Here is a 57,671-nt window from a genome sequence, read left to right as displayed (position 1 = left end):
ACGTCGGGGAACCGCGCGAAGAGGTGGTGCACGCGCTCGTCGACGCTCATCCCCGGCGTCGCGTCGGCTCCCAGCACGTTGGCCATGACGACGACCGGCGCGGTCATCGTGGTCGTGCCGAGCGGGTAGTCGAGCACCGCGCGCAGGTGCTGCTCGAACTGGGAGGTCCGGGCGCCCTCGATCGTCCAGTGCCCGGAGTTGTGCGGGCGCATCGCCAGCTCGTTGATCACGAGCCCCGTGCCCGTCTCGAACAGCTCGACGGCGAGCAGTCCGGTCACGTCGAGCTCCTGCGCGATCCGCAGGGCGAGCGACTGGGCCTCGATCGCGCACTCCTCGGACAGGCCGGGCGCGGGGGCCAGGACCTCGACGCACTGGCCCGCCTCCTGCACCGTCTCGACGACGGGCCACGCCGCGGCCTGCCCGAACGGCGACCGCGCGACCTGGACGGCCAGCTCGCGGCGCATCGCGACCGCCTGCTCGACCAGCAGCGGGGTGCCCGCGGCCAGCAGCTCGCGCACCAGCGCCGGGTCGGCCTCGCGGAGGAACCAGACGCCGCGGCCGTCGTAGCCGCCGCGGGCGGCCTTGAGGACGACCGGCCAACCGTGCTCGGCGGCGAACGCGTCGACCTGCTCCGGGGCGGTGATCTCGGCGAAGGCGGGCACCGGCAGCCCCATCGCGGACAGCCGGCGGCGCATCACGAGCTTGTCCTGGGCGTGCAGCAGAGCGTCGGGATGCGGGCGCACCGACACCCCCTTCGCGACGAGCGCGCGCAGGTGCTCCTGCGGCACGCCCTCGTGGTCGAAGGTCACGGCGTCGCAGCCGACGGCGAGCGCCTCGAGGGCGCCCAGATCGTCCGCGCCGCCGGGGACGACGTCCGGGGCGACCATCGGCGCGGGCTCGTCCGGCTTGACCGCCAGGACCCGCAGCGACTGGCCCAGCCCGATCGCGGCCTGGTGCGTCATCCGGGCCAGCTGGCCCCCGCCGACCATCCCGACCACCGGGAAGTCCCGGCGCGGTGCAGAGGTGCTCACGGTCGGGGAAGCCTACCGACCGACACGCGCGCGAGCCGGGCCGGAGCCCGGTGCCCGGCAACGCTCTGGCACGATCGATCGAGTGTCCCTGGTCGAGACGGCGCTGGCGCGCATCCCCCAGCCGTACCGCGGCATCGCCATCAGGCACCGAGAACTGCTGAAGTTCGCGTTCGTCGGCGGAACGACGTGGATCATCGACACCGCGGTCTTCCTGGTGCTGAAGGGCACCGTGCTGGACACCAAGCCGCTCACCGCGAAGATCATGGCGGTGCTCGTGGCCACGATCGTGTCCTACGTGCTGAACCGCGAGTGGTCCTTCCGGACCCGCGGCGGACGTGAGCGCCACCACGAGGCGGCGCTGTTCTTCCTCGTCAGCGGCGTCGGCGTGGCCGTCTACTCCGCCCCCCTCGCGGCCTCGCGCTACCTCTTCCACCTGCAGGTGCCCGAGGTGTCGCTGCTCACCCAGGAGATCGCGGACTTCGTCAGCGGCCAGATCCTCGGCACGCTCGTGGGCATGGCCTTCCGGTGGTGGGCGTTCCGCCGGTTCGTCTTCCCGGACGAGAACGTGCGCCGCCAGGTGACCGTGCCCGAGCACGTCGACGAGCTGGGGCAGTAGCCGGCCGGTCAGTAGCCGATCCCGCGCAGGAAGCCCAGCAGCGCCGCGTTCACCTCGGCCGGGCGCTCCTGCTGCACCCAGTGCCCCGCGCCCTCGACCAGCACCTGCCCGCGCAGGTCGTCCAGGTACTCGGCCTGCCGGTCCGGTGGCGTCATCCGCAGCACCGGGTCCGCGTCGCCGGCCAGGAAGAAGCTCGGTGCCGCGACGTGCGCCCCCGCGAGCTCGGGCGTGCGTTCCCAGTTGCGGTCGAAGTTGCGGTACCAGTTGATCCCGCCGGTGAAACCGGTCCGGGCGAACTCCGCGGCGTAGTGGTCCAGCTCCTCCTGGCTCAACCACTCCGGCAGCGACTCGGGCTGCGGCAGTCGCTCGACGACGCCACGCCCGTCGTCCGGGCCGATCAGGCTCGTGCCGTCCCCGGCGACCAGTCCGGTCAGCATGCCCCGCATCGTGCGGGCCGGATCCTCCGCCATCTCCGCGTCGGCGCGGCCCGGCTCCTGGAAGTACAGGATGTAGAAGAACCCCCCGGCGAGCTTCTCGCGCCAGATCTCCGTCGGCGGCCGCTCGGCGCGCGGCACGAACGGCACGCTCATCCCGCACACGCCCGCCACCCGCTCCGGGTGCAGCAGCGCCAGGTTCCACACGACCACCGCGCCCCAGTCGTGCCCGACGTACACCGCGCGCTCCTCGCCGAGGTCGTCGAGCAGCGCGACGAGATCGCCGGTGAGGTGGTGGATGTCGTAGTCCTCGACGCGCTCCGGGCGCGACGAGCCGCCGTACCCGCGCTGGTCGGGCGCCACCGCGCGGTAGCCGTCCGCCGCGAGCGCGGGCAGCTGGTGCCGCCAGGAGTACGCCAGCTCGGGGAAGCCGTGCGCGAGGATCACCGGCGGCCCGGAGCCCTCCTCGGTGACCCGCAGCCGCATCCCGCCGCCCACCTCGACCGTCCGCTCCGCCATGGCCGCACCGTAGCCGGGCTAGCGGGGTGTGCCGACCGGCCGGGGCGTCCCGACGACGTCGTCGGCCCGGGCGGGCGGCAGGAAGATCGTGAAGGTGGGCGGGCGGGCACGGGAGAGCTCGAGCCGCCCGCCGTCGGCCTCCACGAGCGCCCGGGCCAGCGCCAGCCCCAGCCCGGTCGACGACTGCACGGAGACACCGCGGTCGAAGACGTGCGGCACCAGCTCCTCCGGGATCCCGGCACCGGTGTCACCGATCTCCACGACCAGCGCGTTCGCCCCCTCCCGCGCCGAGATGGTGACGGTGCCGCCGCCGTGCTGCAGCGCGTTGTCGACCAGGGCGCCGACCGCCTCACGGATCCGCGCAGGGGTGACCCTCGCGAGCAGCCCTTCCGGCACCCGCAGCTTGAGCCGCCGCCCGGCGGCCTCCAGGGCGGGCCGCCACTCGTCGGCCACCTCGGTGAGGCCCGTGCGCAGGTCCATCGGCTCGGCGCCCGCGGCGCGCGCAGCGCGGGCGGCCTCCAGCAGCTCGTCGAGCACCTCGGAGAGCTTCTCGGTCTGCTCCAGGGCGGCGAGCGCCTCCCGGCGGGCGCTGGGGTCGGGGTGGGTGGAGAGCTCGTCGAGCCGCAGCGTGAGGGCGGTGATCCGGCTGCGGAGCTGGTGCGACACGTCGCCGACCAGCGCCCGCTCCCGCTGCACCAGGTCGGCGAGGGCCCCCGCCGAGGTGTCGAGCACGTCGGACACCCGGTCCAGCTCGGGGATGCCGTGCCGCAGCGGGGTGCGGCGGAAGTCGCCGGCACCGAGCCGCGCGGCCCGGTCGGCGACGTCGAGCAGCGGCTCGGCCAACCGGCGGGCGGTGACCGTGGCGACCACCGCGCCGGTGCCCACGGACAGCACGACCAGCAGCATGACGATCACGACGACCTGGGCCTGCTGGGTGCGCATGACCGAGATCGGCTCGGACAGCGTGATGGTGCCGCCCTGGCCGAAGGGCAGCGACTCGGAGAGGACGCCCGCGCCCTCCGCCGCGCCCTCGACGGTGCCGACCCGCTGGACCGGCGCCCCCGGGACCTCGACGACGAGCTCGCCGCCCGCCGGTACCGCCAGCGCGATCGCGGCGGAGTCGATCGGGGCGCCCGGCGGCTTGTCGTCGAGCCGGTCGTCGATCTGCTCGAGCCGCTGGATCAGCTCGGCCCGGGTGAAGTCGTCGACCAGCCGCCACGTGGTGAAGGCCAGCGGACCACCCAGGACCAGCGCCGTCACCGCGACGACGAAGAGGGTCGAGAGCAGGATCCGGCGGCGCACGCGGGTCAGCCCTGGTTGAAGCGGAACCCGACGCCGCGGACCGTCGCGATGCGCCGCTCGCCGCCGATCTTGCGACGCAGCCACGACATGTGCATGTCCAGCGTCTTCGAGGTCTTCATGTCGGGGTCGTTCCACACCTCGCGCAGGATCTCCTCGCGGGTGACGACCTGTCCGGCCCGCAGCAGGAGCACGCGCAGCAACTCGAACTCCTTGTTCGCGAGGCCGACCTCCTCGCCGTCCACCAGGACCCGGCGGCCGGAAAGCTCCATCCGGACCCCGCCGACCTCCACGGTCTCCGGGGTGAGCCGGCGCAGCAGCGCGCGGACCCGGGCGAGCAGCTCGGCGAGCCGGAACGGCTTGCCGACGTAGTCGTCGGCACCGGCGTCGAGACCCACGACGAAGTCGACCTCGTCGGTCCGCGCGGTGAGCATCAGCACCGGCAGGTCGGGGAAGTCGGGCCGCAGCCGGCGGCAGACCTCCAGCCCGTCCATCCCGGGCAGGCCGAGGTCGAGGACCAGCAGGTCGACGTTCCCCTGCCGGACGGTCTCCAACGCGGCGGTGCCGTCGGCGGCGACGTCCACCTCGTAGCCCTCGCGCTGCAGGGCGCGGGAGAGCGGCTCCGCGATCGCGGCGTCGTCCTCCGCCAACAGGACGGTGGTCACGTCGGTGAGCTTAGGCCCGTCCGTGCGCGGCACGCGTGGCATGCTCCCCGCCCGTGACCTCCATCGGGACCGATTCGGACACGCGGGCGGATCTCGCCCTCGCGCTCCAGCTCGCCGACCTCGCCGACGCGATCACGCTGCCCCGCTTCCGCGCCACCGACCTCCGGGTCACGCGCAAGCCGGACCGCACGCCGGTGACCGACGCCGACACCGCCGCCGAGGACGCCCTGCGTGCCGCGCTGAGCGGGCAGCGGCCGGGTGACGCCGTGCTCGGCGAGGAGCGCGGCGGCTCGCTGGACGCGCTTCCGCCCGGCGGACGCGGCTGGGTGCTCGACCCGATCGACGGCACCAAGAACTTCTCCCGCGGCATGCCGGTGTGGGCCTCGCTGATCGCCCTCACCGAGCACGGCAGGCCGACCGTGGGCGTGGTGAGCGCGCCCGCGCTGGGCCGGCGCTGGTGGGGCGCCGCCGGGCTGGGTGCCTGGACGGCCGACCGCCCGGGCGGGGAGGCGCGGCGGATCTCCGTCACCGGCGTAGCCGAGCTCGCCGACTGCTACGTCTCGACGACCGACCTCAACACGTTCCGCGAGCACGGCCTGCTCGACGCCTGGCTGGCCCTCACCGGCTCCTGCTGGGAGACCCGTGCCTTCGGTGACTTCTGGCAGCACTGCCTGGTCGCCGAGGGCGTGATCGACCTGGCCGTGGAGCCGGAGGCCAACGCGTGGGACCTCGCCGCGGTGCAGCCGATCCTCGAGGAGGCCGGCGGGCGGCTCACCGACCTCGCCGGCCGGCCGGGCTTCGCCGGCGGCAACGGCATCGCCTCGAACGGCCTGCTGCACGATGCCGCTGTGACGATCCTCGGGGCGGGCCGAGGCGGCGCGGGCTAACGTTCGTTCATGCCGGATGCTCCCGAGATCGCGTTCGAGGACCTCACGCCGGGCCGGGTCCTCGACTTCGGTTCGGTGACCGTCGACCACGACGAGATGGTCGAGTTCGCCCGCCGCTTCGACCCCCAGCCGTTCCACCTCGACGAGGCCGCGGGCAAGGAGTCGATCTTCGGTCAGCTCGCCGCCTCGGGCTGGTTCACCGCCGGGCTGTGGATGCGGCTCTACGTCGACGGGCTCCTGCTGCGCTCGACCGCCCTCGGCTCCCCCGGCGGCGACGAGATCGCCTGGCCGGCGCCGGTCTTCGCGGGCGACGAGCTGTTCGCGACGATGGAGGTCCTGGAGGCCCGCCGCTCGTCGTCGAAGCCGTGGATGGGCCTGGTCACGTTGCGGGCCTGGATGCGCCGGGGCGCCGCCGACAGCGAGGACGTGGTCTACCGCGCCCGCTTCACCGGATTGTTCGGCTCCCGCGAGCACCCCCGACCCTGACCCCCGCAGGATCGGCGGTCCGGGCGGCCCCGGCTGCCGGCGGCCGCCGTCGCACCCGGACGCCGATCCTGGACCTCACGCGCCGGACAGCGCCTTGACCACCCGGGACGGCGAGGGGCGGCCGAGCTTGCCCGCCATCCAGACGCTGGTCTCGACCAGGGCGTCGAGGTTCGCCCCGTGCGTGATGCCCAGCCCGTCGAGCATCCAGACGAGGTCCTCGGTGGCGAGGTTGCCGGTGGCGGACTTCGCGTACGGGCAGCCGCCGAGCCCGCCGGTGGAGGCGTCGACCGTGGTCACCCCGCGGCGCAGCGCGGCCAGGGTGTTGGCCAGGGCCTGGCCGTAGGTGTCGTGGAAGTGCACGGCGATGCCGTCGACGGGCACCGAGGCCGCCACGCACGCGTCGATCACGGCCTCCGCGTGCCCGGGCGTGCCGGTGCCGATCGTGTCGCCCAACGAGAGCTGCCAGCAGCCCATCTCCACGAGCCGCCGCCCGACGGCCGCGACCTGCGCCGGCTCGACCGCGCCCTCCCAGGGGTCGCCGAAGGCCATGGACACGTACGCCCGCACCCGCATCCCGTGGTCGAGGGCCCGCTTCACGGTCGGCTCGAACATGTCGAACTGCGAGTCGAGGGTGCGGTTGAGGTTCTTCGCCGCGAAGGTCTCGGTGGCGCTGGCGAAGACCGCGACGTGGTCGACGCCGGCCTCGATCGCGCGGTCCAGGCCGCGGTCGTTGGGCACCAGGACGGGGTAGTCGACGCCCGGCCGCCGGTCGAGCGCGGCGAGCAGCTCGGCGGCGTCGGCCAGCTGCGGGACCCACGTCGGGTGCACGAAGCTCGTGGCCTCGAGCGTGGTGAGGCCGGCGTCGGCGAGCCGGGTGAGGAACTCGGCCTTCACCTCGACCGGTACGACGGCCTTCTCGTTCTGCAGTCCGTCCCGCGCGCCGACCTCGTAGATCGTCACGTGCGCGGGCAGCCCCGCGGCGGGCACGATCATGGGCAGTTCAGGCATCGTCGGCGACCTCCTGGTAGAGCAGCGAATGCACCTTCTCGACGGCGGGGACGTCCGTGAACTCCAGCGGCTCGTCGGAGGCCGACTCGATGACGAGCGTCCCGCACCCCAGCATGCGCTCCGCGACGGTGTGCCGGAACTGCACGGTGTCGATCCGCGACATCGGGATGTCCATGCCGCTGCGGGAGAGGACCCCCTCGCGGACGAGCACCCGCCGGCTGGTGACCACGAAGTGCGTGGTCCGCCAGCGCACGAACGGCAGCACCGTGAAGCGCCCCACCAGCACCGCCCCGGCGACCGCGAGCGCGACCCGGGCGACGGGCGCCCAGGTCTGCGCGCCCACCAGCGCCGCCAGGAACGAGACCGCCGCGACCACCACGAGGAAGACCAGCACGGGCAGCACCAGCATCTTCCAGTGCGGGCGGGTGTGGAGCACCACCCGCTCGCCGGCGACCAGCAGCTCGTCCGGATAGGTCACGCACCCACCGTATCCGGGGTGATCACGCGTCGGGTCGGTCCGCCGGGCGCAGGTGCACGATGTCCCCGGCCGCGATCGCGCGGCGGTGCCCGTCGGGCTCGAGGACGAGCAGGTGGCCCTGCGGGTCGACGTCCTCGGCCATGCCGACCAGGGCGGAACCGCCGGGCACCTCCACCCGCACCTCGGACCCGAGCGTCAGGCAGCCGGCCCGGTAGGCGGCGCGCAGCCCGGACTCGTCGGCGTCGCCGACGGCGGAGCGCCAGGCGGCCTCGCGCTCGGCGAGGTTGCGCAGCAGGCCGACGAGCAGCTCGGAGCGGTCCACCCGGGCGCCCTCGGCACGCAGCGACGTCGCCGTCTCCGGCAGGGTCCCGGCCGGGGCGTCGACGTTGACCCCCATGCCGAGCACGACGCCCGGGCCGCCGCCCGACAGCGGCGTCATCTCGGCCAGGATCCCGGCGCCCTTGCGGCGGCCGGGGCCGAGCAGCAGGTCGTTGGGCCACTTCAGGCCCGCGGCGACGTCCGGCGCGGCCGCCCGGATCGCGTCGAGGAGCGCGACGCCGGCGAGCATCGGCAGCCAGCCCAGCCGTTCGGCCGGGATGCCCTCGGGTCGCCACAGCACGCTCACCGCGATCCCCGACCCGCGGGGCGCCTCCCAGGTGCGGTCGAGCCGGCCGCGGCCCGCGGTCTGGTGCTCGGTGACCAGCACGGAGCCGTCCGGGGCGCCCGCCAGGGCCTCCGCCATGAGGTCGGCGTTCGTCGACCCGGTCTCCTCCACGACGTCGAGTCGGGTCCAGCGGCCCGCCGGGCCGATCAGGGCGTGACGCAGCGCGTGCTCGTCGAAGGGATGCGGGGCGGGGGTGCTCACGGCCGGAACCTATCTCCGCACGCCCCGCCCTCCCCGGCCCGAGGCGCGGTGAAGGCGCCCGACGGTGCCGCAGGCGCGTCCGGTGCGCCGAGCGGCGCGCCGAGCGAACGTCCGGCGGCACCCCGGCCGGGCCGGGCCCGACCCGGGTGACCGGCGGGAACGTGACGCAGACCGCTCCACCGGGCGGCCCGGGGCCGCGACGGCCGGGTTAAGCTCCGCAGCCATGAGCGCTGCAACGGAGCCGATGGGGGACCCGTCGAACGCCTCCGCGTCGATCGAGACAGGCGTCGAGCCGGACGTGCACACGACGGCCGGCAAGCTGGCCGACCTGTACAAGCGGTACACCGAGGCCCTGCCCTCCGAGGCCGCCGCGGAGCGCCAGCACGCCAAGGGCCGGCAGACCGCGCGCGAGCGCATCGACCAGCTGCTCGACCCCGGCTCGTTCGTCGAGCTCGACGCCCTGGTCCGGCACCGCTCGACCAACTTCGGCATGCAGGAGAAGCGGCCCTTCGGCGACGGCGTCGTCACCGGCACCGGCACGATCGACGGCCGTCCGGTCGCCGTGTTCTCCCAGGACGCCACCGTCTTCGGCGGCTCGCTCGGCGAGGTCTACGGCGAGAAGATCGTCAAGGTGATGGACGTCGCCGCCAAGATCGGCTGCCCGGTCATCGGGATCAACGACGGCGGCGGCGCGCGCATCCAGGAGGGCGTGGTCGCCCTCGGCCTCTACGGTGAGATCTTCGTCCGCAACGTCCGCGCCTCCGGCGTCGTCCCGCAGATCTCGCTGATCATGGGCCCGTCGGCGGGCGGCGCGGTGTACTCCCCCGCGCTCACCGACTTCACGGTGATGGTCGACGAGACCAGCCACATGTTCATCACCGGCCCGGACGTCATCAAGACGGTCACCGGCGAGGACGTCGACATGGAGGAGCTCGGCGGCGGCCGGGCGCACAACTCCAAGTCCGGTGTGGCGCACTACCTCGGCGCCGACGAGCAGGACGCGATCGACTACGTCAAGGAGCTGCTGAGCTTCCTGCCGTCGAACAACCTGTCCGAGCCGCCGGTCTACCCGGCGCCGGAGCCGACCGCGGGCTCGATCGAGGACGGCATCACCGACACCGACCGCGAGCTCGACACGATCGTCCCCGACTCGGCGAACACGCCCTACGACATCCGCGAGGTCATCAACCGCGTGGTCGACGAGGGCGAGTTCCTCGAGGTCCAGGAGCTGTGGGCGCCGAACATCGTGGTCGGCTTCGCCCGCGTCGAGGGCCGCTCGGTCGGCATCGTGGCCAACCAGCCCACCCAGTTCGCCGGCTGCCTCGACATCGACGCCTCCGAGAAGGCCGCCCGCTTCGTGCGGACCTGCGACGCCTTCAACATCCCGATCCTCACCTTCGTCGACGTCCCGGGCTTCCTGCCGGGCACCGACCAGGAGTGGAACGGCATCATCCGTCGGGGCGCGAAGCTGATCTACGCCTACGCCGAGGCGACGGTCCCCAAGGTCACGGTGATCGTCCGCAAGGCCTACGGCGGCGCGTACGACGTCATGGGCTCCAAGCACCTCGGCGCGGACGTCAACATCGCCTGGCCCACCGCGCAGATCGCGGTCACCGGTGCCTCGGGAGCGGTGAACATCCTGTACCGCAAGGAGCTCAACGGCCTGGAGGGCGACGAGCTCGCCGCCAAGCGCGCCGAGCTGCAGCAGGAGTACGAGGACACGCTCGCCAACCCCTACATCGCCGCCGACCGCGGGTACATCGACGCCGTGGTCCCGCCCTCGCACACCCGCGGCTACGTGGGCCGCTCGCTGCGGATGCTCACGACCAAGCGGGAGCAGGGCCCGGCCCGCAAGCACGGCAACATCCCGCTGTGAGCACCGGTCGTCGCCGGAGCGACTGTCGGCACTCGCGAGGTGGGGAGGTACGGCGATGAGCGAGACCGGCGAGAACGTCGAGGAGCGGACCCCGGAGGAGCGCCGCGCGCTCTTCCGGGTCGTCACGGGTGATCCGACCCCCGAGGAGCTGGCCGCGCTGACGGTGGTCCTGGCCGCGGCCGCGGGCGGTGGCGACGAGCCGCCGCCGAAGGCGCGCGACCTGTGGTCGAACCCGGCGGACCGGCTGCGCCGGCCGCTCGAGGTCGGCCCCGGCGCCTGGCGCGCCTCGGTGCTGCCCCGCTGACCCTGCCGGATCGGACCCGAGAACGACGGCGGGCTCCCACCCTGAGCGGGTGGGAGCCCTGTCGCCGAGGAGCGAGGTCCGTGTTCTCAGACGCGCGCCGGAGGATCCCGGCGCGTCAGCCCGCGACGGCCGTGCGCGACAGCGCGTGCTCGACCAGCGCCACCAGCGACCGGAGACTCGAGTCGGCCTCGCGGGCATCCATCCACATCACCGGGGTCTCCGGAGCGAGCGCGAGGGCGTCGCGCACGTCGTCCTCGGTGTGCTCGTCCGAGCCCGGGAACCGGTTGACCCCGATGACGTAGGGGATCCGCCGGTCCTCGAAGTAGTCGATCGCCGGGAAGCACTCGTCGACCCGGCGCAGGTCGACCAGCACGACGGCGCCGACGGAGCCGCGCGCCAGCTCGTCCCACATGAACCAGAAGCGGGACTGCCCGGGCGTGCCGAACAGGTAGAGGATCAGCGACTCGTCGACCGTGATCCGCCCGAAGTCCATCGCGACCGTCGTGGTGGTCTTGTCCGGCACCGCGATCGTGTCGTCGACGCCGAGCGACGCGGAGGTCATCGCCTGCTCGGTGAGCAGCGGCGGGATCTCCGACATCGACCGCACGAAGGTCGTCTTGCCCACGCCGAAGCCCCCGGCCACGAGGATCTTCAGCGGGTACAGCTCACCCTGACCGCGCACGCAGCCCCTCCAACAGTCGCTCCAGGATCTCGGGGCCGGGGGCGCCGTCGCCCCCGACCTGCGGCAGGTGCACCGCCACGTAGCCGGCGTCGGCGAGGTCGCCGACCAGCACCCGGGCCACGCCCACCGGCACCTGCAGGGCCGCGCCGATCTCGACCAGCGAGACCGGGGCTGCGGCGAGCCCGAGGATCGTCCGGTACTCCAGCTGCAGGTCGGCGGCGTGCCGGCCCGAGTGGGTCACCGTCACGAGTGCCTCGACCGGCAGCTCCTTGCCCGCCGAGCGGGTCCGCCCGCCCGTGACCGCGTAGACCGGGACGACCCGGCCCGCCCGTCTGACCGGTTGGTCGTCCGCCGTCCCGTCCGCGCGCACCTCAGCGCCCCGCCGGGGTGCGTGGCGCCGGGGTCAGCGCGTGGCCGACCCGCGACGCCAGCAGGGTCATCTCGTAGCCGATCATGCCGATGTCGCAGGCCCGCTCGGCGTGCACGGCGAGCGTCGCGCCCCGGCTGACGGCGGTGACGAACAGGTAGCCGCCCTCCATCTCCAGGATGGTCTGGCTCACCGCGCCGGAGCCCAGCAGCTGGGCGGTCCCGTTGGCCAGGCTGACGAGGCCGGACGCCGCGGCCGACAGCTGGTCACCCAGGGCCTCGCCGACACCGGGCGAGGCGGCGAGGCGCAGCCCGTCGCCGGAGACGACGACGGCGTTGACGACGCCCGGGACGTCCCGGGTGAACTCCACGAGCAGCCAGTCCAGCCGGCCGGTCGACGTGCTCACTGGTGGGTCCTCCTGTCGGTGATGTGCTGGTCGTGCGTGTCCGTCGCGTCCAGACCCTGGTCGGCGAGCGCCTGCGCCGCCTGGCGGCTGGCCTGGTAGCGGGACAGGGCCTGCGCGGCGTGGGCGCTGGGCCCGGCCGGGGCGGCCGGAGCCGCCGGCGTGGCCGGCTCGGCCGACCCGCCACGCAGCTCGGGGGCGAGCGAGGCCTGCGGGACGCGGCGCCGCAGCCCGCTGGAGCCGGTGGCCGCGGGCCGCGAGCTCTCGGCCGGGGCGGGCCGCGGGGTCGGGATCGGGACCCGGTGGGTGTCGGCGCCGTCCGAGCCGCGGTCGGCGGCGGTGGCGGTGGCGGTGGCGGTGCCGTCGGGGGCGACGTCGGGGGCGCGGTCGGCGGTCCGCTCCGGTCCGTGACCGTTCGTGCCGTGACCAGTGCTGTCGTGGCCGGTGCTGTCGTGACCCGGGCCGGTGGTGCCGTCCGGGGTGTGCCCGTTGCCGGTGTGCCCGTTGCCGGTGTGCCCGTTGAGGGTGTGCCCGTCGGTGCTGGTCGAGCGCCCGTCGAGGCCGGGGGCGTCGGTGGGCGACGTGGCGGCGGCGCTGCCGTCGCCACCGAGGAGGGCGTGCCCGTTCCGGCCGTGTCCGTTGCCGGTGTGGCCGTTGGCGCTGCTGTGGTGGCCGTTGGCGTGGTGGCCGTTGCCGTTGACGCCGGTGCCGCCGTCGAGGTGGTGGCCGTTGCGGCCCGACCCGTTCTCGCCGGAACGGCCCGGGGCGCGGTCGGCGGGAGCCGGGTCCCACCAGCCGGACCAGTTGCCGCCCGGCCCCGCCGGGATCGGCACGGGCCGGGTGACCGGCAGGGCCGACGGGCCGGCGGGCGACGGGGCCGGTGCCGGGCTGGGCGACGGGGTGGCGGCGGTGCCGCGCCGGGCGGCCGGGGTCGGCGGGGACCACGCGGGGGCGGTCGCGGCGGCGACGCCGGGGAGCGGGCCGCGCTCGGCGGTCGCGACCGTCTGGGCGCGGGCGTGCTCGGCCGGCGGCTGCTCGTGCACGGCCGCGGCCCGGCGGGTCTGCTCCGGCCCGCTGCCGATGCCGGCGTGCGGCCCCGCCTGCGGGTCGGCCACGAACAGCGCCGCGGGCAGGATCGCGACGGCGGTCAGCCCGGAGCCGGGCGTGGTGGACAGCGACACCTCGATGTCGTGCCGTGCGGCGAGCCGCGCGACCACGTGGAAGCCCAGCCGCTGCGACACCGACAGGTCGACCTCGCGCGGCCGGATGAGCATCTCGTTGGCCGCGGCCAGCTCGTCGGCGGGCATGCCGACGCCCCAGTCCTCGATCGTGAGGACCTGCCCCCCGATCTCGGGGCGCTGGGGGCGGCTGCGGATGGTGACGGCGGTGTCGGGCGGCGAGAACCGGACGGCGTTCTCGGTCAGCTCGGCCAGCAGGTGCGTCAGGTCGGCGACGCTGTGCCCGGCGACCGCGACCCGGTCGTCCACGGAGAACTCGACGCGGTCGAGGTCCTCGGTCTCGGCGATCGCGGCGCGCACGACGTCGCGCATCGACACCGGGGCCGACCAGACGCGCGGTGGCTGCTCCCCGGAGAGCACGAGCAGGCTCTCGGCGTTGCGCCGGACGCGGGTGGCGAGGTGGTCGAGCTTGAACAGCTCGGCGAGCGCGTCGGGGTCCTGCTCCTTCTCCTCGAGCTGGTTGATGATGTCCAGCTGCCGGTAGAGCATCGACTGGTTGCGCCGGGCCAGGTTGACCAGCATGTCCGAGGTGAACTGCCGGCGGCCGATCTCGGCGTCGGCGCGGACGAGCTCGCGGCCGAGCTCCTCCTTCTCGTGCTGCTCGTCCTCGGTGATCCGCCAGAAGATGACCATGCCGATGCAGGCGAAGAGCACGGAGACCGCGTGGACCCCGGCCCACAGCCAGGGGTTCTGCTGCGCGGCGGGGTGGTTGAAGATCAGCGTCGGGTAGAACATCGAACCCACGGCGTGCGAGACGCCCGTGAACAGGACGTTCCAGCCGAACGGCACCCAGTCCTGGTAGAGCGCGATGAACCCGATGATGATGAAGAAGTGGAAGTGGGCCTCGATGGTCCCGTGCGTCACGACCACGAGGGTGATCGAGCACCACGTCAGGCCGGCGGTGACGAACGACGAGGCCGTGCGCCGGTGCGGGGCGAAGTGGCCGACGGCGAGCGCGAGGAGCACCGGCCCGATGCCGAGCGCCAGGACCAGGCCCAGCGGGTTGCCCAGCAGCCAGCCGAACAGGAACAGCACGGGGATGTGGGCGGCCAGGACCCACTGCAGCAGTCGGTGCCGTCGGCGGAACGACGCCTCGTCGAGCGTGTTGCCGCGCGGCAGCCAGTCCAGCAGCCTCGTCATTCGTCGGCCACCCACCCTCTCGGTCGCAATCGTCCAGCTCGTCGCGCGCCCGCCGGGCCGGCTCACTCCCGGCCCGAGCCCACCCGGCGGTCATCCGTCCGGGTCCGGCCCGGGGATCGCACGCGTCGACGGCGGAAGGTACACGGAGCGTGTCCCGGGCATGACTCGATCGAGTGCAGAGAGCCCGGCGACGGGCCCGGTGAACGCCGATCGGCGCGCATACGGGGCCTTTCGCCCCTGTCGCGAGTGCAAGCGACACCCCCGTTCGGCTGAGTTCCGTCGTCGCCCCGGCACCGTCGCGACCGCCGGGCTCAGGGCGCCGACCACTCGCCGCGAAAGAGAGTGATTCGGTGAGAGAACGACCGGGACGGTCGTTGGGCAGCGGTCCCTGTGAGGTCGCGGCGGCGTCCGGTACGCCCTTCGGCCGCGTCGGCGGACTTACCGGGCACGGGCGCCACGCCGCGCGCTCGCCCGGACGCGGCGCGCGACCGATTCACCTGTCCGGAGCAGCTTTCGGGGACCTCTGGTGACCGCTCGGCGACTCACCGCACCGACCTCGGCGTGTCGACGTGCGCAACCACGACCGATTCGGACCCCTGACCACCTGCGACGACGTTCTGACCCCGAGGTCGGGTACCTCCGCCCGGCGGTGATCTCCTCCGCCGTTCGGTCCAGTGGATCTCGGCCACGATCGAGGTAACGTGCCGTGCGGTCCACGTGCAGCACCGGGGAGCGACCCGCGCCCGGGCGTGGAGACCGCGGTGCAGCGTGGCGCCCGGTCGGCAGTGCTCCCCCACTGATCGATCACCCGGAGAAGTTCGTGAGAATCCTGCTGCTCTGTTCGTCCTACAACGGGCTGACCCAGCGCGTCTGGACGGAGCTGCGCGAGGACGGGCACCACCTCGACGTCCGGCTCGCGCACGACGAGGCCGCGATCCGCAAGGCCGTCGGGACCACACGCCCCGAGCTCGTCCTCTGCCCCTTCCTCAAGGAGCGGGTGCCGGAGGACGTCTGGCGCGACCACCGCGTCGTCGTGATCCACCCGGGCCCGCTGGGCGACCGCGGTCCGTCGTCGATCGACTGGGCGATCACCGACGCCGAGCCGGTGTGGGGCGTCACCGCGCTGCAGGCCGTCGAGGAGATGGACGCCGGCCCGATCTGGGGGCACCGGACCTTCCCCCTGACCACGACGTCCGGCGAACCGCCCCGCAAGTCGGCCGTCTACAACGGACCGGTCGCCGACGCCGCGGTCGAGCTGGCCCGCGAGGTGGTCGCGAAGGCGCAGGACCCGGCCTTCGTGCCGCCCCCGGCGGACTCGTTCGGCGACGCCGTGATCGGCCGGCTCCGGCCGACCATGAAGCAGACCGACCGCGCCTTCTCCTGGGAGGACCCGACCGACCACGTGCTGCGGCGCATCCGGGCGGGCGACGGCGCGCCGGGTGTCCGCTCGGAGCTCGCCGGTGTCGCGCTGTCGGTGTTCGACGCCCACCGCGGCTGGGCGACCCCGGGCGAGCCGGGCTCGATCGCGCTGCGCCGGCACGGGGCCGTGCTCGTGCGCACCGGCGACGGGGCGGTGTGGATCGGCCACGCGCGCGTCCCGGGCGGGATCAAGCTGCCGGCCGCGTCCGTGCTCGGGACCGCCCTGGACGGCGCCCTCGACGAGGTGCCGGAGTCGCTCGAGCGACCCACCGGCCCCTCGGACGGGTACCGCGAGATCAGCTACCGCCGCGTCGGCCCGGACGGGTGCGTGGGGATCGTGCGCGCCGACCTCTACAACGGCGCCATGTCCGCGAGCCAGGGCCACCGGGTGGCCTCCGCGCTGCGGCACGCGGCCGCCCAGGACACCAAGGTCCTGGTCTTCGAGGGCGGCGAGATCTTCTCCAACGGCATCCACCTCAACGTCGCGGAGGGCAGGCCCGACGCGACGGTGGAGAGCTGGCGCACCATCAACGCGATCAACGACGTCTGCCGCGAGTTGCTCACCTGCACCTCGCAGCTCGTCGTCACGGCGGTGGGCGGCCCGGCGGGCGCCGGCGGCGTGATGATGGCGCTCGGCGCCGACACCGTGCTGCTGCGCCGCGGCGCGGTGCTCAACCCGCACTACCGGAACATGGGCCTCACCGGCTCGGAGTACTGGACCTACGCCCTGCCGCGGCGGGTCGGCCCGGCCGACGCGGTCCGCTTCACCCGGGACTGCCTGCCGGTCGGCGCGGCCGAGGCGCTGCGCACCGGCCTCGTCGACGAGGTGCTCGAGGGCGACCGCGCGGCCTTCGACGAGCTGGTCGTCGAGCACGCGGTCCGGCTCGCCACCGGCGACGGGTACGCCGCGGCCCTGGCCGCCAAGCAGGCCGCCCGCGAGGCCGACGAGCTCCACCGGCCGCTGGAGACCTACCGGGTGCAGGAGCTGGCCGAGATGAGCCGGGACATGTTCGACGACCGGTTCGGCTACGCCCGGCTGCGGCACGAGTTCGTGACGAAGGTCAAGGACACCTCGTTCGACGACCCGACCATCGCCCGGTCCGTCCGCGAGGCGACGGCCGACGGGGCTGCGGGGCCGGTCGACACCGGGGCGGTGGCCGGGATCGCCGGCTGACGCCGGGTCGGCGCAGGGGGGTGGCCGCCGGGGCTCCGTAGAGTCGCGTGCGTGCGTCTGGTCCTCGCCTCCGCCTCCCCCGCACGGTTGTCCGTCCTGCGCGCCGCCGGCCTCGACCCCCTCGTCCGGGTCTCCGCCGTCGACGAGGACGCGCTGCTCGCCGCGACCCCCGGCGCGCCGCCGCCCCGGCAGGTGACCACGCTGGCCGGGGCGAAGGCCACCACCGTCGCCCGGCAGCTGGCCGAGCCGGAGGCGGTCGTGGTGGGCTGCGACTCCATGCTCCTCATCGACGGGGAGCTGGTCGGCAAGCCGCACGACGTCGACACCGCCCGCACGCGCTGGAAGGCGATGGCCGGGCGGACCGGTGAGCTCGTCACCGGGCACGCGGTGCTGCACGTCGTCGACGGGGAGATCGAGCGGGTCGCCGAGGGGCACGCGAGCACGACCGTCCGGTTCGGCACGCCGACGGACGCGGAGCTGGAGGCGTACCTGGCGACCGGCGAGCCGCTGGCCGTCGCGGGCGCGTTCACCCTCGACGGGCTCGGCGGGTGGTTCGTCGACGGGATCGACGGCGATCCGTCGAACGTCATCGGCATCAGCCTGCCGCTGGTGCGGCGGTTGCTGGGCTCGCTGGGGATCTCCCCGACCGACCTGTGGACGACCGCGGCGGACCGGGCACCGGTGGCGGACGACCGGTCGCGCTCCCGGTGACCAGGACTACCCTCGCGGCCATGGTTGCGACTGACCCGGACCCGAAGCTCGCCGAGTACGCCCACCCGGAGCGGCTCGTCACCACCGGCTGGCTGGCCGAGCACCTCGACGACCCGGCGGTCGTCGTCGTCGAGTCCGACGAGGACGTGCTCCTCTACGACACCGGCCACATCCCCGGCGCGGTGAAGGTGGACTGGCACACCGAGCTGAACGACCCGGTCACCCGGGACTACGTCGACCCCGAGGCCTTCGCCCGGCTGTGCGGCGAGCGCGGGATCGCCCGCGAGTCCACCGTCGTGTTCTACGGGGACCGCAACAACTGGTGGGCCACGTACGCGCTGTGGGTGTTCCGGCTGTTCGGCCACGAGGACGTCCGGATCCTCGACGGCGGCCGTACCAAGTGGGTCGCCGAGGGCCGCGAGATGACCACCGAGCAGCCGAAGCCCACGCCGGTCGAGTACCCGGTCGTCGAGCGGGACGACATCGCCATCCGCGCCTTCAAGGACGACGTGCTGGGTCACCTCGGCGGGCAGCTCGTCGACGTCCGGTCCCCCGGCGAGTACTCCGGCGAGCTGCTGCACATGCCGGACTACCCCCAGGAGGGCGCCGTCCGCGGCGGGCACATCCCCGGGGCGTCGAGCGTGCCGTGGGCGCGGGCGGCGAACGAGGACGGCACCTTCCGGTCGCGCGCCGAGCTCGCCGCGATCTACGAGGAGGAGCAGGCCCTGGCCAAGGACCGGCCGACCATCGCCTACTGCCGCATCGGCGAGCGTTCGAGCCACACCTGGTTCGTGCTGTCCTACCTGCTCGGGTTCGAGGGCGTCCGCAACTACGACGGCAGCTGGACCGAGTGGGGCAACTCCGTGCGGGTGCCGATCGTCCAGGGCGCGGAGAAGGGCGCCGTCGAGGGGTCGTCGTGAGTCTTCCCCCCGCGCTCGCGGAGCTCGTCGAGGACTTCGAGGCGGTCGGTCCGAAGGACCGCCTCCAGCTCCTCCTCGAGCTCAGCCAGGAGCTGCCCGAGCTGCCCGACCGCTACACCGACGCGGCGGAGTCGATGGAGCAGGTGCACGAGTGCCAGTCGCCGCTCTTCCTCGCCGTCGAGGTCGAGGAGGACGCCGACCGGCGGGTGCACCTGTTCTTCTCCGCCCCGCCCGAGGCGCCGACGACCCGCGGCTTCGCCGGGATCATGCACACCGGGCTGGACGGCGAGCCGGCCGGCGAGGTGCTCGCGGTGCCGGACGACTTCTACACCGCCCTGGGTCTCACCCAGGCCGTGAGCCCGCTGCGGATCCGGGGCATGGCAGCCATGCTGTCGCGGATCAAGAAGCAGGTGCGCGCCGCCGTCGACGGGTGAGCTCGGCGGGTAGCTGCCCGCCGACGGGTCTCGTCTCGGCGGGCAGCCGCCCGCCGGCGTGGTGCTGGTCGCCGCCGTACGGGCCCGACGGCGGATCGCCGCCGGTGCCGGCGGCGCCTCACCCGCCGGTCGGGCCGGGCCGCTCTCGGATCGCCCGCAGGACGTGGCGTACCTACCCGGGGGCCCCGAGCTGGCCCTGTGGTCCGCGCTGAGCGGGATGCACCTGGCGGGCACGGTCGCGACGGCAGGGCGCGGTGTCGTCCGGGCCGTGGCCCGCCCGCCGGGCGGGCCACGCCCACCGGCGGGTGGGGCGGCAGTCAGCCGTGACCGTCGGATGACGGATGCCACAGCCGCTCGCGTTCGCGTTCGCTGGGTGAACTCCTAGACTCCGCGGTGACCAACGCGCCGACGCAACGGGGGTCGGCCGCGAGCCACGAGGAGATCGAAAGTGCCTGAACTGCGCAAAGTTCTCGTCGCCAACCGCGGGGAGATCGCCGTACGGGTGATCCGGGCCGCACGGGACGCGGGCCTTGCCAGTGTCGCGGTCTACGCCGAGCCGGATCGGGACGCGCTGTTCGTCCGGCTGGCCGACGAGGCCTACGCCCTGGGCGGCACCACCGCCGCCGAGTCCTACCTCGACTTCGACAAGGTCATCGGCGCGGCGAAGCAGGCCGAGGCGGACGCGATCCACCCCGGCTACGGCTTCCTGTCGGAGAACGCCGACTTCGCCCAGGCCGTGATCGACGCCGGGATCACCTGGATCGGCCCGTCGCCGCAGTCGATCCGCGACCTCGGCGACAAGGTCACCGCCCGGCACATCGCCATGCGCGCCGGCGCCCCGCTCGTCCCCGGCACCGCCGACCCGGTCTCCGGCGCCGACGAGGTGATCGAGTTCACCAAGGAGCACGGCCTGCCCGTCGCGATCAAGGCGGCGTTCGGCGGCGGCGGGCGCGGCATGAAGGTCGCGCGCGAGGAGAAGGAGATCGCCGAGTTGTACGAGTCGGCGGTCCGCGAGGCCACCGCGGCGTTCGGGCGCGGCGAGTGCTTCGTCGAGCGCTACCTGGACAAGCCGCGGCACGTCGAGACCCAGGTGCTGGCCGACCAGCACGGCAACGTCATCGTCGTCGGGACCCGCGACTGCTCGTTGCAGCGCCGGTTCCAGAAGCTCGTCGAGGAGGCCCCCGCGCCGTTCCTCACCGAGGAGCAGCGCAAGACCCTCTACGACGCCTCCAAGGCGATCTGCAAGGAGGCCGGCTACTACGGCGCCGGCACCGTCGAGTTCCTCATCGGTCAGGACGGACTGATCACGTTCCTCGAGGTCAACACCCGACTGCAGGTCGAGCACCCGGTGTCCGAGGAGACCTCCGGGCTGGACCTGGTGCGCGAGCAGTTCCGCATCGCCGAGGGCAAGGAGCTCAACCTCCTCGACGACCCGGAGCCCCGGGGGCACGCGATCGAGTTCCGGATCAACGGCGAGGACGCCGGCCGCAACTTCCTGCCCGCGCCCGGCACCGTGGAGTCGATCGCCTACCCGGCCGGCCCGGGCGTGCGCGTCGACGCCGGCGTCGAGGCCGGGTCGGTCGTCGGCGGCCAGTTCGACTCGCTGCTGGCCAAGCTGATCGTCTCCGGCTCCGACCGGAACCAGGCGCTCGAGCGGTCCCGCCGCGCCCTGGCGGAGTTCCAGGTCGGCGGCATGGCCACCGTGCTGGACTTCCACCGGCTCGTGGTGTCCGACCCGGCCTTCGCGGCCGACCGCGAGGAGGACTTCACCGTCCACACCCGCTGGATCGAGACGGAGTGGGACAACACGGTCGAGCCCTTCACCGGCGCGAGCGAGGCCGACGAGGAGGTCGCGCCGCGGCAGAACGTCGTGGTCGAGGTCGGCGGCAAGCGCGTCGAGGTCTCGCTGCCGGGCGACATCTCCTTCGGCGGCGGGGGCGGCGGGGCGGCCGCGAAGGCCAAGCCCCGCAAGCGCGGCGGGGGCGGCGGCGGGGCCAAGGTCTCCGGCGACGCCGTCACCGCGCCGATGCAGGGCACGATCATCAAGGTCGCGGTCTCGGACGGCGACACCGTCTCGGCCGGCGATCTGGTCGTGGTCCTCGAGGCCATGAAGATGGAGAACCCGGTCACCGCGCACAAGGACGGCACCGTCACCGGGCTGTCCGCCGAAGCCGGCTCCTCCATCTCGCAGGGCACGGTCGTCTGCGAGATCAAGGACTGATCCGGGGGGTGCCGGGTGCCCAGTGGGACACCCGGCACCCACGGCCCGTCCGACCTGCACCGATGGAACCTGTCGAGATCAACGCCGGGACCTGGTACCTGCGCGCCCTGCGTGCCGACGACCGGGTCACCGACGTCCCTACCCTCCTCGAGACCGGCGTGTCCGACGCACTCGCGCACGTCCGGCTCCGGGCCGCGCAGTGGTCGTCGGGCACGGGGTGTTCGTGGGCGGTCGCCGAGCCGACCACCGGCGAGATGCTCGGGGAGATCGCGCTGACCGGGCTGGACACCGACACCCCGGAGATCACCTGTTGGGCGCTGGAGCGCGCCCGCCGCCGGGGCATGACCGCCACCGCGCTGGGTGCGGTACTGCGCTTCGCCGCCGGCGGGCTCGGGCTGGAGCGCATCCGCTGCGCCGGCACGGGCCCCGCCGCGGCCCGGCTGGCCGCGCGGTCCGGTGCACCCGATCTGCTGATCATGGATTGACGTCGCCCGGGGTGTCGGGTTGACTCCTCGACGCCAGGTTCGACCGTGATCGGCGCGCCTGCGCTGCACAAGTACACAGCGCCCGACACGCACCCGTGTGATCACCCCACGGGGCCCGGTCCCTCCGCCACGCGGCCAGGACCGCGCCGCGGATCCGCCCGATACGAGGCCACCTCGTCACGGGCACGTCCTCGACAGCCATTCGAGCACCAGGATCCGTCATGCCCCCCGACACCCCGTCCGACCCGACGACCGTGTTCGTCACGACCCACATCCACACCGACGGGCCCATCCCGGGCCCGCACTCCCTGCTCACCCTGACCTCGGCGGCACACCGCGCCGACGGGGTCCCGACCGGGACGTTCACCGCGAACCTGCGGGAACTCCCCGGCGCCACCCTGCACCCGGCGTCGCTGCAGGACTGGCGCACCCGGGCCGTGGACTGGCTCGCCACCCGGCGGGCCGCGCGTCCGCCGGCCCTCGCGACGATCGCCTACGCCCGCTGGGTGGAGCGGCTACCCGGCCGCGCGGTGCTCGTCGCGGAGCCCCACACGCAGGACTACCTGTTCGTCTACTGGTACCTGCAGCGCTTCGCCGGTGAGTGGCCGTTCGCGGGGAGCCTCTCCGCCGCGTCGTCCCCGATCCGGTCCGCGCGGGCGGCCGAGGCGTGCGTCCTCGCGGCGTGCCGCGCGGCGTCCGACCGCGGGTTGGCCGCGGCGGGCTGACCCGACCCGGCACCCCCGGTGGACACGGTCCGCCGGGGGTGCCGGCGTGCGCTGTGCACGGGATCGGCGGACGGTCCCTCGCTCGGCGGGACCGGCTCCAGGGCCGACGGGTTCTCAATCGCGGTGCGGGCGGACCTCGGGTCGGCCCAGGATCGCACCGCCCACGCCGGCGAGCACCGTCAGTCCGGCGACGATGATCGAGACGAGTCCGAGCCCGCTGAGCAGCAGCCCGACGCCTGCCGAGACCGCACCGACGGCGAGCCCGGCGCGCGGCACGGCCGCACCGTGCAGCTTCGCCGTGACCAGCCGGGCGGCGCCGGCCGTCAGCACGATCGCCAGGATCGCCGCGGCACCCGGGAAGGCGGGCAGGAACACGAACAGGAGGTCGTCGGCGAGCTGCCCGGCGACCCCGGCCGCGACCACCGGCAGGACCGGCACGCGGGTGGGGACGGGAGTGGTCATGCGCCCACGGTCCACCGCACGCGGTGCGGCGGGATCGGGGATGACCCGGATGCGTCCCTTAGTCCAGGTCGCTGTGCTGCATCAGCTGCCGGCCGGCCTCGGTGATCGAGCCGGACAGCGACGGGTAGACGGAGAAGGTGTGGGCGAGGTCGTCGACCCCCAGCCCGTTCTGCACCGCCATCGCGATCGGCAGCACGAGCTCGCTGGCCACCGGGGCCACGACCACGCCGCCGATCACCACGCCCGTCGCCGGGCGGCAGAACAGCTTGACGAAACCACGGCGCAGCCCGCGCATCTTCGCCCGCGGGTTGGTGGCCAGCGGGAGCATCACGGTGCGGGCCGGGACCTCGCCGGCGTCGATCGCGCGCTGGCTGATGCCGACGGTCGCGATCTCGGGGCGGGTGAAGACGTTCGACGCCACGGTGCGCAGCCGGATCGGCGCGACGCCCTCGCCGAGCGCATGCCACATCGCGATGCGGCCCTGCATCGAGCCGACCGAGGCCAGCATGAGCAGGCCCGTGCAGTCGCCGGCGGCGTAGATGCCGGGGACCGACGTCCGCGAGACCCGGTCGACCGGGATGAACCCGCCGCGGTCGGTCTCGATGCCGATCTTCTCCAGGCCGATGTCCCGGGTGTTCGGCACGGATCCGACGGTCATCAGCGCGTGCGAGCCGCGGACGACCTGGCCGTCGGCCAGGGTGACGACCACGCCGTCGCCGTCGCGCACCACGGACTCGGCCCGGGCCTTCGGGATGATGTCGACCCCGCGCTCGGCGAAGACGTCCTCGAGGACGGCCGCGGCGTCGGCGTCCTCGCTGGGCAGGACGCGGTCCCGGCTGGAGATCAGCGTGACCTTGCAGCCGAGCTCCACGTAGGCGGAGACGAACTCGGCGCCGGTGACGCCGGAGCCGACCACGACCAGGTGCTCGGGCAGCTCGGGGAGGTCGTAGAGCTGGCGCCAGGTGAGGATGCGCTCGCCGTCCGGCCGGGCCGAGTCGAGCACCCTCGGGGTGGCGCCGGTCGCGATGAGCACCGTGTCGGCCGGCAGCTTCTCGACGGTGCCGTCGTCGTGCCGGGCCTCGACGGTGTGCGGCCGGCGCCCGCTCGTCTCGTCCAGGAAGCAGGCGGTGCCGTGGATGATCCGGACGCCCTCGCTCTCCACCCGGGCCCGGATGTCCGCCGACTGGGCCAGCGCGAGGCCCTTGACCCGGCCGTTGACCTTCGGCAGATCGACGCCGGCTGTGTTGCGGTCGAGCAGCACACCGAGGTCCTCGGCGCGGTGCAGGTCCACCCGGACCGCGGCGGAGGAGATGAAGGTCTTGGAGGGGACACAGTCGTGCAGCACGCAGGCGCCGCCCATGCCGTCCTTCTCGACGACGGTCACGTCGCTGCCGTGTTGGGCCGCGACCAGCGCCGCCTCGTACCCGGCGGGGCCACCGCCCATGATCACGATGCGGGTCACTGGTGGGCACACCCTCCCGAGCCGGTGGACGGTCGGTCCTGGATCGATCCGACCGGTGCAGACGCCGCCCGGCGCCCGCACATACCGTACGCGTGTCCGCCGAGCGGTCCCGAAGGACCCGGACGAGGTGGGCGCCGTTACCCTGTTCCCCGTGCCGCTGTACGCCGCCTACGGGTCGAACATGGATCCGGGCCAGATGAAGGAGCGCGCCCCGCACTCGCCGATGGCGGGCACCGGGTGGCTGATGGGCTGGCGCCTGACCTTCGGCGGCGAGGACTACGCCTGGGAGGGCGCGCTCTCCACCGTGGTCGAGGACCCCGGCTCCCAGGTGTTCGTGGTGCTCTACGACGTCCCGGACCACGACGCCGCCCAGCTCGACCGCTGGGAGGGGGGCGAACTCGGGCTGCACAAGAAGCTCCGGCTGCGGGTGCAGACCCTCGAGGGCAGCGTCCTCGCCTGGATCTACGTGCTCAACGCCTACGAGGGCGGCCTCCCCAGCGCCCGGTACCTGGGCGTGATCGCCGATGCCGCGGAAGCCGCCGGCGCCCCGGACGACTACGTCACCGAACTCCGCAACCGCCCCAGCCAGAAGAGCGTGTAGCCCCGACCCCTCCCCGCGAGTCGGGGTGTGGGCTTCCGCGAGTCGCGCCCTCAGCTCCCGCGAGTCGCGGTGTGGGCTTCCGCGAGTCGGGGTGTGGGCTTCCGCGAGTCGCGCCCTCAGCTCCCCCCGAGTCACGGCTGAACCCGCAATCCGGTGCTTCCGGGCCTCAGCCTCGTCGGTCGCGGTGTCGTCGGGCCTGCAGGCTTCCCGGTTGCCGCCGAAGGACGAGACCCCGCGCACGGAAGGCCGCGCTCAACTCCTGCTCGAGGCGGGTCACATCCCGCATGTCCTCGGCCCGCACCCGGATGACGATGTACCCCCTGCGTTCGAGTTCCGCCTGTCGCGCCGCGTCCTCCTCCTCCCGACCGAGATGCGCGGCATGCCCGTCGTACTCGAGCGCGATACGGAACTCCGGCCAGGCATGGTCGAGCAGAAAGAGAACGGTGCCGTGCGCGTTGCGAACAGGGAGGTTCGCCTCGGGAGCCGGGAACCCGAGGTCGACCAGCCTGAAGAGCATGCGGCTCTCCGCAGGCGACAACGCGCGGCCCGATGCGAGGCCCAGGAGCACGAGTGCCCGCTTGCGGCCGCGCGGATCGGGTCGGGTGGCGATCTTCTCCCCGATCACCGCCCGACGTCGCTCACGGTCCGCCTCACCGGCCGCGGCGAGCGCCTGATCGAGCACGGCGAACGCATCGTGGGGCCGATCCCGGCAGAGCAGATCGGCGACGACGCGTTCCAGGCCGAGCACCGGCAGGCCCGCGACGTCGACCTGATCGTCCTCGAGAGCGAGGCCGTTGTGTACGACGAGCCCGGGCCTGCTGCGGAGCCAGTGCCCGTACGGCACCGCAACCTGGACCGGCAGCGGATCCACAGCGGTGCATCCATGCAGCCAGGACGCCGTCCAGCCCGTGATCACCGCTGAGTCGCCGGCGAAGGTGAGCGCTGCTGCGGCAATGGTCAGCGGATCGCCGGACCGCGCCGTCGGGACGAGTACGCCGGGCCACGACGCGCGCCACTCACCCGCCCGGATGGCGCGATGCACCGCTGATCTACCGATCTCCTTGTCGAGATCGGCGCGGCGGCGAACTCCGTGGGCGATGATCTCCTGTCCGGACACGGTGACACTGTCCGGCGCGAAGCCCGGTCCGAGGAGGTCGTCCCGTCAGCTGTGGATGGCGAGGGGCTCCTGTGGACAACTTCCCTCGGCTCAACCACAGCGCGACTCGCCAAAACCCACAGCGCGACTCGCCGAAACCCACAGCGCGACTCGCGGGAACTCAGAGCGCGACTCGCCGAAACCCACAGCGCGACTCGCGGGAACTCAGAGCGCGACTCGCCGAAACCCACAGCGCGACTCGCGGGAACTCAGAGCGCGACTCGCGGTCAGGCCAGGGCTTGCAGTGCCGCGTTCACCAGGATGCGGACGCCGAAGGGGAGGGCGCGCTCGTCGAGGTCGAAGGTGGGCTGGTGGATGTCCTTCATCGGGCCCACCCCCGGCCACACCCCCAGCCGCGCCATCGCGCCCGGCACCTTCTCCAGGTACCACGCGAAGTCCTCGCCGCCGCTGGACTGCTCGGTGCTCGCGGCCGCGTCGGGCCCACCGGCGAGGATCGCGGCGTCGCGCAGCATGCCGGAGCTGACGGCCTCGTTGACCACCGGTGGCACGCCGCGGATGTGATCGATCACGTACCCCACCCCGAGCGGCGCGAGGACGGCCGCGACGAGCGCGCGGAACTTGTCCTCGAGCTCGGTCCAGGTGGCGTGGTCCGCGGTCCGCAGCGTGCCGCGCAGCACGCCGGACTGCGGGATCGCGTTGGCGGCCTCACCGGACTGCACCGCGCCCCAGACCAGGACGGTGCCCGAGCGGGGGTCGACCTGGCGGGTGAGCAGCAGCGGGAGCTGCGTGATCAGCAGCCCGAGCGCCTCGACGAGGTCCGCGGTCAGGTGCGGGCGGGCCGTGTGCCCACCGGGCGACGTCAGCCGGATCTCGACGACGTCGCACGCCGACGTGATCGGCCCGACCCGGGTGCCGAGCCGGCCGACCTCCAGCCGCGGGTCGCAGTGCAGCGCGAAGATGCGCTCGACGTCGTCCATCGCGCCGTCGGCCACGACGTCGATCGCGCCGCCGGGCTGGACCTCCTCGGCGGGCTGGAACACCAGCCGCACGCGGCCGGGCAGCGAGGGCGCGGAGGCGAGCGCAAGCCCGGCACCGAGCACCATCGCGGTGTGCGCGTCGTGCCCGCAGGCGTGCATCGCGTTGGGCACGGTGGACGCGAACGGCAGCCCGGTCTCCTCGCCGAGGGGCAGGGCGTCGAGGTCGGCCCGCAGTGCCACGCAGCGGTCGCCACGTCCCACGTCGCAGACGAGACCGGTGCCGCCGGGCAGGGTGCGGGGCTCCAGGCCGGCCGCCATGAGGCGGCGGGCGACGAGGGCCGTCGTACGATGCTCGTCCCGGCCGAGCTCGGGGACGGAGTGCAGCGACCGACGGACGGCGACGACGTCGGTCCGGTGGGCCATGAGCCACTGGTCCAGCCAGGCCGGGCCGGTGCCCGCGGCGAGGTCGGTGACCACCTGGTCACCGCTGGTCGCGAGCTCGGGGTGCGCCTCGAGCAGGGTCACCGGACGTCACCGGCCCGACCCGCCCCTCGAGGGCTCTTCGCTCTGTCCTGCATTGGTCCATGGTGCTCACCCGCTCAGCGGTGCACCAACCCGAAACCGAATGTTCCCCGGGTATCCGCGCCGAGGGGTCGGCGTCATGCTGCGGACGGCGAGCCGGTCCGTGACGAGCGGTTGTGCCTGGTTGCGACGAACGGGCGACCCTGCCGTTCGCCGACAGAAAGACTGCCGCAAGGAACAGCGCAGCGTCGTCGACCGGTCACGTGACGTGCCCGTTTGTGCTGGTCGAGGCTTTGTCCGAGGTGGCGGCAGGCGTACCCGCCCGCACGCGTGCGGGGGCCGTCGCCGACAATGTGTCCGTGTCCACGCAGGAAGACGAGCAGCCGGGCCGCGTCGTCGGCGACCGGTACCGCCTCTCCGCGCAGCTCGGCAGCGGGGCGATGGGCACGGTCTGGTCCGGGTTCGACGAGGTCCTGCGCCGGCGGGTGGCCGTCAAGGAGTTGAAGCTCCCGCGCGGGGTCCCCGAGCGCGAGGCGCTCGGGATGCGCGAGCGGATGCTCCGCGAGGCGCGTGCCCTGGGCGGCCTCTCGCACCCGAACGTCATCACAGTGTTCGACGTCGTCGACGCCGCCGGCGAGCCGCTCGTCGTCCTCGAGATGGTCCCCTCGCGCAACCTCGCGACGATCATCTCCGAGCAGGGCCGGCTGAACCAGCGGCAGGCCGCCGTCGTCGGCTACGCCACCGCCGCGGCGCTGCGGGCCGCGCACCGCGCCGGGATCACGCACCGGGACGTCAAGCCCGGGAACGTGCTCGTCGCCCACGACGGGCGCATCAAGCTCACCGACTTCGGCATCGCGCGCAACGCCTCGGACGCGCCGATGACCACCGCGGGGCTCGTCCTCGGCTCCCCCGCCTACATCGCCCCCGAGGTCGCCATGGGCGCCGCGGTCACCCCGGCGGCGGACCTCTGGGGCCTGGGCGCCACCCTCTTCGCCGCGCTGGAAGGCCGCCCGCCCTACGACGTGAAGGGCGACCCCGTCTCCACGATCACCGAGGTGGTCGACGGCGAGGTGCCCCGCCCGCGGGAGTACGGCCCGGTCGCCGAGGTCGTCGCCGCGCTGATGGTCAAGGACCCCGAGGCGCGGATGCCGCTCGACGAAGTGCGCCGGCGGCTGCGCCCGCTGCTCGACGACCCGGACGATCCCCTCTACCCCGGCTCCCCCGACGCCCCCACCGCCTTCTCCGGGATCGCCCGGCCGGAGGCGGTGCCGGAGCCGCGGGTGGCCGCGTCGGGCCCGCTCCGCGCGTCGGAGCCGTGGGTCGGGACGTACGGCCCCGCCGGCTCGACCCGGCTCCCGGCCGCCGAGCCCGGTCCGCCGGCCCCGCGCGGCCTCGCCGCCGCACCCGGCCCGCTGCCCACCCCGACCGGGGCCCACGCGCCGGTCCGGCCCGACGCGCAGCCTGCGGCCGCACCCCGCGGCAGGGCCGCATCGAACCTGCCGGCGCGCTGGGCGCTGCCGCTCGCCGTCGCGGGCGCGCTGCTGGTCCTGCTCGGAGCCGCCGGCGGCTACGGCCTGGTCCGCTCGCTCGCGGGGCAGTCCCCGGCCTCGACCGTCACGGTCACCACCGATCGCAGCCCGACGACCGTGCACACCGACGCGGCGGGCTGGAGCATGGCGGTGCCGGCGAACTGGGCCCGTTACCAGGAGGGCGGCCCCGGTCCCGTCGTCCGGTTCGTCTCCGCCGACGGCTCGGAGGCGCTCGCCGTGTGGAAGGCGGGGTCCGAGGACGAGATCACCGCCGGCCTCACCGCCACGCACCTCGGGGTCGACGCCGTCGAGGCGGGCCCGGCCGAGCCCGTCGCCGGCACGCCCGCCGGGGTTCGCGAGCAGCACTACACGACCACCCGGGGCGCGCAGGAGCGCACCACGGTCCTGCGCACGGTCCCCGCGGCCGACGGCCTGTGGGCCCTGGCGCTCACCGTGCCGGTCGAGCGCGCGGGGGACCGCTCCGCGGCCCTGTTCACCGCGCTCGCCGCAACCTTCACGACACCGGCCCCGGAGTGATCACCCGTACGCTCTCGCCCATGAGCATCGCGAGCGAGGCCGCGCACGCGCTGGTCGACGCGACCGGGGTGGAGCAGCACGACGTCGCGGTGGTCCTCGGCTCGGGCTGGCGTCCCGCCGCCGACGTGATCGGCGCCGGGCCCGACGTCCCGATGGCCGGTCTGCCCGGGTTCGTCCCGCCCGCCGTCGAGGGGCACGGCGGCACGATCCGCTCCCTGACCGTCGGCGGGCGCCGGGTGCTGGTGCTGCTCGGCCGCACGCACGGCTACGAGGGGCACCCGGTCGAGGCCGTGGTGCACGGCGTCCGGACGGCGGCCGCCGCGGGGTGCCGCACGGTCGTGCTGACCAACGCCGCCGGCGGGATCCGGGAGGGCATGGCCGTCGGGCAGCCGGTGCTGATCAGCGACCACCTCAACCTGACCGCCCGATCACCGCTGGTCGGGCCGAGATTCACCGATCTGACCGACCTCTACTCGGTCCGGCTGCGCAAGCTCGCGCGGGAGATCGACCCGTCGCTCGAGGAGGGCGTGTACGCGGGGCTGCCCGGCCCCCACTTCGAGACGCCCGCCGAGATCCGCATGCTGCGCCTGCTCGGCGCCGACCTGGTCGGGATGTCCACGGTGCTGGAGGCGGTCGCCGCCCGCGCCGAGGGCGTCGAGGTGTTCGGGCTGTCGCTGGTCACCAACCTCGCCGCCGGGCTGACCGGGCAGCCGCTGGACCACCAGGAGGTCCTCGAGGCCGGCCGTGCCTCGGCGAGCCGGATGGGCGAGCTGCTGCGCGAGCTGGTCGCGCGGGCCTGATGGGTCTCGACCCCGCGCTGCGGGACGCCGCGATGCGCTGGATCGCCGACGACCCCGACCCCGCCACCCGCTCCGAGCTGCAGAAGCTCCTGGTCGAGGCGATGACCGGGGCCGACCCTGCCCGGTTGACCGACGCCCTCTCCGGCCCCCTCCGCTTCGGCACCGCCGGTCTGCGCGGCCCGGTCCGGGCCGGCCCGGCGGGCATGAACGTCGCCGTGGTCCGCCGGGCCACCGCGGGCCTGGCCGCCTGGCTGGTGGCGCAGGGCGCGTGCGGCCGGACCGTCGTCGTCGGGCGGGACGCGCGGCACGGGTCGGAGGCGTTCGCCCGCGAGGCGGCCGGGGTCCTGGCCGCGGCCGGGTTCGTCGTGCGCGTGCTGCCCGGCCCCGCACCGACCCCCCTGCTCGCCTTCGCGGTGCAGCAGCGCGGCGCAGCGGCCGGGGTGCAGATCACCGCCTCGCACAACCCGCCCCGGGACAACGGCTACAAGGTCTACCTCGGCGCAGGATTCGGTGACGCCCCCGGGGCCCAGCTCACCTCGCCCGCCGACGCCGAGATCGAGACCGCGATCGGTGCCACGCCCGCCGCCGTCGAGATCCCGGCCGAGGGCCCGACGAGCGCCGACGACCCGACGGAGGAGTACCTCGAGCGGGTCGCCCGCCTGGGCACCGCGGCCACGAACCTGCGGATCGCGCTCACGCCGATGCACGGGGTCGGCGGCGCGACGGCCGTGCACGCCCTGGCACGCAGCGGGTTCACGGACGTCCACGTCGTCGCCGAGCAGGCGGCGCCGGACCCGGACTTCCCGACGGTCGACTTCCCCAACCCGGAGGAGCCCGGCGCCACCGACCTGCTGCTCGGCCTCGCCGCACGCACGGGCGCCGACCTCGCGGTCGCCCTGGACCCCGACGCGGACCGGTGCGCCCTCGGCGTCCCGACACCCGCGGGCTGGCGGATGCTCACCGGCGACGAGACCGGCGTGCTGCTCGGCGACCACCTGCTGCGCCGCCGCACCGGCCCGGTCGCGACGACGGTGGTGTCGAGCTCGATGCTGGCCAAGGTCGCCGCGGCCCACGGCGCCCCGTTCGTCGAGACGCTGACCGGGTTCAAGTGGATCGTCCGCGCGGCCCCCGACCTCGTCTACGGATACGAGGAGGCCCTCGGGTACTGCGTCGACCCGGAGACGGTGCGGGACAAGGACGGGATCGCCGCGGCCGTCGTCGCCGCCGATCTCGCCGCCGGCCTCGAGGCTGCCGGGCGCACGCTGCTCGACCGGCTCGACGAGCTCTCCCGCGCCCACGGCGTGCACCGCACGGTCGGGATCTCCCTGCGCATGGCACCGGAGGAGCGCGACGCCGTCGTGGCCCGCCTCGTCGCCGCGCCGCCGGAGGGGTGGGTGGCCGACCGGCCCGCACCCGACGTCCTGCGGCTCCGCCGCCCGGCGGGGCCGACCGTCGACGCCACCGCGCGGGTGGTCGTGCGCCCCTCCGGCACCGAGCCGAAGCTCAAGGCCTACCTGGAGGTCGTGGAGCCGCCGGGCGAGGACCTCGACGCCGCCCGGGCCCGCGCGGACGAGCGGATGGCGGCGCTCCGGGAGGAGATCACGGCGCTCATCGGGTAGGACGGGCGACGTGGCAGTCCTGCTGATCGTCCACCACACGCCCTCGCCGGCCACCCAGGAGCTGCTCGACGCCGTGGTCCGCGGCGCGAGCGACCCCGAGATCACCGGGGTCGAGGTGCGCCGCCGGGCCGCACTGGCCGCCACCGCCTCGGACCTGCTGGAGGCCGACGGCGTGGTGCTCGGCACCCCGGCGAACATCGGCTACATGTCGGGGGCGCTCAAGCACTTCTTCGACCAGGTCTACTACGTCTGCGGCGACGACACCCGCAAGCTCCCCTACGGCGCCTACGTGCACGGGAACCAGGGCGTGGAGGGCGCGGTGAAGGCGATCGGCGCCATCGCCTCCGGGATGGGCTGGGAGCAGGTCGCCGCGCCGGTGGAGGTCATGGGCGCGCCGGACCGGGCCGCGCTGGAGGCGTGCTGGGAGCTCGGCGCGACGGTCGCCGCCGGGCTCAGCGACTGAGGGCCGGATCCACCGGCCGGACCGGCGCCGCGCGCCGCTGGGCCAGCCAGCCCACCACCTCGGTGCTCCACATCGCCGCGATCTTGCGGTAGCCGCCCGCGTTGGCGTGCAGGGCGTCGGTGAAGTCCCCGGGGGCCAGCAGCGACGAGGTGTCCACGAACTCCACGGAGCGGCCGAGCCCGCGGTGCCGGGCCACGACCCCGGGTGTCAGTCGGGCCAGCTCCGCCCGCTCCCGGGCCTGGGCGGTCAGCGGCGCCCAGATCCCCGCGACGATCACGTGGGTCTGCGGGGCGGCGGCGAAGACGTTGTCCAGCAACGCGTCGAGCCGGCCGGCGGCGACGGCGCCCGAGGTCCCGGAGCGCACGTCGTTGGTCCCCATGTGCAGCAGCACGACGTCCGGGTCGGCCCTGGCCACCCAGGCCCCGACGCGCGGGATCATCCGCTCGAGGGTCCAGCCGGAGTGCCCTTCGTTGTCCGGGTCGGCCATCCCGGCCGGTCCGGTCCGGCGCGACCCCACGAGGTCGATGCGGACGCCGTCGGCGGCCAGCTCGGCGAGGAGCGGACCGCGGTACCCGGCGGTGCCGGGGCTGCCCACCCCCTCGGTGCTCGACGCGCCCAGCGGCATCACCCGCAGCGTGGCGTCCCGCCCCGCGCCCTCGCCGGCGGTCCGCACCCCCGCCGCCGCGGCGCCCTCGTCGGCCGGGATCCCGGCCAGGACGAGGCCCGCCACGAGCAGCGCCGTGAGCTGCAGCGGAACCCGCCACCGGCGTCCTGCGACCCAGCCGCGCATGGCGTCCTCCCGAGCGGCCGCGCCGCCCTCCGGCGCGGGACCCACGAAGGGATCTCCCGAGCGGACCCGGACGTTACGCCCGGTCGGGGCGTCGCCGTCCGACCCCCGTGTCCGCCTCGTGTCCGCTTCGTGTCCGCGACGTGACCGGCGCGCGAACGGGCGTGACCCCGGGAAGGAGAGGTAGCCTCCGCCGGTGCCCCGGCCCAAGGTCCACGACGACGTGTTGCGCGACAGGCTGCGCGTCCGGGCGGCGGAGCTGCTGAGCGCGCACGGCGTGACCGGCCTGTCGCTGCGCACCCTGGCCGCCGACGTCGGCACGTCGACCACCGCCGTCTACGCGCTCTTCGGCGGCAAGCCGGGGCTGGTCAAGTCCCTGGTCGACGACGCGTTCCGGCGGCTCCGCCGGACCCTGACCGACGTGCCGCGGGCCCGGGACCCGGCGGAGCAGCTCGTCGCGCTCGGCGAGGCCTACCGCGCCGGCGCCCTGGACGACCCGCACCTGTACGACGCGATGTTCGACCGCCACCAGCTCGACGCCGAGTCCCGCGCACTGCAGGAGGCCGCCTTCCTCCCGCTGGTGGAGGCGGTGGAGCGGGCGGTCGACGCCAAGGTGCTGCGGCACGACGCGCACCCACCGACGGTCGCCCTCGGGCTCTGGTCGGCGCTGCACGGGCTGGTGACGATCCAGTTGCACGCGCACACCCCGGACGCGGTGGACGACCCGGCCACGGGCTTCCCGGCGGTGCTGCGCGCCGCCGTCGACGGCTGGCGCGCCTGACCCCCGACCGCCCGCCGCCCGGCCGGCCGGGTCAGACCGCGCCGAACTGGCGGTCCCCCGCGTCGCCGAGCCCGGGGACGATGAACGCCGAGTCGTTGAGCCGCTCGTCGATCGCCGCGGTGACCAGCCGCACCGGCAGCCCGCCGGAGCCCAGCCGCCGGACCCCCTCCGGGGCGGCGAGCACGCAGACCGCGGTGACGTCGTCGGCGCCGCGGGCGGTGAGCAGCTCGACGGTGTGCACCATCGACCCGCCCGTCGCCAGCATCGGGTCGAGCACGAAGACCGGACGCCCGACGAGCGAGGCGGGCAGCGACTCCATGTACGGGGTCGGTCGGTGGGTCTCCTCGTCCCGCGCCACGCCCACGAACCCCATCTGCGCCTCGGGGATCAGGTTCTGGGCGGCGTCGACCATGCCCAGTCCGGCGCGCAGCACCGGCACCAGCACGGGCGGGTTCGCGAGCCGGTGGCCGGTGGTGCGGGCGATCGGGGTGTGCAGCGGGAAGTCCGCCACCTCGAACCCGCGGGTCGCCTCGACGACCAGGAGCAGGGTCAGGTCGCGCAGTGCGGCGCGGAAGGCGGCGTTGCCCGTGCGCGCGTCGCGCATCGTGGTGAGCCGGGCCCGGGCCAGGGGGTGGTCCACCACGCGCACGTCCATGCGCCGGACAGTAGCCGCCCACCGAGCCCCCTCCTCAGGGCCGCTCCCGCCCCGGCGTGGCGCTCGTCCACGTCCACCGCCCGTCGGGGCCCGGCCGGGCGACGATCCGGTCCTCCAGCACCGGGTCGAGCTCCTGCTCCCGACACCCCGTGGCGGCCCAGCAGTCGATCCGGATCTCCCGGGCGGTCGCGTCGAGCCGCAGGAAGCTCTTGAGCATCGGCGGGCGGTCGGTGTCGTAGAGCACCGACGTCAGGTTCTGCGACCGTCCCCCCGGTCCGCGGAGGACCCGCTCCGCCGCCCGCCGCGCCCGCGGGGAGACCTCCCCCGGCGGCGTACCGGTGCGCGGCGGGGCGATCCCGATCCGCTCGGCCATGATCGTGGTCGCGTCCGCCGGCGAGACGACGGCCGTGCCGGTCCCGAACCGGTGCAGCGCGTCGTAGCGGCGGCTGAAGTGCGCCAGGGAGTCTCCGCGCAGGGGGTAGCAGCGGAAGTCCTCCTCCGTGCACTCCGGGGCGAGGACGTCGACGTTGGGGACCGGGTGGGTGGCGGAGAGGTAGGCCCCGCTGCCGCCCGCGACGAGGTGGAGGATCTCCCGCCCGTCGGGTAGCCGGACCGGATAGCGCTGGTAGTTGTGGTCGTCGCCGCCGATGACGGCGACGACGGACGCGCGCGGGTCGCGCACCAGCTCGGCCACCGTGCCGCCGCCCTCGATCGGGCACGGATGGTGCTCGGCGTAGGTGATCAGGGGCGTGCCGGTGAGCACGACCGTCGGCCGCCCGGCAGAGACGAGCGTGTCCTGCAACCACTCGCCCTGCTCCCGGTCCAGCCGGCCGCGGATGCCGGTGTCGACCAGGACCAGCCGGACCGGCCCCGCGTCGATCGCGCAGTACGGGCCGGGCTGCACCGGCCGCTGCTCCTCGGCGGGACGCCAGGCCCGGGCCGCTTCGAGGTCCGCGGCGCTTCCGCGCGGGCCGCGGCGCCACAGCAGGCCGCGCAGGAACCCCTTCCACCCGGAGCCGGGCACGGCGGGCGCGCGCTCCTCCGGCGGCGTGCCGCAGAACCAGCTCATGAAGCCGGTGAGGCCGTCGTACCAGTCGTGGTTGCCCGGCAGCGCGTAGATCGGGCCCGGGTAACCGGTGTAGGGGCGGGCGAACTTGGCGGCGTACTCGCGCAGCCCGCCCGCCGGGTAGATCACGTCGGAGACGACGACGGCGAGGTCGGTGTCGCCGGCCACCCGCTCCAGCACGGGCACCACGCAGTACTGCGAGGCGTCCCCCTCGCCCGGGTCACCGAGCAGCGCGACCGCGATCGAGTCCCGGCCCGCGAAGCGGTCGACGAGCCGCGCGGGGTCCGGGCCGCACCGCGCGTCGAGCCGGCGAAGCCATTCCCGGCGCATCTCGTCGGTGGGATCGCCGAGGAACCGGACCAGCTGGTCGTTGCGGGACTTCCAGAGCGGTCCGGGCCGCAGCCACGACGCCCGCGCGCCTCCCGGGGCCGCCGCGATCCCCGTGCCAGGATGCTCGCAGCCGTACCCGGTGTGGGCCTCGTCGAGCCGGGAGGGATCGTGCACCCGGTGATCGTCGCAGCCGTGCCGCCCGGGTCCACCACCCCCCGGTCCGGGTGGGGACGCCTGCCGTTCGGTCACCCTCTGTTCCCGTCCGGACGCGTCGTGCGGCCGTCCGCAGGACGCGGCGTGCTTCGCGCGGACGACCCTCGATCGGTCCCCCGGCCACCCTGGGCACACGAGACACCAAGATCGACTTCCGTCCGCGGATCTCGATCACGCCGTGTGCCCGGTCGCCCGAGGTGACACCAGTGATCAACTGAGTCGTGCGCGCATCGCACCGGGCTCCGCACCGGCCGTGACCACAGGTGCCATTTATCTGACCCGAACGGGTGGTATGGCACGAACACTGTCACGCCGGAGCCGTCGCCGACGCTGTACTAGGTGACAAGGAGGTGATCCGGTGCCGGAGAACACGACTTCGGACGAGCAGACCCTGGTGGCTGCCGCCGAGAAGCTCACCCAGTGCGACGGGTACGTGGTGCTCGCCGTCGACCCGCAGACCGGGGAGGTGGACGCGCACGGGCCGTTCGACGGGCTGACCGCGACGGTCAAGGCGGACCAGTTGCGTCGGGACTTCGACCGCGGCGGTCTCGAGGACGTCACGGTGGGCGTCGTCCGTCTGCACAGCTCGACCTGACGACCCGGGCCGGCACCGGCCGCCCGCCCGCACCCGCGGGCGGGCCCACCGGTCACCCGGCCCCGTGCGGAACCGTCCGTGCTGGCCCCCGGCACCACGCTCCCCGACGACACGGCCGACACCCCGCGGCCGACACCCCGTCACCGTCGCCGTCGCCCCGCGGACGCCGAGCCCCGGACGCCGAGCCCGCGGAGGGTGGTCCCCGAGCGGACGCCGACGGCCCGGGGCTGATCCCCCGACGCAGGTCCCCCGACGCAGGTCGCCGGCGCAGGTTCCCCCCGACGCAGGTCGCCGGCGCAGGTTCCCCCCGACGCAGGTCGCCGGCACAGGTTCCCCCCGGCGCAGGTTCCCCCCGGTGCAGATCCCCGGCGCAGATCGTTCGACCCGGATCCTCGGGCCCCGTCGCCGGGCGCGGTGTCGTCGGATGCAGTGTCGTCGGACGCAGAGTGTCGGCGCGCGGCCGGGCCGACCCCGGGTGCCGCCGCTAGCATCGCCGCCGTGGCAAGCGACATCGTCCCGATCCAGCTGTCCCTCACCGAGGGCGACCTCGTCACCCTGTGGGCGCCCCGGTGGCGCGAGGACGGCGAGGAGTGGGAGGCCTTCCTCGGCGACGACGAGGCGGTGTTCGCGTTCCCCGAGGTCGCGCAGCTCGCGGCGTACGTCCGCACCGAGACCGAGCACGACCTGGCCGACCACCCGGCCTGGTCGGTCGTGCCCACGCTGACGGTCGCGGAGCTGACCCCCGAGGAGACCCGCCGCTACGACGTCATCGGCGTCCCCGAGCTGGTCGCCGAGGAGCCGGACACCTGGACGCTCGGCGAGCTCGCCGAGATCACCGCGATGGTCCGCTCCTTCGCCGACGTGTGCGACCTCGAGGAGGTCACGGCCGTCCTCGACTCCGCCCCGGGCTTCGGCCTGCTCGACCAGGGCACCCTGCCCTTCGCCGGGCGCGAGGGCCGGCGGCTGTGGACCCAGCTCGCCCAGACCGTGCAGGACGACTGGGACACCGTCGTCGACGCACTCGACGACCTCACCGCCACCCCGGAGGTCGACGCCCGCGCGCTCGCCGGCGCGGAGAAGGAGGCTGAGGTCCTCGCCGCCCGCATCGCCGACGCCGAGGCCGCGCTCGGCCCCGACGACGCCGACGACGACCGGGAGATCGACACCGACGACGAGACCCTCGAGGCCGCCGCCCGTGAGCGCGCCGACGAGGAGGCGATCACCGAGCAGGTCGCCGAGGACGAGGCCGAGCTCGCCGAGGAGACCGCGGGCCCGGTCGGGTTCTGGGAGGAGATCGGGATCGACCCGATCCGGATCACCACGTCCGCGGGGCAGTGGGTCACCCTGCGCTGCTACCTCGACGACAAGCCGGTGTTCCTCGGCTCGGGCGGGCGCGTCGACGTCTTCGACTCCGAGCGGGCGCTGGCCCGCTGGCTGGCCGACGGGGGCAAGGACGACAACGACCTGGTGGCCGCTTCGACCTGGCAGGACGTCCTGGACAAGGCCGCGGTCGGGGAGCTCGAGGTCGTGGTCGACGACCTCAACGACTACGTGCTGGTCGGGATCGACGAGGACATCGCCGAGGGCACCCTGCAGGTCGACCCCACCCAGCTGGACCTGGCCACCGAGCTGGTGCTCGACGTCGCCGAGTGGGCGGGCGACCCCGAGCCGGCCCGCGCGCTGGCCGAGTCGGAGAGCCTGGGCTGGCTGGTCTCCTTCGTCATCCGGCCCAACCCGACCCGGCTCGCCCCCAGCCCGCCCTTCGGCACCGAGGCCGCCCGCTGGCGGGAGCTCGTCCACGCCACCGAGGCCCGCCTCCACCACCACTGACCCGGTCCGCTGCACCCGATCTCGCAGGTTCGCGGGGTGGTGATCACCGGCTGCGGGCGGAGAAGGTCACGCCTCGAGCCGTCGCCGCCCACGAACAGCGATCACCCCGGGCCGCCGCACCGAGACACCTTCCGACCCCCGGGTCGCCGCACCGTGATCGCCTGTCGTCGACGGAAGCGGTCGGATTCCGACCACCACCCGCCACGACGAGCGATCCTTCGGGCGGGACGGCGGCCCCGGTCAGGCGGCGAGTGCGTCGTAGCCCGGTTTGATCACCTCGTCGATGATCGACAGGCGCTTGTCGAAGTGCAGGAACGCGCTCTTCATGGCGTTGATCGTGAGCCAGCGCAGGTCCTCCCACCCCCAGCCGAAGGTGTCGACCAGCGCGGCCATCTCCGAGGTCATGGTGCAGCCGGACATCAGCCGGTTGTCCGTGTTGACCGTCACGCGGAAGCGCAGGTCGCGCAGCAGGCCGATGGGGTGGTCGGCGAGGCTGGTCGCGGCGCCGGTGTGCACGTTCGACGTCGGGCACATCTCCAGCGGGATCCGCATGTCCCGCACCCAGGCGGCGAGCCGGCCGAGCTCGGCGGTGCCGTCCGGGCGGACCGTGATGTCGTCGACGATCCGGACGCCGTGGCCGAGCCGGTCCGCCCCGCAGAACTGCAGCGCCTCCCAGATCGACGGCAGTCCGAAGGCCTCGCCGGCGTGGATGGTGACGTGCGCGTTCTGCTGGCGGACGTAGTCGAACGCGTCGAGGTGCCGGGTGGGCGGGAAGCCCTTCTCCGCGCCGGCGATGTCGAACCCGACCACCCCGGCGTCCCGGTACCGCACCGCCAGCTCGGCGATCTCCTGCGACCGGGCGGCGTGCCGCATGGCCGTGAGCAGGCAGCGCACGGTGATCCCGCGGGCCGCCGAGCCCCGCTCGAAGCCCTCCAGCACGGCCTGCACGACGCCGTCGAGGTCCAGGCCCTGCTCCACGTGGAGCTCGGGGGCGAACCGCACCTCCGCGTAGACCACCCCGTCCGCGGCGAGGTCCTCCGCGGCCTCCTGGGCCACCCGCACCAGCGCCTCGCGGGTCTGCATCACCGCCACCGTGTGCCCGAAGGTCTCCAGGTACCGTTCCAGCGAGCCCGAGTGGGCGGCGCCGAGGAACCACCCGGCGAGCTCCTCGGGGTCGCGCGTGGGCAGGCCGGCGTACCCGACGGCGTCGGCGAGCTCCACGACCGTGCCGGCGCGCAGGCCGCCGTCGAGATGGTCGTGCAGCAGGACCTTCGGGGCGGAGCGGATCGAGTCCGTCGTCGGCGGAGCGGTCACCCGGGAACGGTATACCCCGTTCCGACCAGGCCGGATCGGGCGAACACGACTGGTCGGGGGCCACCCGGTCGGCCTAGTGGTGACTACCTGTCAGGCCGCTCCGCGGGCTCGCTACCCTCAGCGCAGCGTTCCCCGCTCCCCCATCCGGATCACAGGAAGCACCAGGCGCCAATGAGCGATAACTCGACGATGTCGTTCGACCGGATGCGCGGCATGCTCATGCGTGCGGCCGAGATCCGCGACTCCGAGCAACAACAGATCTTCGACTCCCTCGACGAGATCCACGCGCGCCTCTCGGCCCTCGACGCGCTGGGCACCGTCCGCAAGCGACTCACCGAGCTGCCGGACCGCACCGAGGTCGGCGTGCTCGCCGAGCGCCTCGACGAGACGGTGCAGAAGGTCGACGCGCAGGAGGCCGTGCTGGCCTCCGTGCTCCGGGCGATCGAGGGCCTGCCGGACAAGCTCGCCAAGCCCTTCGCCCAGCTCGACGGCCGGCTCGACGGTATGGCCGGGCGACTCGAGGGCGTGTCCGGCCGGATGGACGGGCTGGACGACCGGCTCGGCGGCCTGCACAAGCGGCTCGACGACCTGGACAACCGCCTCGACCGGCACGAGATGCGGCTCGACGCGATGCCCAACGCCGTCGCGACGCCCATCAGGGAGCGGGTCGACGGCGTCGAGAAGATGGTCCGCGAGCAGCTGGACGGCGCGCTGCGCTCGATGGACGAGTCCAACGAGGGCGTGCGCAACCTGCTCGGCGACACCAGCGTCGGCCTGCACCGCCGGCTCGAGGACCTCGCCGGGCGCCCCGCCGTCGACCCGACCGAGTCGCTCGACGCGCTGGCCGAGCGGCTGGAGATCCTCGCCGGCCGACTGGAGGCGGTGGCCGGCCGGGTCGACGCCGTGGAGAACGGGCTGGGCGAGAAGCTCGGCGAGCTCACCGGCGCGGTCGACGAGAAGATCGCCGCGCTGGGCAGCTCGGTGGACGGCAAGCTCGGCGACCTCGACTCGGTGCTGCGCGCCCGCCCCGACACCACCTCGGTCACCGCGCTCGTCGCCAAGGCCAACGAGGAGTCGGAGCGGCGCAACGCCGGCCAGCTCGACGAGGCCATGGCCACGTTCGCCGAGCTCATCCTCGGCCGCGGCCACGGCGCGCCCGCCCCGACCCCGCCACCGCCCCCGCGCCCCGCGCAGCGCCGCTCGAGCCGCAGCCGGGCCACGGTGAAGAGCGCGTCCAACGGGCACGGCTCCGCCACGGACGTCGCGGACGACCCGGACGACTGATCCCCCGCGCACCGAGCCCCCGTCGCCCCCCGGGCGGCGGGGGCCCGTCGCGTTCCCGGCCCGGCGAGCGACCCGTCGCTCGTCCCGTGCGAACGAGCGCGCCTTCGGGGACACCAGGACGCGATCGGGGCCCCCGTCCCCCTTGTCGACATCCCGGACGTGACCTTCCGGTGACCTCGTCGTTGGACGCTCGGGATCACCAGCACGGCCGGGCAGGGCCTGGTGATCGCGGTCGTCGGCGGCCTGATGATCGTCTACGTGCTGGTCGGCGGCATGAAGGGCACCACCTGGGTGCAGATCCCCAAGGCCTGCGCCCTGATGACCACCGGCCTCGTGCTGGCCTTCTGGGCGCTGGGCCGGCACGGTTTCGACGTCTCCGCGCTCCTCGGCCAGGCGACCGAGACGAGCCCGCAGGGCGACAAGGTGCTCGGCCCGGGCCTGCAGTACGGCCGCACCGAGCTCTCGAAGATCGACTTCATCTCGCTGTCGCTGGCCGCGATCCTCGGCCCGGCGAGCCTGCCGCACATCCTGATGCGTTTCTACACCGTCCCCGCTGCTGGGCATCGTCGCCGCGTGGCCTTCGCGACCATCCTCGCGGTGGTGGCGGGCCTGACCATCACCGCGTCGGCGTCCTTCGCCCACGACGTGTACGCCACGATCATCCGGCGCGGGACCGCCACGCCGGCCGAGGAGGTGCGGGTCGTGCGGCGGACGGCGCTCGTCGTCGGGGCGCTGGGGATCCTGGGCGGCATCGTGGCGATCGGGCAGAACGTCGCGGTGCCGGTCGCGCTCGCGTTCGCCGTCGGCGCGTCGGCCACCATGCCCTCGCTGGTGTACTCGCTGTTCTGGAGGCGGTTCACGACGACCGGCGCCCTGTGGAGCATGTACGGCGGGATGTCCGTGGCGGTCGTCCTGGTCGTGTTCTCCCCGGCCGTGTCCGGGGCGCCGACGTCGATGCCGCCCGACGCGGACTTCGCCTTCTTCCCGCTGGCCAACCCGGGATCGTGGCCGGTCAGGGGCGGAGTCTCGCCGGCAGGCGGCGCCAGAGCGGGTCGAGCTCGGTGAGCTTCAGCACCTTCATCCCGACCAGCAGGATCGGCGCCGCGACCACCAGCGCCACGGCGAGCACCAACCACGCCTCGCCCGCCGATCCGCTGCCGACCGCGGCCTCGATCCCGCGGCCGGCCAGCCAGGCCACCGCACCCGCGGCCAGCGACGCCGTGAGGGTGCGCCACAGGGTCGAGAGGACCTCGCGACTGCGGACGTGCCCGAGCCGACGGGCGATCACGAACTGCCCGATGACCGCGCCGGCCACGAACGAGAAGCTGTTGGCGGCGACCAGGCCCAGCACGACGTCCTCCGGCGCCAGGAGCACCGGGCAGAGCAGCAGCAGCGGGATCTTCACCACCACGATGGCCAGCATGATCAGCGTGGGCGTGCGGCTGTCCGTCATCGCGTAGAACACGCGCAGCTGCAACAGCGTGATCGCGTACGGGAGCAGGCCGAAGGCCGACCAGGCCAGTGCGGTGCCGAGCCGGGCCGCACCGCCGCCCGCGTCGCCCGCGCCCAGCGAGAACAGCGCCACCCCGACCTCGGTGCCGAAGAAGGTCAACAGCACCGAGATCGGGACCAGGAACACCGCGGACAGGCGGCTGCCGAGCGAGAGGTCGGACACGACGTCGTCGAACCGGTTCTCCGCCGCCGCGCGGCTCATCCGCGGCATCAGCGCGGTCAGCAGGGAGACGCCGAGCACGCCGTACGGCACCTGCAGGAGCAGCCAGGCGTTGGCGTAGATGGCGTAGGCGCCGGGGTCGGAGGCGGTGGCGACGCGGGTGGTCACGATCAGCCCGGCCTGGCCGACCAGCACGTACGCGATCACCCACAGGGCCAGCCCGCCGGCCGAGGACAGCCGCCGGTCCCAGCCCCAGAGCGGCTTCAGCGGGATGCCCAGGCGCCGGACGGCCGGGAGCATCACGAGCGCCTGCACGGCGATGCCCAGCGTCGTGCCGACCCCGAGGACCAGCAGTTTCGTGTCGCCCATCCGGACCGGGTCCAGGCTGATCTCGCCCGGCACCAGGGCGTAGACGACGAGCACCCCGAGCACGACGACGTTGTTCAGCACGGGCGCCCAGGCGAAGGCGCCGAACCGTCCGCGGCTGTTGAGGATCGCCCCGAACAGGGCGCCGATGCCGTAGAAGAAGATCTCGGGCAGCAGCAGGACGGCCAGTGCGGTCGCCAGCTCGGGGTTGGCGTTCGCCGTGGTCTGGCTGCCCATGTACAGCGCGACCAGCGGCTTCGCGGCGAGCATCGCGATCACCGTGGCGACCAGCAGGGCCAGCCCGGCGGTGGTCAGCAGACGACGCGTGTAGGCCTCGCCCCCGTCCGGGTCCTCCTTCTGGGCGCGCACCAGCAGCGGGATCATGACGCTGGTCAGCACCCCGCCGAGGAGCAGCTCGTAGACGATGTTCGGCAGCGTGTTCGCGACCGTGTAGGAGCTGTTGACCAGGCCGAACGACAGCACCGCCGCCAGCGCGATCTGGCGCAGGAAGCCGGTGACCCGGCTGGCCAGGTTCGCGACCGCCATCAGCGAGCTCGACCGGGCGAGCGACTGGCCCCTCGGCGGCCCGTGCTCCACCCCGACCGCTCCGGTGCCGTCGACCGGGGGAAGGACCTCGGTCGGCCGGTCGAGCGGCGCCATCAGCTCGGTGGGGTCGTCGGTAGTGTCGCCCGGGGCGCGCTGCCACGGCGGCGGAACGGGCCGGCGCTGCGGCCCGCGGGTCACCGCGCCGGGGCGCACGGGGCGGTCGGCGGCGGGTCCGCCGTGGACCGGGGCGGTGGCATCGGGGTCGGGTCCGGTCGGATCCCGCCGGGGGCCGGGCCCGACGGAGTGCGGCCCCGCGCGACGGGGATCGTGCCGCGGGGCGTTCGGGTCCGGCGGGGTCCCCGGCCTCGGACGGCCGCGCCAGGCGGCCTCCCGCGCCGCGCGTTCACGGGCGGTCGGCCAGGGAGTGCGGGGCGGGCCCGGCGGAGGACCCACGGGACGCGAGCCGGGCGCACCGGGCGGCGGCTGCGCCGCTGCCGGCCGGGGGCCGCGCTGCGAGCCGGACCTGCTCGGCCTCGACCTGTCCGGCAGGGACCCGCCGGAGCCGGGCTGCCCCGAGCCGGGCTGCCCCGAGCCGGGCTGCCCCGAGCCGGGCTGCCCCGAGCCGGGCTGCCCCGAGCCGGGCTGCCCCGAGCCGGACCGCCCGTCCGGCGGCCCGGCGGCCGGGCGGCCGGGTCCCGGGTACGGGGTGCCGGTGGGTCGCGTCGTCGCGGCGTCGTCGACGCCCGGGTGTTCCGGGCCGCGACGCGGCTCGTCCGGGCGCCGCCCGGCGAACCGGCCGGCAGGCGCTCCGGGGTCGGCGGCCCGGCCCTGCGCGGCGCCGAGGTGCGACCCGGCCTGCGCGGCGCCGGTGTGCGGCCCGGCCTGCGCGTGAGGTCGGGCGGGGGCGGGCGAGCCGTCGCCACGCGGCTCCTCGCCCTCGCGGGAGTCCGCGGGGGCCGCGGAGTCCTCGCTGCGCGCGGGAACGCACCCGGGCCCGTCCTCGGGCCGGGAACCAGCCGGCGTGCTGGGGCTCCGGTACTCGCGCATCCCTCCCATGGTGCCCGACGGACGTCGATCGTTCCTGCCGGGCCCGCCCGGGCGCGTCGCCCCGCAAAGTCGCCGGTGAGCTGCAGAAACGACCTCAGGCGCCGACCTCGCCGAGCAGCAGTGCGCCCCGGTCGACCGGTTCCTCCCCGATCGCGAGGCCGCCGTCGAGCGCGGCGCGGGCGCCGGCCACCGCCCCGGGGGTGTCGGTGTGCAGCTCCGCCACCGGCTGACCGGCCCGCACCTCGTCGCCGATCCCGGCGAGCAGGCGGATCCCCGCCGCGGCCTGGACCGGGTGCTCCTTGCGCGCCCGGCCGGCGCCGAGCCGCCACGCCGCGGTCCCCACCGCGAGCGCGTCGAGCCTGGTCAGGACACCGGACGCCGCGGCGTCGAGGGTCTCGACGTGCGCGGCGGCGGGCAGGGGTGCCGCCGGATCGCCGCCCTGCGCGACGATCATCCGCTCCCACACCTCGAACGCCCGGCCCGAGGCCAGGACCTCGGCCGGATCGGTGTCGATGCCGGCGAGCCCGAGCATGGCGCGGGCGAGGGCCAACGTGAGTTCGACGACGTCCGCCGGCCCGCCGCCGCGCAGGACCTCGACCGCCTCGGCGACCTCCAGGGCGTTGCCGACCGTCCGCCCGAGCGGCACCGACATGTCGGTGAGCAACGCCCGCGTCGGCACGCCGTGGGCAGCACCGATCGCGACCATCCGCCGCGCGAGGTCCTCCGCGGCGTCGCGGGTCCGCATGAAGGCGCCGCTGCCGACCTTGACGTCGAGGACCAGCCCACCGGTCCCCTCGGCGATCTTCTTGCTCATGATCGAGCTCGCGATGAGCGGGATCGAGGCGACGGTGCCCGTGACGTCGCGGAGGGCGTAGAGCTTGCGGTCGGCCGGGGCGAGCGAGGGCGTGGTCGCGCAGACCACGACGCCGACCTCGGCGAGCTGCGCCGCGATCTCGTCCGCGGACAGTTCCGCGCGCCAGCCCGGGATCGCCTCGAGCTTGTCCAGTGTGCCGCCGGTGTGGCCGAGCCCGCGTCCGGACAGCTGCGGGACGGCGGCGCCGCAGGCCGCGACCAGGGGCGCGAGCGGGAGGGTGAGCTTGTCGCCCACCCCGCCGGTCGAGTGCTTGTCCACCAGCGGGCGGCCGATCTCCGGCAGCGCGAGCCGCTCCCCGGACTCGATCATGGCGAGGGTCCAGCGGGCCGTCTCGGCGTCGTCCATGCCGTTGAGCAGGATCGCCATGGCGAGCGCGGCCATCTGCTCGTCCGCGACCTCGCCGCAGGTGTAGGCGGCGACCACCCAGTCGATCTGCGCGTCGGTCAGGCGGTGGCCGTCCCGCTTGGTGGCGATCACGTCGACGGCGGAGTGGGTCACGTCCGGTCCTCTCGATCCACGCGGACTCCTCGGTCACAGGGTGAACGCGTCGGGCAGCACCTCGGCCAGCGTCCGGACCCCGTGCGGGGTGTCCAGCTCGCAGCCGGGGCCACCCAGCTCGAACAGCAGCTGACGGCAGCGGCCGCAGGGCATCAGCAGGTCGCCCGCGGCCGAGCGGACCGCGACCGCGAGGAACCGCCCGCCGCCGGTGATCCGCAGCTGTCCGGCGAGCGTGCACTCCGCGCAGAGGGCCAGCCCGTACGAGGCGTTCTCGACGTTGCAGCCGGTCACGACGCGGCCGTCGTCGCACAGGGCCGCCGCGCCGACGTGCAGGCCGGAGTACGGCGCGTAGGCCGCCCCCGCCGCCTCGACCGCGGCCACCCGCAGCCGCTCCCACTGGTCCCGGTCGGTCACCCGGTCGATCCTGCCGGACGCCGTGCAGGATGTGGTCGCGGACGAGACGAGCGTCGTCGTGGATGCGACCCCGGACGAGGGGATGACGGTCGACGGGATGCGGCGGCCCTCGAGCGCATGAAGGCCGAGCTGGAGCACTGACGCGCCGCGCGAACGGCGGATGGGCGCGTGGGCGGCACGGCCGTAGGGTCGCGATCGTGCGCGGGTGGGGACGGACGGGGATCGGCGCGCTGGTCGCGGCGGTCGTCGCCCTGCCGCTCGGTGCGCCGTCCGCGACCGCCGGCCCGGCGCCCCCCGCGCCGCCCTCGGCCACGGCGCGCACGCAGCCGTCCGCGGGACCGCCGGCCGTCGACCCGACCGCCCCCGCCGGCGTCTGCGCCGGTCACGAGGCCCCGCCGGGCCCGCCCGCCCGGGAGGAGACGGTCGCGGTGGCGCCCCTCCCGGTCCCGCAGCGGCCCGTGGGCGGGCCGCGGCTCGGCGCCTGCGGCGACGTCCTGCCCGACGGCGCCGGCCCGCCACCCGCCGTCGGCGCCGCGGGGTGGGTGGTCGCCGACCTGGACTCCGGTGCCGTCCTCGCCGCGCACGACCCGCACGGCCGGCACCGTCCCGCGTCGACGTTGAAGATCCTCACCACTCTGGTCGTGCGGGACCGGCTGGACCCGGACACCGAGGTCGTCGCCACCCAGGAGGACGTGCAGGTCGACGGCAGCCGCGCGGGCATCGGGCCCGGCGGGCACTACAGCGTGCGGCAGCTCCTTGCCGGGCTGCTGCTGAACTCGGGCAACGACGCCGCCATGGCGCTGGCCCGCACGATGGGCGGGGTCCCGACGACCCTCCGCGCGATGCAGGCCCAGGCCGAACAGCTCGGTGCGCTCGACACCCGCCCCGCCACGCCGTCGGGCCTCGACGGTCCCGGCATGTCCAGCTCGGCGTACGACCTCGCGCTGCTGTTCCGCGTCGCGCTGCGCGACCCGCTGGTGCGGGAGACGCTCGCGACGCCGACCGTGCCCTTCCCCGGCTTCGCCGACCATCCCGGTTTCGCCCTGTCGAACGACGACCCGCTGCTGCACACCTACCCGGGCGCCTTCGCGGGCAAGACGGGCTTCACCGACGCGGCCCGGCACACCTTCCTCGGCGCCGCGGAGCGGGACGGGCGGCGGCTGGTGGTCGCGCTGGTCCGCGCGGAGCAGCATCCGACGCGGACGGTCGCGCAGGCGGGCGCACTGCTCGACTACGGCTTCGCGCTACCGGCGAGTGCGTCGGTCGGCGGCCTCGTCGAGTCCCGGCCGGTCGACCCGACCCCCCTGCCGGGACCGGTCCCGTCGCCGGCGGCGGCCACACCCCCACCGGCCGCCCGCCCGGACCGGCCCTGGGCCGTCGCGGCCACGGCCGCACTGGTGCTGATCGGGGGCGCGGGGACGGTCCTGCTCATGCGGCGCCGACGCTGAGGGGCCACCGGCAACGCCGGACTCAGCGACGCGGGCGCAGGGCGCGCAACCCGAGCAACCCGCCGACGGCCGTGACCGCGCCGGCGCCCAGCAGGCCCGCCGCGGCGGCGGGGCTGGGCCCGGAGCGGACGACGACCTCGGGCCGGATGACCGCGGGCGCCGGCACGTCGACCGGCTCCTCCTGCTCGTTCTCCGTCGCCGTGGCCGCCCAGGCGGTGACGAAGAGGATGAACCGGGAGGTGAAGAAGGCGAACACCAGCAGACCGATGATCGGACCGAACGCCACGCCCGCCGGCGACTGGGTGACCGACGACAGGTAGATCGTCATGACCTGCTTGAGGACCTCGAAGCCGACCGCGCCGATCACCGCGGCCCGGACCGCACTCGACACGGCCACGGGTGCGCGCGGCAGCCGCGCGATGACCCACAGGAAGACCACCCAGTTCGCCGCGAGTCCCAGGATCACGGTGAACAGCCCGAGCAGGAACCGCGCCCAGCCCTGGTCCCCGAGGCCGACGAGGTCGAGCAGCAGCGCGCCGAAGGCGCTGCCCGCCGCCGACACCGCGAACGACAGCACCAGCGCCAGGCCGAGGCCGACCAGCGCGACCAGGTCCAGCAGGGTCTTCTTCACGACGTTGGGTGCCTCCGGCGGCTGTGCCCACTGCTCGGACAACGCCTCGCGCAGATTGCCCATCCAGCCGATACCGGAGTAGAGCGCGACGACGAGACCGATGATCCCGACCGCGCCCGCGGAGCTGATCGCCTGGTCGATGACCTGGTTGATCGTGTCACCGAGCTGGCCCGGCACCTGCTCGGCGATCCCGGCCTGGATCTGCTCGAGCAGCTGCGGCTGGCTCTGCAGCACGAAACCGGAGATCGCGAAGGCGACCATCAGGATCGGCACCAGCGCCAGCACGCTGAAGTAGGTGATGGCCGCGGCGTAGTGGTCGCCGTGCCGGTCGGTGTAGCGCGCGCCCGCCCGCATCACGTGGTCGAGCCAGGGCATGCGCTGCCGGGCCTTCTCGATCGCGCCCGGGCTCTCGTCGCCCCGCGCGTCCGTCGCGGCGCCGCTCTTCCCGCCCCCGTTCTTCGCGGCCCCGTCCTTCGCGGCCCCGTCCTTCGCGGCCCCGTTCCTCGCGGCCCCGTCCTTCGCGGCCCCGTTCCTCGCGGAGCCGTCCTTCGTGTCGCCGTTCGTCGCCGCGCCGTTCGTCGCTGCGTCGTTCCTCCGAGGGTCCTTCTCGTCCGTCGGCCCGGCCACGCCCCTCACCCCATCAGCTCGTCGGCGGCAGGAACCCGATCCTCTCGTGAACGGCCGCCAGCGTCGCGCCGGCGACCTCACCCGCCCGGGTGGCCCCGCGGGCGAGCACCCGATCGAGCTCGGCCGGGTCCCCCAGGTACTGCTGTACCCGTTCCCGCAGCGGGGCAACGAAGTCCGCGACGACCTCGGCGAGGTCCTTCTTGAGGTCGCCGTATCCCCTGCCCGCGTACTCGGCCTCGATCTCGGCGATCTTGCGGTCGGTGAGCGCGGAGTAGATGGTCAGCAGGTTCGCGATGCCCGGCTTCGCCTCCGGGTCGTAGCGGATCTCCCGCTCGTTGTCCGTGACGGCCGAGCGGATCTTCTTGGCGATCCGCTTCGGGTCGTCGAGCAGCTCGACGATCCCGCCGGGCGTGGACGCCGACTTGCTCATCTTGACCGTCGGGTCCTGCAGGTCCTGGATCTTCGCCGCGCCCGCCGGGATGAACGGCTCGGGCACCGTGAACGTCTCGCCGAAGCGCTGGTTGAAGCGCTGCGCGAGGTTGCGGGTCAGCTCCAGGTGCTGGCGCTGGTCCTCGCCCACCGGGACGCGGTCGGCCTGGTAGAGCAGGATGTCCGCGGCCATCAGGACCGGGTAGCTGAACAGCCCGACGGTGGCGCGGTCGGCGCCCTGCTTCGCGGCCTTGTCCTTGAACTGCGTCATCCGGGAGGCCTCGCCGAACCCGGTGTAGCAGTCGAGGACCCACGTCAGCTGGGAGTGCTGGGGCAGGTGGGACTGCACGAAGATCGTGCAGCGCTCCGGGTCGAGGCCGAGCGCGAGCAGCTGCGCGGCGGCGTTGCGGGTACGCGCGGCCAGCGTCGCCGGGTCGTGGTCGACCGTGATGGCGTGCAGGTCCGGGATGAAGTAGAACGCGTCGTGGTCCTCCTGCAGGGCGACCCACTGCCGCACGGCGCCGAGGTAGTTCCCGAGGTGGAAGGAGTCGGCGGTCGGCTGGATCCCGGAGAGCACCCGGGGACGTCGCGCGGTCGTGTCGGTCCCGGTCATGGCACCAGTCTCTCAATCGCCGTCGACCCGGTTCCGCTCGCCACCGGTCGGGAGTCCTGCGGGCAGCACCGTGCCGAAGACCAGCTCCTCCCGGCACTCCCGGCAGCGCAGGCGCGGCCGGAACGGGAGCCCGCACGCCCGGTGCACGCCCTCGTACGCCGCGGGCCCGCCCTCGGCCGCCAGCCACCGCCGGCCCCAGTCGGCGAGGCAGGTCAGGATCGGGAAGGTGGCGCGGCCGCGCGCGGTCGGGTGGTAGCCGTCCGCGGCCCGGTCGAGGACGCCGAGCGCGCGGAACCGGCGCAGCCGGTCGGTCAGGACGTCGGGCGAGACGCCGAGGGCGCGTTCGAAACCGGAGAAGGTCCGGACCCCGACGAGCGAGGCGGAGAGCACCGCGGCGCCCCAGCGGTCGCCGACGATCTCCATCGCGCCGGGGAAGGCGGAGAGCGGGTCCGCCGGCAGGTGGGCGCGGGTCCGGCGGGGGTGCAGCCGCGCACCGGGCGGCCCGACGATCGGGACGCGGGCGCCCGGGTCGAGGTCCAGGTCGTCGAGCCCGACCGCCCGGTCGCAGTGCACGCAGGTCACGAGCAGGTCGGTGACCGCGCCGCAGCCGGTGTGGACGGGGTCGGGCAGCGGCACCTCGCGGGGCACCCAGGCCCGCTCCCACAGCCAGATCGCGGTGAGGAGCCCCCAGGTGTCGCGGCCCGCGGCCGTGAGCCCGTACTCCTGCCGCGACCGCCCGCCCTCGCGGTAGGGCCGGGTCTCGAGCAGCCCGGCCCCGGTCAGCGCGCGGAGCCGGCTGGACAGCGAGGCGTCCGAGATGCCGAGCGTGCGCTTCCACCGGCCGTAGCGGCGCACGCCGAGCAGTGCCCGCTGCAGGATCAGGAGCGTCCATGTGTCGGCCAGGAGCGCGGTCGCGAGGTCGAGCGGCGTCGGCCCGGGCCCGGTCCCGGAGGGGTCGCGGGTCACCAGGACGGCCGGCGCGGCCGTACCGCTCGCCGCCGGTTCGCGGGTGGGTGTCGACTCGATGACGGCATCTCCCTTGACCGCGGGGTGGGGCCGATCGTAGCGTCGTGCTGGCTCTGCCGATCGAAGCGCGGAACCCGCCCGGCGGGGCCGACGACCAGGGGGGTCGAGTGAGGCGGGGTGACCGCCGTGGGGGCGCGCGGTCGCCCCGCTGCACGATCCGGTGACAGGTGCAACCGACCCCGTCGGACGAACGCGACGCGCGATGTCACACGCTGAGCGACGACCCGGTCACCTCTTTTCACCCGCAGGTGGACCCCGGCGAGGCCGACAATGGGAGGCGCTCGTGCACACGCCCAGGGGAGATCACCGTGCAGCGCAACCGCTCTTGGTGAACGACCGAATGGGGTGCGGGTCCTTGCGGCCCGCACCCCAGGGCGTCATCCCTCCTGCCCCGCGCGCACGCGGTGCGGCCGGCCCTCGGCACGGGCCCCGCGGGTGAGCATCAGCGCGGTGGCGAGCAGCATCCCCGCCGCACCGCACATGCCCACGGCCGGCGGTGCGCCCCACCGCTCCGCCGCCAGCCCGCAGAGCAGGATCGCCAGCCCCTGCGCCGCGATCAGACCCGAGGCCGCGAGCCCCGTCGCCCGTCCGCGCACCTCGTCCGGCGTGGTGCGGACGAACACGGCCTGAGCGGGGACCAGCGCCGCGGTGCACAGCGCTCCCGTGACCGCCCAGAGCACCACGACCGCCGCGACGTCGGGGACGACCATCGACGCCACGAGCGGCAGCCCGGCGAGGGCCGTGCACGGCAGGATCGCGCGCTCGCGCAGCCGTTCGGGCACCCACCGGCTGATCACGAGCGCCCCGAGCACGCTGCCCGCCGGGTCGGCCGCCATCAGCAGCCCGACGGCCCAGGGTCCGGCACCGAGCTCGTCGGCCAGGGGGACGGCGAGAGCCTCGGGCGCGACGTAGCCGCCCACCAGCCACACCACGAGGGCCAGCGTGCGCAGTCGCGGGCGGGCGAAGACCGTGCGCGCGCCATCGCGGATGTCGGCGAGCCAGGACAGCGCGGCGGGGGCGGTGCCGTCGGGCACCGCCGTCGGTGCTGCCCGCCTGCGGACGCCGAACCGCACGAGCAGCGCCGAGAACAGGAACGTCCCGGAGTTCAGCAGGATGGCGACGCTCGGACTGATCACCACCAGGAGCGCGCCCCCGACGGCGAACCCCACGATCTGCGCGGTCTGGTTCGTGATCTGTCGGACGGCGAACCCGCGCTCGAGCAGCTCCTCCGAGTCGAGGACGTCGGGCAGCAGGGCGCCCTGGGCCGAGGTGTGCGGCGAGGCGAGCACCACCACCAGCACCAGCAGCGGGCAGAGGAGCGCGAGCGGGATCCCGGGGATCGCGAGGGGCACGACGAGCAGCGCGCGGGCGAGGTCGGCCAGCACCATGACCTCGCGGCGGCGGAACCGGTCGGCCACCCAGCCCAGCAACACCCCGCCGAGCAGGGCGGGCAGGAAGGTCAGCGCGTAGACGGCGGCGGCCCAGGCCGCCGAGCCCGTCCGGCCGTAGACCAGGACGGAGAATGCGACGCGCGCGAGCTGGTCCCCGCAGATCGACACGAGCTCCGCGGCCCACAGGGCGCGAAACTCCGCACTGCGGAACACGCTCGGTCGCGTGGCTCTGCGACGCACGATCCCCCCGAGGTGGCTGCCGCCCGTACGGCCCGGTGCCCCGGGCCCGTCGATCGATACCGAGAGTAGGCGGTCAGAGCCGGAGAGTCCCGGCGCATTGCTCGGTGGGCGGTCGTCTGTCGGCGGTGGACGGTCGCCCCAGGGTGCTGCACGACGTCGGACCGCGCACCCCTCGCCACGCTGACGGGTGCGGTGAGCCGGCCCCGGAGCGCCTCCCGGAATCGGGAGCGGGTGGCGCGGGTCGGCGGGCTTCGAGGGTCTCGACAGGAGGGCCGTGCAGGACGGCGGACGAACGTGTGGGTCGGTGGGCTGGTCACCAGGCGCGGTTGCGCATCTGCGGCGTCCTCTCGGATCGGAGGTGATGTCGGCCGTCGGTCTCACCAGGCGCGATTGCGCATTCCGGGCCTCCTCCTCTGTCGTCGGATCTCGCTCGGGCTGCCGGTCTCACCAGGCGCGGTTACGCATTCCGGGCCTCCTCCTCACTGGTCGGGTCTCGTCGGGAGTGCTGTCTCACCAGGCGCGGTTACGCATCTCAGGCCTCCTGCTCAGTCGTCGGATCTCGCTCGGGCTACCGGTCTCACCAGGCGCGATTACGCATGCCGGGCCTCCTCCTCACTGGTCGGGTCTCGTCGGAAGTGCTGTCTCACCAGGCGCGGTTACGCATCTCAGGCCTCCTGCTCTGTCCTCGGATCTCGCTCGGGCTACCGGTCTCACCAGGCGCGGTTACGCATCTCAGGCCTCCTGCTCTGTCCTCGGATCTCGCTCGGGCTACCGGTCTCACCAGGCGCGGTTACGCATGCCGGGCCTCCTCCTCACTGGTCGGGTCTCGTCGGAAGTGCTGTCTCACCAGGCGCGGTTACGCATCTCAGGCCTCCTCCTCACTGGTCGGGTCTCGTCGGGAGTGCTGTCTCACCAGGCGCGGTTACGCATCTCAGGCCTCCTCCTCACTGGTCGGGTCTCGTCGGGAGTGCTGTCTCACCAGGCGCGATTACGCATTCCAGGCCTCCTGCTCAGTCGTCGGATCTCGCTCGGGCTACCGGTCTCACCAGGCGCGATTACGCATGCCGGGCCTCCTCCTCACTGGTCGGGTCTCGTCGGAAGTGCTGTCTCACCAGGCGCGGTTACGCATCTCAGGCCTCCTGCTCTGTCCTCGGATCTCGCTCGGGCTACCGGTCTCACCAGGCGCGGTTACGCATCTCAGGCCTCCTGCTCTGTCCTCGGATCTCGCTCGGGCTACCGGTCTCACCAGGCGCGGTTACGCATGCCGGGCCTCCTCCTCACTGGTCGGGTCTCGTCGGAAGTGCTGTCTCACCAGGCGCGGTTACGCATCTCAGGCCTCCTCCTCACTGGTCGGGTCTCGTCGGGAGTGCTGTCTCACCAGGCGCGGTTACGCATCTCAGGCCTCCTGCTCAGTCGTCGGATCTCGCTCGGGCTACCGCTCTCACCAGGCGCGATTACGCATTCCAGGCCTCCTGCTCAGTCGTCGGATCTCGCTCGGGCTACCGCTCTCACCAGGCGCGATTACGCATCTCAGGCCTCCTCCTCACTGGTCGGGTCTCGTCGGAAGTGCTGTCTCACCAGGCGCGATTACGCATCTCAGGCCTCCTGCTCAGTCGTCGGACCTCACTCGGGCTACCGCTCTCACCAGGCGCGATTACGCATTCCAGGCCTCCTCCTCAGTCGTCGGACCTCGCTCGGGCTACCGCTCTCACCAGGCGCGATTACGCATTCCAGGCCTCCTCCTCAGTCGTCGGACCTCGCTCGGGCTACCGCTCTCACCAGGCGCGATTACGCATGCCGGGCCTCCTGCCCTGTCCTCGGATCTCGCTCGGGCTACCGGTCTCACCAGGCGCGATTACGCATGCCGGGCCTCCTCCTCAGCTGTCGGTTCTGCTCACGGCTGCCGCTCTCACCAGGCGCGATTACGCATCACGCACTCCTCGGGGTCGGTCGGGCGGGACGGGCGGCTCACCAGGCGCGGTTGCGCATCTCGGGCTCCCTGGGCTCGTCGTCGGACCGAGCCGTGCACGTTTCGTGTGATCTCGCTCACCAAGCGTGGTTGCGCATCACAGCTCCTCGAGTTGCGGGAAGGGCCGGCCGACCGCAGGCTCCCACCGTGCGCGGCCGTGGGGCGGGCTCCTCCCCGGATCACGGGGCGCGGGAGGAGACGGTTCACCGCGGCGCCGCCGGGCGGTCGGATCGTCGGCTCGCGGCGGCCTCGTGGACTCGCGGGGTCGCACACGGTGCCCTCCTCCCCGCGCACCGACCGGCGGTAACGACCGCGGCGGCTCCCGCGATCAACCGGTCACCGACGATCCGGGCCACGGCGGCCGGTGCGCTCCGACACTGCGGGCAACGACCGCCGGCGAGGGCGGGTACGCCCCGTCGCGGCGCGCCACCGCTCGGCCCGGGCACGGTGAGCCCGCAGCGTGTGTCACCCAGAGTAGTTGCGACACACGATTCGGTACCGTTTCGGGGCATCCGGATCGAGTGATCGTTTGGCTACGCTCAGGGTCCGACACCACCAGTTTGGCTGGACAGGAGACACTCTCGTGGCGCAGTCACCTCGACGGAGGTGCGGGATCACCCGTTGGGCCGTGTGGGCTCAGCCCAGCCGGGTGATCGCGATGCTCGCCGTGGTGGAGACGTCCGCGCTGGTTCTCGTCGGGGCATCCTGGGCCGCCCTTCGGCCCACCGTCGGTACGGCCGTCCTCGCGTCGGTGCTGGCGGCGGCGGGCATCGTGCACACCGAGGTGGCCACCGGCGTCGAGCGCGCCCGCCGCCGGGTCGGCGAGAAGTCGTACACCGACCTCTCCACGATCTGGACCTTCGCCGCGGCGCTGCTCCTGCCGGCCGCGCTCGCCACGGCCACGATCGCGGTGATCTACACGTACCTGTGGTTCAGGGTGTGGAAGCCGGCGCGGTTCCCGCTGTTCCGGCACACCTTCACCACGTCCACGGTGCTGCTCGCCGCGGTGGCCGCGCGCGAGGTCGTCGAGCGCACCGGCGGCTCGGAGGCCTGGTCGACCGGCCTCGCCGGGCTGGCGGCGCTCGCCTGCGCCACGCTCGTGTACGCCGCGGTGAACTCGCTGCTCATCGCACTCGCGGTGGCCACGAGTAACCCGGACGCGAAGCCCGCGGACCTGTTCGGCCACCCGGACGACATCGCGGTCGAGGTCGCCACGCTCTGCCTGGGCGCCATGCTGGCGCTCACGCTGACCGTGTCCTGGTGGTTCGTGCTGTTCGCCTTCGTGCCGATCCTCGTCCTGCAGCGGGCGGTCATGTTCCGCGAGCTGGCGGACGCCGCGACCACGGACGGCAAGACGGGTCTGCTCACGGCGGCGGCCTGGAACGCGCGCGCCGGCGAGGCGATGGTCCGCGCCCGGCGGGAGCGCACGAGCCTGGCGATGCTGGTGCTCGACCTCGACCACTTCAAGAAGGTCAACGACACCCACGGCCACCTCGCGGGCGACCGGGTGCTGGCCGCGGTGGCCGACGCGGTGCGCGCGGAGGTCCGGGGGGACGACCTGGTGGGCCGCTTCGGCGGCGAGGAGTTCGTGGTGCTGCTCCCCGGCCTGCCGGCGGGCCGGGCGACGGCCGAGCTGCGCGCCGTCGCGGAGCGCATCCGGCAGCGGGTCACCACCCTGGTCGTGCCGGTCGAGACGCCCGACGGGCCGCTCTCGATCCGCAACCTCAGCATCTCGGTCGGCGGGACGATGGTGCCCGCAGCGCCCAGCACGACGGTCGAGCAGGCCATGGCCATCGCCGACCGCGCGCTCTACCGGGCCAAGGACGCCGGTCGCAACGCCGTGCGGATCGCCGATCACTCGGCGCCGCGGCCCGGCAGTGCGCCGGAGCCCGACCGCACCCAGGAGGCCGCCGAGGCACCGCGCGCCGAGCCCGAGGCCTCCTAGCCCAACTCCTAGCCCGCGGCGATCGGGCTGGAGGAGGCCGGCGGGAGGAGGCCGTGTCCGGAACGACCCGGCGTAAGGCGGTCCGGCCGGGCGCGCCCCGTCCTCGTCGTGGTGCCCTGGTTGTGATGTTCCTAGTCGGCGTCGCCGCCGTCGGTGGGCGCGTCCGCGGGCACACCCTCGATCGCCGTGCCGACGTCCTCCGCGCCACCGGCCCGGACGACGTGGACCACGCCGTGGTCGAGGTCGATCGGGCCCAGCCGGAACAGCTCGCCGTCGCCGGACTCGCCCGCCTCGTCAGAGATCTTCGGACCCGGGAACAGCTCACCCAGCACACCCATGGCCGTCAGGCTACGCGCCGGAACGGCCCCGGCAACGCCGCGTTGCAGCGTGATCGACCGTCGTGGAGCGGGAGGGTCGGAATCCGGCCCTTCCGCTGAACGATCGGTGCTCGTCCGGCCGTCAGGCCGAGGTGAGCGGCAGCAGGCTCGGGCCGGCGGGGGTCAGCCTGACGACGGGATCGCGGTAGGTCGTGCTCCGCTGGCGCACCGGGCGCGCGGCGGCGGCGGCGATCGCCGTCAGCTCCTCCACCGAGCGTTCGGAGCCG

At 74.3% G+C, this 57,671-nt stretch carries 50 protein-coding genes and 1 pseudogene (1 of these 51 running past the window's edge); 24 read left to right on the top strand and 27 right to left on the bottom strand.

Features of this window, described 5'->3' with window-relative positions; genetic code table 11:
• On the bottom strand, nt 1-1,031 hold the 5' portion of the coding sequence (locus tag ACL02T_RS29140; protein WP_412834000.1) for a 5-(carboxyamino)imidazole ribonucleotide synthase. It extends 202 nt beyond the left edge of the window; the window shows 1,031 of its 1,233 coding nt (coding positions 1-1,031); it begins with the start codon at nt 1,029-1,031; its stop codon lies beyond the left edge, outside the window.
• An 82-nt stretch (nt 1,032-1,113) separates the two neighbouring features.
• Here ACL02T_RS29140 and ACL02T_RS29135 point away from each other — a divergent pair, with 82 nt between their 5' ends.
• Nucleotides 1,114-1,647, top strand: a complete 534-nt coding sequence (locus ACL02T_RS29135) for a GtrA family protein (protein WP_412833999.1) — start codon at nt 1,114-1,116, stop codon at nt 1,645-1,647.
• Nucleotides 1,648-1,655: 8 nt separating this feature from the next.
• Here the strand turns inward: ACL02T_RS29135 and ACL02T_RS29130 are convergent, their stop codons facing one another.
• From ACL02T_RS29130 to ACL02T_RS29120, 3 genes are read right to left on the bottom strand one after another with little or no spacing between them, the layout of a single operon-like run.
• Nucleotides 1,656-2,600: an alpha/beta fold hydrolase gene (locus ACL02T_RS29130; RefSeq protein WP_412833998.1), complete on the bottom strand. Its 945-nt coding sequence runs from the start codon at nt 2,598-2,600 to the stop codon at nt 1,656-1,658.
• An 18-nt stretch (nt 2,601-2,618) separates the two neighbouring features.
• Nucleotides 2,619-3,902: an ATP-binding protein gene (locus ACL02T_RS29125; RefSeq protein ID WP_412833997.1), complete on the bottom strand. Its 1,284-nt coding sequence runs from the start codon at nt 3,900-3,902 to the stop codon at nt 2,619-2,621.
• A 5-nt stretch (nt 3,903-3,907) separates the two neighbouring features.
• Nucleotides 3,908-4,564 (bottom strand): response regulator transcription factor, encoded by a 657-nt coding sequence (locus ACL02T_RS29120; protein WP_412833996.1) that lies wholly within the window; start codon nt 4,562-4,564, stop codon nt 3,908-3,910.
• A 53-nt stretch (nt 4,565-4,617) separates the two neighbouring features.
• Here ACL02T_RS29120 and hisN point away from each other — a divergent pair, with 53 nt between their 5' ends.
• Both hisN and ACL02T_RS29110 read left to right on the top strand, forming a co-directional pair.
• On the top strand, nt 4,618-5,451 hold the full coding sequence (gene hisN, locus ACL02T_RS29115; RefSeq protein ID WP_412833995.1) for a histidinol-phosphatase: 834 nt from the start codon (nt 4,618-4,620) through the stop codon (nt 5,449-5,451).
• A gap of 9 nt (nt 5,452-5,460) precedes the next feature.
• Entirely contained in the window at nt 5,461-5,937 is a 477-nt protein-coding gene (locus ACL02T_RS29110) for a MaoC family dehydratase (RefSeq protein WP_412833994.1), read from the top strand.
• Nucleotides 5,938-6,012: 75 nt separating this feature from the next.
• Here ACL02T_RS29110 and ACL02T_RS29105 read toward each other — a convergent pair whose 3' ends face one another.
• The 3 genes from ACL02T_RS29105 to ACL02T_RS29095 are packed head-to-tail and all read right to left on the bottom strand — an operon-like array spanning nt 6,013 to nt 8,288.
• Nucleotides 6,013-6,945: a hydroxymethylglutaryl-CoA lyase gene (locus ACL02T_RS29105; protein ID WP_412833993.1), complete on the bottom strand. Its 933-nt coding sequence runs from the start codon at nt 6,943-6,945 to the stop codon at nt 6,013-6,015.
• A complete protein-coding gene (locus tag ACL02T_RS29100) occupies nt 6,938-7,423 on the bottom strand; it encodes a PH domain-containing protein (RefSeq protein ID WP_412833992.1) in 486 nt (161 codons plus the stop codon). The genes ACL02T_RS29105 and ACL02T_RS29100 overlap by 8 nt, the downstream gene beginning before the upstream one ends.
• A 22-nt stretch (nt 7,424-7,445) precedes the next feature.
• A complete protein-coding gene (locus ACL02T_RS29095) occupies nt 7,446-8,288 on the bottom strand; it encodes a biotin--[acetyl-CoA-carboxylase] ligase (protein WP_412833991.1) in 843 nt (280 codons plus the stop codon).
• Nucleotides 8,289-8,511: 223 nt separating this feature from the next.
• Between ACL02T_RS29095 and ACL02T_RS29090 the strand changes: the two genes are divergently transcribed.
• The gene (locus ACL02T_RS29090) at nt 8,512-10,164 is read left to right on the top strand and encodes an acyl-CoA carboxylase subunit beta (RefSeq protein WP_412833990.1); all 1,653 of its coding nucleotides are present in this window, start codon (nt 8,512-8,514) and stop codon (nt 10,162-10,164) included.
• A gap of 55 nt (nt 10,165-10,219) precedes the next feature.
• The gene (locus ACL02T_RS29085) at nt 10,220-10,468 is read left to right on the top strand and encodes an acyl-CoA carboxylase subunit epsilon (RefSeq protein WP_412833989.1); all 249 of its coding nucleotides are present in this window, start codon (nt 10,220-10,222) and stop codon (nt 10,466-10,468) included.
• 115 nt (nt 10,469-10,583) lie between these two features.
• Here ACL02T_RS29085 and ACL02T_RS29080 read toward each other — a convergent pair whose 3' ends face one another.
• Genes ACL02T_RS29080 through ACL02T_RS29065 form a run of 4 tightly spaced genes read right to left on the bottom strand, consistent with a single transcriptional unit; the run spans nt 10,584 to nt 14,298 of the window.
• Nucleotides 10,584-11,150 carry a GTP-binding protein gene (locus tag ACL02T_RS29080; RefSeq protein WP_412833988.1) on the bottom strand — a complete coding sequence of 189 codons (567 nt, stop codon included), beginning with the start codon at nt 11,148-11,150 and terminating at the stop codon, nt 10,584-10,586.
• Nucleotides 11,134-11,520 (bottom strand): DUF742 domain-containing protein, encoded by a 387-nt coding sequence (locus ACL02T_RS29075; protein ID WP_412833987.1) that lies wholly within the window; start codon nt 11,518-11,520, stop codon nt 11,134-11,136. Before ACL02T_RS29075 ends, ACL02T_RS29080 begins: the two co-directional genes overlap by 17 nt.
• 1 nt (nt 11,521) lies before the next feature.
• A complete protein-coding gene (locus ACL02T_RS29070) occupies nt 11,522-11,923 on the bottom strand; it encodes a roadblock/LC7 domain-containing protein (RefSeq protein ID WP_358211814.1) in 402 nt (133 codons plus the stop codon).
• Entirely contained in the window at nt 11,920-14,298 is a 2,379-nt protein-coding gene (locus ACL02T_RS29065; protein ID WP_412833986.1) for an ATP-binding protein, read from the bottom strand. Before ACL02T_RS29065 ends, ACL02T_RS29070 begins: the two co-directional genes overlap by 4 nt.
• A gap of 820 nt (nt 14,299-15,118) precedes the next feature.
• Here ACL02T_RS29065 and ACL02T_RS29060 point away from each other — a divergent pair.
• From ACL02T_RS29060 to ACL02T_RS29030, 7 genes are all read left to right on the top strand, one after another.
• Nucleotides 15,119-16,891: a hydrogenase maturation protein gene (locus ACL02T_RS29060; protein ID WP_412833985.1), complete on the top strand. Its 1,773-nt coding sequence runs from the start codon at nt 15,119-15,121 to the stop codon at nt 16,889-16,891.
• Nucleotides 16,892-16,942: 51 nt separating this feature from the next.
• Nucleotides 16,943-17,602 (top strand): Maf family protein, encoded by a 660-nt coding sequence (locus ACL02T_RS29055; protein ID WP_412833984.1) that lies wholly within the window; start codon nt 16,943-16,945, stop codon nt 17,600-17,602.
• A 20-nt stretch (nt 17,603-17,622) separates the two neighbouring features.
• Nucleotides 17,623-18,522 carry a sulfurtransferase gene (locus ACL02T_RS29050; RefSeq protein WP_412833983.1) on the top strand — a complete coding sequence of 300 codons (900 nt, stop codon included), beginning with the start codon at nt 17,623-17,625 and terminating at the stop codon, nt 18,520-18,522.
• Entirely contained in the window at nt 18,519-18,956 is a 438-nt protein-coding gene (locus ACL02T_RS29045) for a SufE family protein (RefSeq protein WP_412833982.1), read from the top strand. Before ACL02T_RS29050 ends, ACL02T_RS29045 begins: the two co-directional genes overlap by 4 nt.
• A 448-nt stretch (nt 18,957-19,404) precedes the next feature.
• Nucleotides 19,405-21,177, top strand: coding sequence for an acetyl/propionyl/methylcrotonyl-CoA carboxylase subunit alpha (locus tag ACL02T_RS29040; RefSeq protein ID WP_412833981.1), 1,773 nt, complete (start codon nt 19,405-19,407; stop codon nt 21,175-21,177).
• A 62-nt stretch (nt 21,178-21,239) separates the two neighbouring features.
• Nucleotides 21,240-21,662 (top strand): GNAT family N-acetyltransferase, encoded by a 423-nt coding sequence (locus ACL02T_RS29035; protein WP_412833980.1) that lies wholly within the window; start codon nt 21,240-21,242, stop codon nt 21,660-21,662.
• Between the two features lie 221 nt (nt 21,663-21,883).
• Entirely contained in the window at nt 21,884-22,387 is a 504-nt protein-coding gene (locus tag ACL02T_RS29030; RefSeq protein WP_412833979.1) for a hypothetical protein, read from the top strand.
• A gap of 114 nt (nt 22,388-22,501) precedes the next feature.
• On the opposite strand, the gene ACL02T_RS29025 is transcribed toward ACL02T_RS29030, so the two are convergent.
• Both ACL02T_RS29025 and ACL02T_RS29020 read right to left on the bottom strand, forming a co-directional pair.
• Entirely contained in the window at nt 22,502-22,849 is a 348-nt protein-coding gene (locus ACL02T_RS29025) for a hypothetical protein (RefSeq protein ID WP_412833978.1), read from the bottom strand.
• Between the two features lie 58 nt (nt 22,850-22,907).
• A complete protein-coding gene (locus ACL02T_RS29020; protein ID WP_412833977.1) occupies nt 22,908-24,311 on the bottom strand; it encodes an NAD(P)H-quinone dehydrogenase in 1,404 nt (467 codons plus the stop codon).
• Between the two features lie 151 nt (nt 24,312-24,462).
• Between ACL02T_RS29020 and ACL02T_RS29015 the strand changes: the two genes are divergently transcribed.
• Nucleotides 24,463-24,912: a gamma-glutamylcyclotransferase gene (locus ACL02T_RS29015; RefSeq protein ID WP_412833976.1), complete on the top strand. Its 450-nt coding sequence runs from the start codon at nt 24,463-24,465 to the stop codon at nt 24,910-24,912.
• Between the two features lie 166 nt (nt 24,913-25,078).
• Here ACL02T_RS29015 and ACL02T_RS29010 read toward each other — a convergent pair whose 3' ends face one another.
• Nucleotides 25,079-26,029, bottom strand: a complete 951-nt coding sequence (locus ACL02T_RS29010; protein WP_412833975.1) for a DUF559 domain-containing protein — start codon at nt 26,027-26,029, stop codon at nt 25,079-25,081.
• A 266-nt stretch (nt 26,030-26,295) separates the two neighbouring features.
• Entirely contained in the window at nt 26,296-27,531 is a 1,236-nt protein-coding gene (locus tag ACL02T_RS29005; RefSeq protein ID WP_412833974.1) for an amidohydrolase, read from the bottom strand.
• Nucleotides 27,532-27,887: 356 nt separating this feature from the next.
• On the opposite strand from ACL02T_RS29005, the gene ACL02T_RS29000 reads away from it, so the two are divergent.
• The 4 genes from ACL02T_RS29000 to ACL02T_RS28985 are packed head-to-tail and all read left to right on the top strand — an operon-like array spanning nt 27,888 to nt 32,476.
• Nucleotides 27,888-29,594, top strand: coding sequence for a serine/threonine-protein kinase (locus tag ACL02T_RS29000; protein WP_412833973.1), 1,707 nt, complete (start codon nt 27,888-27,890; stop codon nt 29,592-29,594).
• A gap of 20 nt (nt 29,595-29,614) precedes the next feature.
• Complete coding sequence (locus ACL02T_RS28995; RefSeq protein WP_412833972.1) at nt 29,615-30,394, top strand: purine-nucleoside phosphorylase; 780 nt, start codon at nt 29,615-29,617, stop codon at nt 30,392-30,394.
• Nucleotides 30,394-32,013 carry a phospho-sugar mutase gene (locus ACL02T_RS28990; protein ID WP_412833971.1) on the top strand — a complete coding sequence of 540 codons (1,620 nt, stop codon included), beginning with the start codon at nt 30,394-30,396 and terminating at the stop codon, nt 32,011-32,013. The genes ACL02T_RS28995 and ACL02T_RS28990 overlap by 1 nt, the downstream gene beginning before the upstream one ends.
• A gap of 10 nt (nt 32,014-32,023) precedes the next feature.
• Nucleotides 32,024-32,476 carry a flavodoxin family protein gene (locus ACL02T_RS28985; RefSeq protein ID WP_412833970.1) on the top strand — a complete coding sequence of 151 codons (453 nt, stop codon included), beginning with the start codon at nt 32,024-32,026 and terminating at the stop codon, nt 32,474-32,476.
• On the opposite strand, the gene ACL02T_RS28980 is transcribed toward ACL02T_RS28985, so the two are convergent.
• Nucleotides 32,466-33,311 (bottom strand): SGNH/GDSL hydrolase family protein, encoded by an 846-nt coding sequence (locus ACL02T_RS28980; RefSeq protein ID WP_412833969.1) that lies wholly within the window; start codon nt 33,309-33,311, stop codon nt 32,466-32,468. The two genes, ACL02T_RS28985 and ACL02T_RS28980, sit on opposite strands and share 11 nt — an antisense overlap.
• A gap of 148 nt (nt 33,312-33,459) precedes the next feature.
• Here ACL02T_RS28980 and ACL02T_RS28975 point away from each other — a divergent pair, with 148 nt between their 5' ends.
• Complete coding sequence (locus ACL02T_RS28975; protein WP_412833968.1) at nt 33,460-34,044, top strand: TetR/AcrR family transcriptional regulator; 585 nt, start codon at nt 33,460-33,462, stop codon at nt 34,042-34,044.
• Between the two features lie 31 nt (nt 34,045-34,075).
• Here ACL02T_RS28975 and upp read toward each other — a convergent pair whose 3' ends face one another.
• Nucleotides 34,076-34,699, bottom strand: a complete 624-nt coding sequence (gene upp / locus ACL02T_RS28970) for a uracil phosphoribosyltransferase (RefSeq protein ID WP_412833967.1) — start codon at nt 34,697-34,699, stop codon at nt 34,076-34,078.
• 34 nt (nt 34,700-34,733) lie between these two features.
• Complete coding sequence (locus ACL02T_RS28965) at nt 34,734-36,269, bottom strand: metallophosphoesterase family protein (protein WP_412833966.1); 1,536 nt, start codon at nt 36,267-36,269, stop codon at nt 34,734-34,736.
• 397 nt (nt 36,270-36,666) lie between these two features.
• Here ACL02T_RS28965 and ACL02T_RS28960 point away from each other — a divergent pair, with 397 nt between their 5' ends.
• Both ACL02T_RS28960 and ACL02T_RS28955 read left to right on the top strand, forming a co-directional pair.
• On the top strand, nt 36,667-36,903 hold the full coding sequence (locus ACL02T_RS28960; RefSeq protein WP_037046372.1) for a hypothetical protein: 237 nt from the start codon (nt 36,667-36,669) through the stop codon (nt 36,901-36,903).
• Between the two features lie 498 nt (nt 36,904-37,401).
• The gene (locus ACL02T_RS28955; protein WP_412833965.1) at nt 37,402-38,733 is read left to right on the top strand and encodes a SatS C-terminal domain-containing protein; all 1,332 of its coding nucleotides are present in this window, start codon (nt 37,402-37,404) and stop codon (nt 38,731-38,733) included.
• Between the two features lie 240 nt (nt 38,734-38,973).
• Here the strand turns inward: ACL02T_RS28955 and ACL02T_RS28950 are convergent, their stop codons facing one another.
• Nucleotides 38,974-40,047, bottom strand: a complete 1,074-nt coding sequence (locus ACL02T_RS28950) for an adenosine deaminase (RefSeq protein WP_412833964.1) — start codon at nt 40,045-40,047, stop codon at nt 38,974-38,976.
• Between the two features lie 171 nt (nt 40,048-40,218).
• On the opposite strand from ACL02T_RS28950, the gene ACL02T_RS28945 reads away from it, so the two are divergent.
• Nucleotides 40,219-41,331: a PA containing protein gene (locus ACL02T_RS28945; RefSeq protein WP_412833963.1), complete on the top strand. Its 1,113-nt coding sequence runs from the start codon at nt 40,219-40,221 to the stop codon at nt 41,329-41,331.
• 189 nt (nt 41,332-41,520) lie between these two features.
• Nucleotides 41,521-42,396, top strand: a pseudogene (locus ACL02T_RS28940) (solute symporter family protein); the annotation flags it as partial.
• Here ACL02T_RS28940 and murJ read toward each other — a convergent pair.
• The 3 genes from murJ to ACL02T_RS28925 form a co-directional block, all read right to left on the bottom strand.
• Nucleotides 42,344-44,962, bottom strand: a complete 2,619-nt coding sequence (gene murJ, locus ACL02T_RS28935; RefSeq protein WP_412833962.1) for a murein biosynthesis integral membrane protein MurJ — start codon at nt 44,960-44,962, stop codon at nt 42,344-42,346. The pseudogene ACL02T_RS28940 and the gene murJ overlap by 53 nt on opposite strands.
• Before the next feature lie 94 nt (nt 44,963-45,056).
• The gene (locus ACL02T_RS28930) at nt 45,057-46,334 is read right to left on the bottom strand and encodes a thymidine phosphorylase (RefSeq protein WP_412833961.1); all 1,278 of its coding nucleotides are present in this window, start codon (nt 46,332-46,334) and stop codon (nt 45,057-45,059) included.
• 33 nt (nt 46,335-46,367) lie between these two features.
• Complete coding sequence (locus tag ACL02T_RS28925) at nt 46,368-46,757, bottom strand: cytidine deaminase (RefSeq protein WP_412834026.1); 390 nt, start codon at nt 46,755-46,757, stop codon at nt 46,368-46,370.
• Nucleotides 46,758-46,945: 188 nt separating this feature from the next.
• On the opposite strand from ACL02T_RS28925, the gene ACL02T_RS28920 reads away from it, so the two are divergent.
• Nucleotides 46,946-48,196: a D-alanyl-D-alanine carboxypeptidase family protein gene (locus tag ACL02T_RS28920; RefSeq protein ID WP_412833960.1), complete on the top strand. Its 1,251-nt coding sequence runs from the start codon at nt 46,946-46,948 to the stop codon at nt 48,194-48,196.
• Nucleotides 48,197-48,218: 22 nt separating this feature from the next.
• Here the strand turns inward: ACL02T_RS28920 and yhjD are convergent, their stop codons facing one another.
• The 4 genes from yhjD to ACL02T_RS28900 form a co-directional block, all read right to left on the bottom strand.
• Entirely contained in the window at nt 48,219-49,202 is a 984-nt protein-coding gene (gene yhjD, locus ACL02T_RS28915) for an inner membrane protein YhjD (RefSeq protein ID WP_412834025.1), read from the bottom strand.
• Nucleotides 49,203-49,467: 265 nt separating this feature from the next.
• Nucleotides 49,468-50,496 carry a tryptophan--tRNA ligase gene (gene trpS, locus ACL02T_RS28910; protein ID WP_412833959.1) on the bottom strand — a complete coding sequence of 343 codons (1,029 nt, stop codon included), beginning with the start codon at nt 50,494-50,496 and terminating at the stop codon, nt 49,468-49,470.
• A 12-nt stretch (nt 50,497-50,508) separates the two neighbouring features.
• A complete protein-coding gene (locus ACL02T_RS28905) occupies nt 50,509-51,462 on the bottom strand; it encodes a winged helix-turn-helix transcriptional regulator (protein WP_412833958.1) in 954 nt (317 codons plus the stop codon).
• Between the two features lie 437 nt (nt 51,463-51,899).
• Nucleotides 51,900-53,126 carry an MFS transporter gene (locus ACL02T_RS28900; RefSeq protein WP_412833957.1) on the bottom strand — a complete coding sequence of 409 codons (1,227 nt, stop codon included), beginning with the start codon at nt 53,124-53,126 and terminating at the stop codon, nt 51,900-51,902.
• 2,654 nt (nt 53,127-55,780) lie between these two features.
• Here ACL02T_RS28900 and ACL02T_RS28895 point away from each other — a divergent pair.
• Nucleotides 55,781-57,067, top strand: coding sequence for a sensor domain-containing diguanylate cyclase (locus tag ACL02T_RS28895; protein WP_412834024.1), 1,287 nt, complete (start codon nt 55,781-55,783; stop codon nt 57,065-57,067).
• A gap of 131 nt (nt 57,068-57,198) precedes the next feature.
• Here the strand turns inward: ACL02T_RS28895 and ACL02T_RS28890 are convergent, their stop codons facing one another.
• On the bottom strand, nt 57,199-57,405 hold the full coding sequence (locus ACL02T_RS28890; RefSeq protein ID WP_412833956.1) for a hypothetical protein: 207 nt from the start codon (nt 57,403-57,405) through the stop codon (nt 57,199-57,201).
• Between the last annotated feature and the right edge of the window lie 266 nt (nt 57,406-57,671).

Origin of the sequence: Pseudonocardia oceanicola (assembly GCF_047200735.1) — a bacterium.
In the GTDB taxonomy this organism is placed as follows: domain Bacteria; phylum Actinomycetota; class Actinomycetes; order Mycobacteriales; family Pseudonocardiaceae; genus Pseudonocardia.
This window is presented reverse-complemented; position numbering and strand designations above follow the sequence as displayed.

Bases quoted from the DNA above. Each gene is read 5' to 3' on its own strand.
- ACL02T_RS29130 (WP_412833998.1), bottom strand. From the start codon at position 2,600: ATGGCGGAGCGGACGGTCGAGGTGGGCGGCGGGATGCGGCTGCGGGTC.
- ACL02T_RS29110 (WP_412833994.1), top strand. From the start codon at position 5,461: ATGCCGGATGCTCCCGAGATCGCGTTCGAGGACCTCACGCCGGGCCGG.
- ACL02T_RS29105 (WP_412833993.1), bottom strand. From the start codon at position 6,945: ATGCCTGAACTGCCCATGATCGTGCCCGCCGCGGGGCTGCCCGCGCAC.
- ACL02T_RS29090 (WP_412833990.1), top strand. From the start codon at position 8,512: ATGAGCGCTGCAACGGAGCCGATGGGGGACCCGTCGAACGCCTCCGCG.
- ACL02T_RS29085 (WP_412833989.1), top strand. From the start codon at position 10,220: ATGAGCGAGACCGGCGAGAACGTCGAGGAGCGGACCCCGGAGGAGCGC.
- ACL02T_RS29065 (WP_412833986.1), bottom strand. From the start codon at position 14,298: ATGACGAGGCTGCTGGACTGGCTGCCGCGCGGCAACACGCTCGACGAG.
- ACL02T_RS29050 (WP_412833983.1), top strand. From the start codon at position 17,623: ATGGTTGCGACTGACCCGGACCCGAAGCTCGCCGAGTACGCCCACCCG.
- ACL02T_RS29035 (WP_412833980.1), top strand. From the start codon at position 21,240: ATGGAACCTGTCGAGATCAACGCCGGGACCTGGTACCTGCGCGCCCTG.
- ACL02T_RS29030 (WP_412833979.1), top strand. From the start codon at position 21,884: ATGCCCCCCGACACCCCGTCCGACCCGACGACCGTGTTCGTCACGACC.
- ACL02T_RS29025 (WP_412833978.1), bottom strand. From the start codon at position 22,849: ATGACCACTCCCGTCCCCACCCGCGTGCCGGTCCTGCCGGTGGTCGCG.
- ACL02T_RS28995 (WP_412833972.1), top strand. From the start codon at position 29,615: ATGAGCATCGCGAGCGAGGCCGCGCACGCGCTGGTCGACGCGACCGGG.
- ACL02T_RS28990 (WP_412833971.1), top strand. From the start codon at position 30,394: ATGGGTCTCGACCCCGCGCTGCGGGACGCCGCGATGCGCTGGATCGCC.
- upp (WP_412833967.1), bottom strand. From the start codon at position 34,699: ATGGACGTGCGCGTGGTGGACCACCCCCTGGCCCGGGCCCGGCTCACC.
- ACL02T_RS28945 (WP_412833963.1), top strand. From the start codon at position 40,219: ATGAGCGATAACTCGACGATGTCGTTCGACCGGATGCGCGGCATGCTC.
- murJ (WP_412833962.1), bottom strand. From the start codon at position 44,962: ATGCGCGAGTACCGGAGCCCCAGCACGCCGGCTGGTTCCCGGCCCGAG.
- yhjD (WP_412834025.1), bottom strand. From the start codon at position 49,202: ATGCCCTGGCTCGACCACGTGATGCGGGCGGGCGCGCGCTACACCGAC.
- trpS (WP_412833959.1), bottom strand. From the start codon at position 50,496: ATGACCGGGACCGACACGACCGCGCGACGTCCCCGGGTGCTCTCCGGG.
- ACL02T_RS28895 (WP_412834024.1), top strand. From the start codon at position 55,781: ATGCTCGCCGTGGTGGAGACGTCCGCGCTGGTTCTCGTCGGGGCATCC.
- ACL02T_RS28890 (WP_412833956.1), bottom strand. From the start codon at position 57,405: ATGGGTGTGCTGGGTGAGCTGTTCCCGGGTCCGAAGATCTCTGACGAG.